The sequence below is a fragment of the Aquibium sp. ELW1220 genome, from assembly GCF_030398385.1.
Taxonomy (GTDB): domain Bacteria; phylum Pseudomonadota; class Alphaproteobacteria; order Rhizobiales; family Rhizobiaceae; genus Aquibium.
This window is the reverse complement of the sequence record NZ_JAOAOQ010000023.1, coordinates 1-57,671: the sequence shown is the minus strand read 5'-3', so window position 1 is coordinate 57,671 and position 57,671 is coordinate 1. Positions and strand designations below refer to the sequence as shown.

Sequence of the window (57,671 nt, the reverse complement as noted above, 5' to 3'; positions counted from 1 at the left end):
GGATGCGCGAGGCGGCGATCGTCGAGCGGCTGAAGGCCGGGGACCGGACGATCCCGGACGTCGTGCGGGCGATCTATGCCAGCACCGATCCGCGGCTGCACGGGGCGGCGGGGCTTTCGGTGCTCGCCCACCTCGAGGATCTCGTGGCGCGCGGCGTCGTGGCGGCCGACGGCGAGGTGTCGATCGACGCGACCTACCGCCCCGCCTGAACCGCGCCTCAGAGCGTGAGAATCAATCGAGGATGCGAGAGAATGCCCACGGAAACCCTTGGGATTCTTGGCTTAAGCTGCACGGAAACGGGCATTCTTTCACATCCTCTCAGCGCTTGCGGACGAATTCGGTGCGCAGGACGAGGCCCTTGATGGTGTCGTGGCGGCAGTCGATCTCGTCGGGATTGCCGGTGAGGCGGATCGAGCGGATCACGGTGCCCTGCTTCAGCGTCTGGTTGGCGCCCTTCACCTTCAAGTCCTTGATCAGGGTCACCGAATCGCCGTCGGCGAGCACGTTGCCGGCCGAATCGCGGACGACGTCGAGCGCCGCCGCGGCTGCGGCGATTTCGGAAGCCGGGCGCCATTCGCCGGTGGCTTCGTCGTAGATGTAGTCGTCGTCGCCAGCCATGCCGGTTTCCTTATCGGGAGGTTGAGATGTCGCGGCCCGCGGGTCCGGCCTAGTCCTCGGTGCCCGGCTCCATCCGCGCGTCGAGATCGGCGAGGAAGCTTCGGATGCGGCCGGCGTTGTCGCCGAGGTCATGCCGGGCGAAATGCGAGGCCGAGCGCAGGTCGACGAAGGTCGATTCGCCCTCGTCGGTCAGGCGTATCACGAGGTCGGCCGGAAAGCGCAGCCATTGCGAGAAGGCGCGCACCTCGATGCTCACCTCCGCGCCCGCCACGCCGGCTTCGGTTCCGTCTTCGGGAGCCGCTTCACCCGGATCCGCGTCGCCCGGGACGATTTCGCCGTCGCCCGGCATCTCCGGGGCCTGCGCTTCCAAGGTGGTGGGCCTCGGTTCGGGAACCGGCGGCAGCGCTTCCTTTGCGTCCTCCTCGACGGCCGGCTCAGGCGGCTCGGCGACGACGCCGTGCGTTGCCGCGATCGTCCAGCCGCGGTCGGCGATCAGCAGCATCACCTGCGCCATCACCTGGTCGGGCGAGACGGGGTAGCGGCGGCCGCCGAGGTCGGGATAGCCCTCGCGGATCAGCCGCGCGGCGGCCGCGTCGATGGTGCCGACCCGGTTGGCGAGCGGCGGGCGCTGGCCGGCCAGCGTGCGGAACAGCGGCGGATCGGCGAGGTCGGTGGCGACGTCGCTGAGCTGGGGATGCGCCGTCACCCGCCAGGCACCGAGCGCATAGGGGGCGAGCAGGATGCAGCAGACGATGGCGGCGGCGAGCGCGCGCCGGCCGCCGCGGTCGCCGCGCTCCCAGAGATCGGCGAAGCCGGCGAAGGCGAAGGCGAGGCCGGTCGCCGCCACGAGGCAGCCGATCAGCAGGACGCCGAGGAACGGCACGGTTTCCAGGAGGCCGTAGCGGTGCGACAGGCCGGCCATCAGAAGCAGGACCGTGTCGAACCAGGCGAAGCGCGCCGCCCAGCGCGCGGCGCGCGAGTCGCGCCGCTCGATGACCGCCTTGACCCTCTTCATGACCGCGCCGCCAGCGGCGAGGCGACGAATGCCGCGCCGCCGGCCATCGACCGGTGAAGGCGGTCGTGGCTCATCTCATCAGGCCGTCGGCAGCCGGTAGCCGCGGAACTGGTCGCGCAGCGTCGTCTTCTGGATCTTGCCGGTGGCGGTGTGCGGGATCTCGGCGACGAAGACGACGTCGTCGGGCATCCACCACTTGGCGATCTTGCCTTCCATGAAGCCGAGGATGGCTTCCCGGGTCGGCTCCTTGCCGGGCTTGCGGACGATCACCAGCAGCGGCCGCTCGTCCCACTTGGGATGCGCCACGCCGATGACGGCGGCCTCGGCGACGTCGGGATGGCCGACGGCGAGGTTTTCCAGGTCGATGGTCGAGATCCACTCGCCGCCCGACTTGATGACGTCCTTGGCGCGGTCGGTGATCTGCATGTAGCCGTTCGGATTGATGTGGGCGACGTCGCCCGTGTCGAACCAGCCTTCGGCGTCGAACTGCTCGGCGCCCGCGCCGCCATAATAGGACGAGGCGACCGCCGGGCCGCGCACCTTGAGCCGGCCGAAGGTCTTGCCGTCCCACGGCCGCTCATTGTTCTCGTCGTCCGTCACCTTCATCTCGACGCCGAAGGGCGCGTAGCCCTGGGTCTGCTTGATGTCGAACAGCGCGTCGCCCTCGAGATCGGCATATTCGGGCTTGATGGTGGCGAGCGTGCCGAGCGGGCTCATCTCGGTCATGCCCCAGGCGTGGATGACCTGGACGCCGTAGTTCTTCTCGAACTTCTCGGTGATGGCGCGCGGGCAGGCCGATCCGCCGATGACGACCTTGTTCAGATGCGGCAGCGACAGGCCGTTCTGCTCCAGATGCTGCAGCAGCATCAGCCAGACGGTGGGCACCGCGGCCGAGAAGGTGACCTTCTCGGTGTCGAGCAGCTCGTAGATCGAGGCGCCGTCCATCTTGCCGCCGGGCATGACCAGCTTGGCGCCGATCATCGGGGCGGACTGGGCAAGCCCCCAGGCATTGGCGTGGAACATCGGCACGACCGGCAGGATGACGTCGCGCGAGGAGATGCCCATGGCGTCGGGCATGCAGGCGATCATGGCGTGCAGCACGTTGGAGCGGTGCGAATAGACGACGCCCTTGGGATCGCCGGTGGTGCCCGACGTGTAGCACATGCCGCAGGCTTCGTTCTCGTCCATCGCGAGCCAGGCGAAGTCGCCGTCGGCCTCGGCGATCCAGTCCTCGTAGGCGACGACGTTCGGCAGCTTGCTTTCGGGCATGTGCGCGGCGTCGGTGAGCACGATCACCTTTTCCAGGCTCTTCACCAGCGGCGCGATCTTCTCGACCAGCGGCATGAAGGTGAGGTCGACGAAGAGCGCGCGATCCTCGGCGTGGTTCATGATCCAGGCGATCTGCTCGGGGAAGAGCCGGGGGTTCAGCGTGTGGTAGACGCCGCCCATGCCCATGATGCCGTACCAGGCCTCGAGGTGGCGCGCGGAATTCCAGGCCAGCGTGCCGATGCGCTCGCCGCGCTTGAAGCCGTCGCGGGCCAGCCGCTGCGCAACCTTCAGCGCGCGCGTCCGCGCCTCGCCATACGTCGTGCGCACGATCGGACCTTCCACCGAGCGGGAGACGATCTCCCGCGCCCCGTGCTGCCTGGCGGCGCTGTCGATGATCTTGTGGTTGAGCAGCGGCCACTGCTGCATGAGACCGAGCATGAATGTGCCTCCCGTCGTTTTTTGATGCCTACCTATAGCCTGTCCGGCTCCCGGCTTGTCCAGTAGCGCGAACCGCTTTGGGCCGCAAATTGCCAAGCGATCCGGACCTGCCATACTAAGGCCATGCTCGCCGTCGAAGTTTGATTCGTCGGGGCGGCGATACACACGACGGAGAACCCCGCAATGGATTCGCGCCCGCACGACGATTTTCTCCTGCCCGAGCTTTCCGTTCTCGACGATGCCTCCCCCGCATCGCGGACGGTGCACGCCGCCGAGGAGGCCTCGTCTCCCGCGCCTGCCGAAGCCGCCGGAACCGACGACCTGCACCACGCCATCGACGATCTGGAACTCGAACTGGCCGACCTGGCGATGGACCTCGACGCGCCTGCGGCCGCTGCGCCGGGCTTCGGCACGGCCGAAACGCAAAATGAGCCGGCCGGCGCGCTTGCCGACGCGGATGCGGACGCTTCCGACCGGGCCGGCGCCGAGCCTGAATTCATTGCGCAGCCGGAAAAGACCGCGGCAGCCGCCGATGCGACCGCGGCCGCGGAGGCCGATGTGCTGCGCGAGGCCGTCGAGCTGGAACTGGCGCTCGACGAGATGGCCGCCGACATGCTGGCCACGGAGGCGCCGGCCGAGGATGACCGCGCGCCCGGCGAAACGGTCGTCGCGGTGCAGGCCGAAACGGTGGTCATTGCACAGGTCGCCGCGATTGCGCAGCCGGCCGGCGACGAGACCGCGGCAGGTGACGCGATGCCCGATCCGGATGCGGATGCGCCGACAGCGGTCGAGCCGTCCGAAGTCGGGGCGTTCGAGATCGGGGCGTCCGCGGTCGAGTTCGCCGGGCTGTCGCCGATCGCGCAGACCGGGGACCAGTTCGTCGCCATGACGGCGGAGCCGGTGGCGGCGGAGGATGCGGCCACGGTCGAGGCGTTCGCCAGCACGCCGGAGGACGCGGCAGCCGAGGCCTCCGCCTCCGCCGGGCCGGAGGCGCAGCCGATCGCGGAGGCTTCCCCGGCCGAGACACCGGTCGCTGCGTCGCCCGCTCAGGCGCCGGCCGACCAGGGGCAGGTTCTCGAGGGCACGGAGACCGGCGGGACGGTGGAAGCCGCCGAGGATGCCCATGCGCAGCGCGACGAAGGCATCGTCGTTGCAGAGGCGATCATGGTTCCGCAGCAGGACACCGGCGGCGACGCGCCGGCCGCGGCCGCGAACTTCGAGGAGGCGCTGGGCGCGCAGGACATCCTGGCCAGGGGATTCGAGGCGGCGGTGCGCAGCGCGGTGGAGCAGTCGGCCGGGCGCTTCCTGTTCCAGATGCCCGTGCATACCGTGCACGACTGCCAGCGGGTGGCGGCGGTGAACCTTGCCGGCGACGAGGCGCCGACGACGGTGCTGGTGCTGCTGCGCGCCGACGGCCGTTCCTTCCGGATGGAGGACGCGCGGGGCAGCGACAATCCCTTCGCCGGCATGGCGGTGTCCTATGGCGGCCTGCTCGCCCATCTGAAGAGCCTGCCCTCGCGCGCAGCCGCCTGACGGGCGCTTCACGTCCGCCTGCCCGGCGGGCGCGCCGCCTGCCTTGTTCCGCCGGCGCCATTCGACTGGGCCAGCGGGCGGGGCGGGTTTCCTCGCGCCGGCGGAACCGCTAGCCTCGCGGCGATCTGTCCTGCGCGCCGCCACGGAGGCGCGCCCGTCCTGCGGAGCTTCGTCCTCATGAACACCCACCCGCCGCTGTCGAACATCCAAGCCCGCGACGTCGAGGCGCTGCTGCATCCCTACACGCCGATCCACAGGCTGCGCGAGAACGGGCCGCTGATGATCGAGCGCGGCAAGGGCGTGTTCGTCTACGACACGCGCGGCAAGGAATACATCGAGGGCATGTCCGGCCTGTGGTGCGCGGGGCTGGGCTTCGGCGAGGAGGAACTGGTGGAGGCCGCGACCGAGCAGATGCGCGCCCTGCCCTACTACCACCTGTTCGGCGCCAAGGGCATGGAGCCGGCGGTGGAACTGGCCGAGAAGCTGAAGGAGATCGCGCCGGTGCCGATTTCCAAGGTGTTCTTCACCTCGTCGGGCTCGGAGGCCAACGACACCCAGGTGAAGCTCGCCTGGTACATGAACAATGCCATGGGCCGGCCGCAGAAGAAGAAGATCATCAGCCGGGTGAAGGCCTATCACGGCGTCACCATCATGTCGGCCTCGCTGACCGGGCTGCCCTACAACCACAAGGGATGGGACCTGCCGGTGGACCGGGTGCTGCACACGGATTGTCCCCACTACTATCGCTTCGGCGCCGAGGGCGAGAGCGAGGCGGAGTTCACCGCCCGCATCGTGAAGTCGCTGCGCGACCTGATCGAGCGCGAGGGGCCGGAGACGATCGCGGCGATGATTGCCGAGCCGGTGATGGGTGCCGGCGGCGTGATCGTGCCGCCGGCCGGCTATTATCCGGCGGTGAAGGCGGTGCTGGACGAGCACGACATCATCATGATCGACGACGAGGTGATCAACGGCTTCTGCCGCACCGGCGAATGGTGGGGCTGCCAGTCGCTGGGCATGACGCCGACCACCATCTCGGCGGCCAAGCAGATGACCGCGGCCTATGCGCCGCTGGGAGCCGTGATGGTGCCGGAGGACATCTACCAGGCCTATGTCGACCATTCGCGCCAGATCGGCACCTTCGGCCACGGCTTCACCTATGGCGGCCATCCGCTCGGCTGCGCGCTGGGGGTGAAGGCGATCGAGATCTACCAGAAGCGCGACATTCTCGGCCACGTGCGGTCGCTTTCGCCGGTCTTTGCCGCGCGGCTCGACGCGCTGAAGGAGCATCCGCTGGTGGGCGAGGTGCGCTATTGCGGGCTGGTGGGCGGCGTCGAGCTGGTGGCCGACAAGACGACGAAGCGGCCCTTCGATGGCACGAAGGGCGTCGGCGCGCAGGTGGCGAAGATCCTCGAGGGGCACGGGCTGATCCTGCGCGCCATCGGCGACACGATCGCGCTCTGCCCGCCGATGATCATCACCGAGGGCGAGCTCACCGAACTGTTCGACCGGCTGGACAAGGGCCTGGCCGACGCCGAGGCGCTGGTGTCGCGAGAGGGCCTGCGGGCACAGTGAGGGCTTGCCATCGCGGCCGGACGGCTTAGGTTCGGGGGCATGACCCTTCCCGACCCGCTCACGCCCGCCCCGAACCCCGCCCCCGGCTTCCGCGACCGGCCCGGCCACACGATCACCATCGCCCCGCATGCGGGCAAGGTGGTGGTGCGGGCCGGCGACCAGGTGATCGCCTCGACCGAGGCGGCGCTGGAACTCGTCGAGGCGCGCTACAAGCCGGTGCTCTACATCCCGTTTTCCGACATCGACTTCACGTCGCTGTCGCGCAGCGCAACCATGACCCACTGCCCTTTCAAGGGCGACGCGACCTACTGGCTGATCGGCCTGCCGGGCGATGCCAGCCCGGACGTGATGTGGGCCTACGAGACGCCCTTCGACGAGATGGAAGCGATCCGCGGTCATGGCGCCTTCTATGCCGACAGGGTGACCATCGAGACCGCGTGAGCCTCGCGCGGGCGCGGGTCTGCGGCCGCTGCCGGAGGAAATCCGGGCGGGATGACGCAGCAGCCCTGCTGATCGGGGTCGATCAGGAGGTGTCGGGCGGCGCAAGCGCGTGCCGGGCAAACCAGTCCAGGTCGCGCAGGATCTGCTGACACGCGTCGGCCGCGGCGCGCGCCCGGGCGCGCAGGCCGGGCGGTCGGCCGAACCGAAGCGGCGAGAGGCGGCGCAAGCGCAGCAGCACCTTCCCCCCGGCCAGCGCCTTCGCCCGTTCCCGCGCCAGGGCGCGCGCGCGGCGCACCTGCCAGCGCACGAACCGCCGCGCCTGCCCCGGCAGGTCGTCGAGAGCGGCGCCCAGCGCCGCCAGACGCCGCAACAGCCGCGTCGCGTCCACCGCATCGCCCGGCGACGGCTTCGGCGGCAGCCGATGCGGGGCTTGGCCGTCGAGGCTCAGGATGCGGGGCGCGGCGTGCGGCGGCACGGTGCGCCGACGCGGCGAAAACGACCGGGGCGGGTCGCTGAGCGGCAGCAAAAGCGTGGCGCAGACGCGGCGCGGGGCGGCTGCGGCCGCAACGACGCCCGGCGGGACCACGGCCGCGATGCCGAGCCGGTGGAGGACCGGGACCGGAGATTTCGGCGCGGGCCGGCGCGGCGGGACCGCCTGTCCTTCCGCCGCCGTCGCGGTTTCGCTCGTGAGGGCGTGGAGGTCCCGTCCAAGGGCGCGGGCGGCGACGATGATCAGCCGGCGGGCGGCCGATTCGGCCGGCCGCAGCAGCCGCAGCGCGGCCCGGTGGAGGCGGCGCGGCAGCGTCGGCGCGGGGAAATGCGGGGACAGTCTACGCATTTCCGCCGGCGCAGGTTGCGGACCGGCGGCGGCCTGCGAGAGGAAATGCGTAAACTGTCCCCGGATTTCAGGCCCGGCCAGGGCGACGATGGCAGCCAGGACGCGCTTCAGCGCCTCCCGGTTCCGCTCGATCGCCAGATGCCAGTCCATGCCCGTCCCTCCGTTCCGGACGGGCCGGTGCCCGTCGCATCGGTGTGAAGTCTACGGACGGTCGGCGGGGGCGTGGACAGAGGGACGGAGAAAAATTTCCGGCTCGCCCGTTTTCCGGTCCGGCGCGGGCGCGGGCGACATGAATGTCTTGAAGACGGCGCCGGTTGCGGCCATCTGTTGGACATCCCCGATTCATCCCACCGCAGCCCGAGTGTTCTCCCATGACGACAGACATCAAGGAAACCGAAACCCGATCCTTCGAGGCGGACGTCGCCCGGCTGCTGCACATGATGGTGCACTCGGTCTATTCCGACCGCGACGTGTTCCTGCGCGAGCTGATCTCCAACGCAGCCGACGCCTGCGAGAAGCTGCGCTACGAGGCGACCCAGACGCCGGGCCTGCTCGGCGACGACGGCAGGCCGGCGATCACCATCACCGCGCATCCGGAGGCGAAGCGGCTCGAGGTCGAGGACAACGGCATCGGCATGAGCCGCGACGAGCTGGTGGAGGCGCTGGGCACCATCGCCCGCTCCGGCACCCGCGCCTTCATGGAGCGCGTCGAGGCCGCGAAATCCGGCGAGAGGGCGGAGCTCATCGGCCAGTTCGGCGTCGGCTTCTACTCGGCCTTCATGGTGGCCGACCGGGTGGACGTGCTGACGCGCCGGGCCGGAAGCGAGGAGGCCTGGCGCTGGTCTTCCGACGGCAAGGGCTCCTACGAGATCGCGCCCGCCGACCTCGCCGATGCGCCGAAGCGCGGCACGCGGGTGATGCTGCACCTGATGGACGATGCGGACGACTATACCACGCCGCATCGGCTGGAGCGGCTGATCAAGGACCAGTCCGGCCACGTGCCGGTGCCGATCGCGCTTCGCGACACGCCCGGCGAGGCGCCCCGGGACGTCGCCGACGGCACGGCGCTGTGGAGCCGGCCGAAGAACGCGATCACGCCGGAGGAGTATGCCGATTTCTACCGCGGCCTCTCGGGCCAGTATGACGAGCCGGCCGCGACCGTGCATTTCCGCGCAGAAGGCCGCCACGAATACAGCGCGCTCGCCTTCGTTCCCGGATCGCGCCCATTCGATCTCTTCGACCAGGACCGCAAGGGCCGGATGAAGCTCTACGTGCGCCGCGTCTTCATCACCGACGAGGCCGACCTGCTGCCGCGCTACCTGCGCTTCGTGCGCGGCCTCGTCGATTCGGCCGACCTGCCGCTCAACCTGTCGCGCGAGATGATCCAGGACAGCCCGCTGATGGCCGCCATCCGCAAGGGCGTGACGAGCCGCATCCTCGGCGACCTGGCGAAGCTCGCGGACAGCGACGCGGAGGCCTATGCGAAAGTCTGGGAGAATTTCGGCGTCGTGCTCAAGGAAGGGCTCTACGAGGATTTCGAGCGGCGGGAGCAGCTGCTGAAGCTCGCCCGCTTCCGCTCGACCGCCTCGGGCGAAGGCTGGCGCAGCCTCGCCGACTGCGTGGCGGCGATGAAGGAAGGCCAGACGGCGATCTACTACATGACCGGCGACGACCGCGCCCGGCTCGAAGCCTCGCCGCAGCTCGAAGGATTCCGCGCCCGCGGGGTGGAGGTGCTGCTGCTTACCGACCCGGTGGACAGCTTCTGGGTGACGATGGTCGACGATTTCGACGGCAGGCCGCTGAAGTCCGTCACCCAGGGCGGAGCGGACCTGTCGGGCATCGCGCTGCCGGCGGACGCCGAGCGGCCGGACGCGGAGACGACGCCCGAGATGGCGGGTTTCATCGCCTTCGTGAAGGAGACGCTCGGCGAGGCGGTCTCCGATGTGCGCGCCTCCGACCGGCTGACGGAAAGCGCGGTGTGCCTGGTGGCGCCGGAAGGCGGGCCGGACCGCCAGATCGAACGGCTGCTCGGCGCAGCCGGCCGGCTCGACGGCGCCGCCCGGCCCGTGCTCGAGATCAACACGGGCAACGCGCGCATCCGCGGGCTCGCGCGGCTGGGCGACGGCGACCCCGAGCTGCGCGCGGACGTCGCGCATCTGCTCTTCGACGAGGCGCGCGTGCTCGACGGCGACAAGCCGCTCGACGCGAAGGCCTTCTCGCAGCGGCTGTCGCGGCTGGTGGAGCGGAGTATCGGGGGCGCGTAGGGGGCGGCGGCGGCGGCGGGGCTTGCCGTTTCGGGCGAAGCGGCAGGCGGAAACGCCGCAAGGCCCCCCCTCCGTCCCGGGCTTCGCCCGGGCCACCTCTCCCCCCTGCGGGGGTAGAGGATAGGCGCGGCGGCGGACACGTCCGTTCTTCAGACCCCTGCGGGGGTGCAACGGGGTGGCGGTCATTCTTGGGCCTCTTGCGGGCGGGCGGCGCAAGGCCCCCCCCTCCGTCCCGGGCTGCGCCCGGGCCACCTCTCCCCCCTGCGGGGTAGAGGATAGGCGCGGCGGCGGGTTCGCTGGTTCTGGGGGCGGAGGTGTAGGGGGAGATGGCGCAAGACCCCCTCACCGTCCCGGGCTGCGCCCGGGCCACCTCTCCCCCCGTTGGGGGTAGAGGATAGGCGCGGCGGCGGCGGGGTCGTTCTCCCTCGTGCCCCGTATGTGGGGCGCGAGGCCGGAACTGCGGTTCCTCTCCCCCGGGCAGGGGGAGAGGTGGATCGGGCGGAGCCCGAGACGGTGAGGGGGTGCTTGGCCGTGCCCTCGAGGTCCGCGACAGCATGGCAGTAGAGGATGGGCGGGTCGGTGGTGGCGCTCGTTTGTCCGCCGCTCAAATGGGGCTGAAGCGCCGCAAGGCCCCCCTCACCGTCCCGGGCTACGCCCGGGCCACCAGGGGCGAGCCACGGGTCTCGCCCGTCCTTCGGACCCCCCCGTTGGGGGGCGAGGAAAGGGGCGCGGCGGCGGCGGGTTGGTTCTGCGGGCGGAGGTGTAGGGGGAGATGGCGCAAGGCCCCCCTCTCCGTCCCGGGCTTCGCCCGGGCCACCTCTCCCCCCGTTGGGGGGAGAGGACGGGGGTCGAGGCGGGGGCCGGTTTCCGACTGCCGACTGCCTACTCCCTATTCCCTATTCCCTATTCCCTATTCCCTACTCCCTACTCCCTATTCGCTATTCGCCATTCCCCATTCGCCCTTCGCCATTCCCTACTCCCCACTCCTCCCCACCGCCGCCTGCGCGGCGGCGAGCCTTGCGATCGGGACACGGAACGGCGAGCAGGAGACGTAGTCGAGGCCGACGTCTTCGCAGAAGCGGATCGAGGCGGGGTCGCCGCCGTGTTCGCCGCAGATGCCGAGCTTGATGCCGGGGCGGGTGGCGCGGCCCTTTTCGGCGGCCATGCGGACGAGTTCGCCGACGCCGTCGACGTCGAGGGTGACGAAGGGGTCGGCGTCGATGATGCCCTTCTGGCGGTAGGTCTCGAGGAAGGGCGCGGCATCGTCGCGGGAGATGCCGAAGGTGGTCTGGGTCAGGTCGTTGGTGCCGAAGGAGAAGAATTCGGCGGCTTGCGCGATCACATGGGCGCGGATGGCCGCGCGGGGGAGCTCGATCATGGTGCCGACGAGATAGGGGATGGTGATGCCGGCCTCGGCCATCACCGCCTTTGCCACGGCGTCGATGCGCGCCTTGACGAATTCGAGCTCCTTCACGATGCCGACCAGCGGCACCATGATCTCGGGCTCGACCGGGCTGCCGGTCCTGCGGCCCGCCTCGACGGCGGCCTCGAAGATGGCGCGGGCCTGCATCTCGGCGATCTCGGGATAGGAGACGGCGAGACGGCAGCCGCGATGGCCGAGCATCGGGTTGAACTCGTGCAGCGCCTCGGTGCGCTGGGCGAGCTTCTCGGGCGTGACGCCGAGGGCTGCCGCCACCTCGGCGATCTCGGCCTCGGTCTTGGGCAGGAACTCGTGCAGCGGCGGGTCGAGCAGGCGGATGGTGACGGGCAGGCCGGCCATGATCTCGAACAGCTCGACGAAATCGGAGCGCTGCATGGGCAGGAGCCGGTCGAGCGCGGCGCGGCGGCCGCTCTCGGTGTCGGCCAGGATCATCTCGCGCATGGCGATGATGCGGCCGCCCTCGAAGAACATGTGCTCGGTGCGGCAGAGCCCGATGCCCTCCGCACCGAAGGAGCGCGCGGTGCGGGCATCCGAAGGCGTCTCGGCATTGGCGCGGACCGTCATGCGGCGGATGCCGTCTGCCCATTGCATGATGGCGGCGAAATCGCCCGACAGCTCGGGCTGCAGCATCGGCACGCGGCCGGACAGCACCTGGCCGGAGCCGCCGTCGATGGTGACGACCTCGCCCTTGCGGAAGGTTCGGCCCATGGCGAGCATGGTCTGGTTGCGGTAGTCGACGCGCAGCGCGCCGGCACCCGAGACGCAGGGCTTGCCCATGCCGCGCGCCACCACGGCAGCGTGGCTGGTCATGCCGCCGCGTGTCGTCAGGATGCCCTCGGCGGCATGCATGCCGTGGATGTCCTCGGGGCTGGTCTCGACGCGCACCAGGATGACCTTGCGGCCGGCGGCGCGCGCCTCCTCGGCATCGTCTGAGGAGAAGACGATCTCGCCCGTGGCCGCCCCAGGCGAGGCGGGCAGGCCGATGGCGATGACGTCGCGCGACGCCTTCGGGTCGATGGTGGGGTGGAGAAGCTGGTCGAGCGAGGACGGGTCGATGCGCGCCACCGCCTGCTCGCGCGTGATCAGGCCCTCGGCCGCCATCTCGACGGCGATGCGCAGCGCGGCCCTCGCGGTGCGCTTGCCCGAGCGGGTCTGCAGCATCCACAGCTTGCCGCGCTCGATGGTGAATTCAAGATCCTGCATGTCGCGGTAGTGGCGCTCCAGCGTGTCGGCGATGGCCACGAAGTCGCGGAAGGCGGCGGGCATCAGCTTTTCCAGCGACGGCTTGTCGGAGCCGGCGGCGATGCGGGCGGCCTCGGTGATGTTCTGCGGCGTGCGGATGCCGGCCACCACGTCTTCCCCCTGCGCGTTGACCAGGAACTCGCCGTAGAGCTTGTTCTCGCCGGTGGAGGGGTTGCGGGTGAAGGCGACGCCGGTGGCCGAGGTGTCGCCCATGTTGCCGAACACCATGGCCTGGACGTTGACGGCCGTGCCCCAGCTTTCGGGAATGTCGTGCAGGCGGCGGTAGGTGATGGCGCGCGGGTTCATCCAGGACTGGAACACGGCGCCGATGGCGCCCCAGAGCTGCTCGCGCGGGTCCTGCGGGAAGGGCCGCTCCAGCTCCTCGAAGACGCGGGCCTTGTAGAGCTCGACGATGCGCACCCAGTCGTCGGCCCTGATCTCGGTGTCGAGGTCGAGGCCGAGGCTGGCCTTCTGGTCTTCCAGGATTTCCTCGAAGACCTCGTGGTCGAGGCCGAGCACGACGTCGCAATACATCTGGATGAAGCGGCGGTAGCTGTCATAGGCGAAGCGGCGGTCGCCGGCGTCGCGCGCCAGCGCCTCGACGGTCTCGTCGTTGAGGCCGAGATTGAGCACGGTGTCCATCATGCCGGGCATGGAAGCGCGGCCGCCGGAGCGGACGGAGACGAGGAGCAGGCTCGCCGGATCGCCGAAGCGCTTGCCGGTGAGCCGGCCGATTTCGTCGAGTGCCGCATCGACCTGGTCGTCGAGGTCGGCCGGATAGCTGCGGCCGTTGCCGTAATACCAGGTGCAGAGCTCGGTGGTGATGGTGAAGCCGGGCGGCACGGGCAGGCCAAGGCCGCTCATCTCGGCCAGATTGGCGCCCTTGCCGCCGAGCAGGTTGCGGTCGCCCGCCCCGCCTTCCGCCTTGCCGCCGCCGAATCCGTAGACCCACTTCGCCATGGCCATTCCTCCGTTGCAGTGCACAAGACGCGTGTTAGAGGCTCGACCGGCGCATTTCCATCGCAAAAACACAGGCGCGGCCGTTTTGCAGCGGCGGGCCGCGCGGGCCGGGGTGAAAGCCGCCGCAGGCCGGTCGGGTTCCGACCGTCACGGGGATATTGCGCCGAGCCGAGCGGAGCAATATAACGCGCCGCATCGCGGCACGGTCTTGGGGCGTAGCCAAGCGGTAAGGCAGCGGTTTTTGGTACCGCCATCCCCTGGTTCGAATCCAGGCGCCCCAGCCAAGCGCTCTTTGCTCAATAAAAACAACAGCTTAGGCGACCTTAGATAATCGCATGTGTTACAGTCATGCGGACGATACACATGGCATTCCATCCGAATCGCCCAGCCTCGGGGGCAAAATGAATCTTCGATGGCCGATCAATCTGCTTGAAGACGGCACTGTGATCACTCAGGACGGCGAGTATCTAGGAACGTGGGGCACCGACGAATCCGACGCGATTTATGAGTTCACCCCCGACGGCGCGGCCCAACCTCTGGTAAGTGCCGTGTTTGTGAAGTTTCTATGCGAGGGCATCAAAGATTGGCATGATCGGCGGCAGAGCGACACGTAGGCGCGCTTTACTCCCCCCCGCCTTCGGTCGGATTTCGTAAGCGGCGATACCCGCCAGATCGAGGCAGATGCGGATCGCTTCCTTGCCGAGCATGCTTTCGCGATCGATCATGGCAACGTGCTCTACCGCCATCTTTGCCAGAAGCTCAGGCGCCGACATTGAGCACCTGGAGCGACAGTCCGAACGGGATCGAGCGGACTAATCAGGCAGGCTAAATGGCCCGGCTGTCGTCGAACCTGTTCAAAAATCGGAAGCGAGAGATCCCAGTTGATCGCGCCCGGCTCGCCGGATTCATGGATGACGAGATCGGCGCAGTCGTGGGACACGGCAAGTCGTCAATGACAGGCCTCTACGGAAATGAACAAGAAGGAACACTAAATAGAAAGGAAGAGATTTCGTCTTCTTTGAAAGAATAATCAGCAGCACGATATCACACTGTAGGTCCTATTGTGTTTAATTTGTGAGAGTGTGAACAATTCCTATTTTCTGTTGCTATAACGAATGCATAGAATTCGCAACAGAAGGTTTAAGACATTGTCCAACGGAAAGCCCTACGCCGAGACGCGCGTCGCGAAGTTCATCGACCGCCGCATCCTCGAGCTCAGCCCCAAGAAATCCCAGCACGAGATCGCCATCGAGGCCGGCTTCAAGACGCCGAACGTGCTCTCGATGCTGAAGACCGGAACCGCCAAGGTCCCGCTCGACCGGGTGCCCGCGCTGGCCAAGGCCCTCGAGTGCGACGCAAGGTTCCTGTTCCGCCTTGCGCTGGAACAGCTCGGTGGCAGCATGACGCCGAGTGCCATCGACGAGATCTTCGGCACCATCGTCACCGAGAACGAGGTCGGCTGGCTGAAGGCGATCCGCGAGTTCTCGGAGGGCGCCGACCCGAGGCTGACCCACCGGGCGCTCGCCGCCCTGCGCGCGATCTTCGGGAAGTGACTATGCCTGATCTGACCATCGCTTCGCGCGCCGATCTGGTCGAGCGCATGAACAGGCCGATCACCGAGAACGAGCGCTACTGGATCGAAGTCATCCGGCTGGCCTCCCACGATGGCGACCCGGCCCCGACCTTGGCCCGGACGCAAGCACTGCGGCAGGTGTTCAGGATGTAGGGCGGAATTCGACAGGGCGGCGCGCCGGCAGGCACGTCCCCTCCCCGCGCCTCCTCATTCTCATTGGAACCCGGCATGACCGACCTCATCCCGCAGCGCCTGGCGCTGCTGATCGACATCGACAACGGCAGCGCGGCTGCCATCGACGGCGTCCTGGCCGAACTTGAGCGCTACGGGCGTTGCGACATTCGCCTTGGCTTCGGCGACTACGAGCACACCAGTGCCGCTTGGCGCGAGGCGTGCATCCGCTGTGCAATTGAGTTGCGCCACTACCCGGTGCTGGCCATGGGATCCAAGAACGCTGCCGACATCGCCCTCGTCATCGCCGCCATGGATCTGCTCCACGGCGGCGGCGTCGACGGCTTCGCCATCGTCTCTAGCGATACCGACTTCGTCCGGCTCAGCACACGCATCAGAGAGGCAGGCCTGCCGGTCTATGGCTTCGGCCCCTGGGGAACGTCCGAGCGGTTCCGGAAGGCCTGCGCGCGCTTCCTTTTCACCGAGAACCTGATGCCGGACACGCCCGCTCATCCTGCCATCATCGGTCGCAGGCCGCTGCAAGAGCCGCGCGATGCCCGCAACGAAATCCGGGACGCGATTGCGCGGCTGCATCCCGGTGCAGGTGGCTGGGTCGGTGTCGAGGATCTCGATCGTGAGCTGGTCAGGCACGCGCCCGATTTCGATCCCCGCACCTATGGCAAGCGCACGCTGCTCGAACTTCTGAAGGCCCAGAGGCGGCTCACCGTGAGCCAGTATCCGGTCGGGCATTGGAGGGTGCGATTGATGTCTGGCGCCTCCAAGGTAGGCGGGATCTGATCTCTACTCACATTGCGGCACCGTCCCGCCTTCAAATTGGCCAGTTCAATCACTCGCGGCATCGGCCGCCATGATGCAACACCTACCACAGCGTCGATAGTCTCGAGATCGGAGAGACAGGCGGTGCCTTGTATATCCCCGCCCGAGCGCAGTTGGGTGCGAACGAAATCGTCTGATCACGGCCTGCTTCGGCGTTTTTCCTGGTGGGCGGCGACAATGGCCCGGCGGCCGATGACGCAAAGGCCGCGCAATGCCCGGCGGTTCCGCCGAAAAAACAAGTGCTTATAAGAATTCAGCTTTATTCAGGCGATATTCGCTTGGCATTGTGAGACGTGACGATCGTTCAAGCCGTGACGGAACCTTCACCCGGGCGAAAGTAACATTTTATGAGCAACGATCAGAATACCCACATCGCTGATGAACTCGTCCTTGAAGACCTGCCGCTCGGCAAATTGCCTCACGAGCCCGTCGTCAATTCCAAGTCCACGTCCGCCAACCTGCCGGCCGTTGTCTCCGTCGTGACCGCAGAGGCCGTCGACGACTGCCTTGATGATGAGGCACTGGCAAGCCTCCAGGCTGATCTCGAAGCTGACGACAAGAAGGTGCCTGGAACGTCGTCGACCGTCCCTTCGATCGGGAAGTTCGATTACACTGTCCTATCGCAGGCAGCAGCGAAAGCAGCCCAGACGGCCGCCGCGCGTATCCACGACCGGCGCACGAACAACATGTTGGAAACCGGCGCCGATCTCCTGAAAGTTAAGCCGCTGCTTGGTCACGGGAACTTCACCTCATGGATTGAAGCGGAGTTCGGGTGGTCGGAACGCTCGGCACAGAACTTCATGAAGGCTGCCGAATTCACGTCGAAAAACGAAACGGTTGCGGTTTTGCCGCCGTCTTCCATCTACAGGCTTGCCGCGAAGAACGTCCCGGAGTCGGCTGTGAAAGGCGTGACGGCTCTCATCAAAGCAGGTAGGCAGCCGTCGATCGATGAGGTGATCGACATGATCAGCGAGGCGAAGGTCGCCGAGCGTGACGCCAAGGCTGCCGAGCGCATCGCGAAGGGCTTGAAGCCTGCACCTTCGAGGGCGGAAACCTTCGACAAGTTTTTGAAGCAGAAGCGCGCCGACAAGCGCGTGCAAGAAAAGCAGGCGGCTAAGGTGGAAGAGCGGAAGCAGGCCGGTAGCGAGGCGCTCGACATGCTCAAGAAGAGCCTTGGCTTGTCGCTGTTTGAGTTCCGGTTGCTCTACATCAAGTCGGCTGAGCAGTTCGATGTTCTGATCCGCATGCCGTGACTGGCGGGACTATGTTGGCAACGGCTCAACGTCTGTCAATCCCAAGCTGACATCCACGGAACTGAGGCACGGAAGAGCCACGGATCGGTCTGACGATGAGAGCCCGCCGATCTTTTTCGGCGGGCGCCTACGCGCAGCGCTCGACAATTCTGTCGCAGCCGCAAAACAGCAAAGAATCGATGGTGAGCTAACGACGATGATAGATGAAGAGAGTTCGATAGACTATTGGCGCACTGACCCGCGCGCCTTCGCTGATGCGTGGCTGCATGACGATTCACCTTATTGGAACAATCCCGACTGGCCCAGCGATTGGAGCGACATGTGCTGCCAGTTGAACGGCGACACCTACGAATACCAAGTTTGCAGAGCAGTGATGACGGAAGAAGAGCAGAACCTATACAACGCGCTTCCGGAGATCGTCACTGCTTGGCGCGGCATCAATTTCCCTACCGGTGAAGACCCTGCCGTGGCATTCGACTACGGCATGTCGTGGACCCTAGACCGCGAAAGGGCGGTTCGGTTCGCGAACCGATTTCTCGGCGTCTACAAGCACGATGGCCGACGCTATGACCGTGCTTTCGTCGCTGAAACGAAAGTGCACAAGAGTGCGATCTATGCGCTTTTCTCTTGCCGAGGCGAGAGCGAAGTCGTGCTTGACCCCGAGGTCCTTGCGATTTGCAACATCCAAGAAGTAGCGATGGTGTAGCCCCGCGCGAAACGTGCCAGTGACTACCGAGGCCCAAGCGATAAATCGTCCCGCTTTCGTGAAAAACACCATCGTCTTTTTGTGGCCAGCGCACTTTGGCGCGGCAAGCATCAAGAGGTGGCTGAGAGGGGGCGTCATTGATTAGATCCGCAACACAAGGACGAAGTCAGCGGTGGTCCGGCCGCGCAAATGTCGGACGGGCTGCTCACAAGTCGCGAAGAGCTTCAAGTTCAGGGAACTTCTGCCAGCGCAGCGTCGGGTTTCGACAAGCCGCACTGTTGGGCAGGTTCCCAACAAGCTGCCCATTGCGCACAATCACTTCTATCGCCTGCCTCCCGGTATATCCGCCCATCGCATTTTTTGCATTTGCCCTGACGCAAACCCAATGGAGACCCGACCGGCCATTTAGTTGCATGTAGGAAATCTCGGCATCTCGTATCGAGTAGGGATCAGCCAAAAAGTCCCTCGCATCATTCACGATGGCCGCTTTGACGGATGCCGGCGCTGGTTCGGCTGTTTGCATGGACGTTTGAAGTTCTGCGGACGACTGGCAGGCGGCCAGCGGCAGGCCTACCAGCGCGAGTTTTACAATTTTGAACATCTGTCCCTCATGCATGAATGCCATCGGACGTCTACGTGGGGCGGGCAGGAAGTCAAGGACTGGTTGTCTCGCCCGGTAGGCACAACCCCGCCACTCGCGCGCCGACAGGATCCGAACCTGTGACCTCTGCCTGAGAGGACAGCACAATCTCCATGACGCTTGTGGTTGAAGCGCCGCGCCGCTTCGGCTATGAAGCCAATGCTCGTGCCGCTTTCTTGCGGCCCGGGCCGATGCGGAGACCTTGTCCCCGCGGCGCGCACCCGTAGCTCAGCTTGATAGAGTGCTGCCCTCCTAAGCGTCCGCCAGAAGGACTAGGGGTCGCGAGCCTTGAAGGCTCCTCAAGTCCCTGCCATGCAGAACGCGTTGTCGAGGGACAGACTAGCCATTCTCACCATTTCGTGGCGTCGCGTTGCAACTGCAGGACGCTCAAACTATCGTGTCTCGCAGTTCGCCGGGGGCAGAAGCGGTGGCCATCGAGATTGTTGAAGTTATAGGCCGCTCCGAACAGGGGGTGACCCAACCGTTTATTTGCCGCGGCGCTGACGACGCGCTCTATTACGTCAAGGGACGGTCCGCCGGCCAGCTTTCCCTAGTCAAGGAGTGGGTCTGCGGTTGCTTGGCGAGGGAGCTCGGTCTGCCAATCGCTCCGTTTGAAATTGTCCACGTTGCGTCTGAGCTGATTGACCCATCATCCACCATGGAACTGAACGATTTGGGAGCAGGCGTGGCTTTCGGATCCCGACGCAGGGAGTTCGCTGGCGACATCCTGTTCTCGCAAGTGGAACGCGTTCCTTCAGCGCAACGTAGGGACATCATGGTGTTCGATCGCTGGGTCCGGAACTATGATCGTAGTCTCTCAGCGAAGGGAGGCAATCCCAATCTGCTGTGGGCAAACGATACCGAGTCGGTGGTTTTGATCGATCACAACAATGCGTTCGATGATGCACTTCCAGGTCAGGCATTCGCAGCGCAACATATTTTCGGATCGGAGTTTATGCCTTTGTGCCACGATAAGGCCGGAATAGCGTCATATGTTGAGCGCTTGGACCACGCCGTTCAGCGGTGGCCCGAAACTGTGTCTTCGCTGCCACCAGAGTGGCTGCATTTGGACACGATGGAGTCGGTCCCCGTAAATTTTAACTTCGCTGAGGCTGGAGCGGTGCTATGTGAGCACCGCAGTGAAGGGTTTTGGTCATGGTGAACGCGAAGCATCGGTGCAGATACTCGATCATCAGGTTTATGCCTCATGTTGAAACCGGGGAATTCGCCAACATTGGCGTCGTGTTGGTCGCACCGAAGGCTGGGTTCTTCAATTTTCGCGTTGAAGTGCGCCGCTATGCGCGCATTACCAATTTCTTCGACACCTTGGAGCCCGAGTTCTTCCGCAATGCCGCTGGCGCGCTGATTTGTGAGCTGGAGCGCGTTCGGGAGATGCTCCCCTCTGGAGAGGGTGCTCGCCTTCGGCTCGACCTCGGGTTCGATCAAACGTTTACTCACTTCTTTGACGAACTCACTCGAGCTCGGGGAGGGGTCATCACCTTCAGCGAGAGCCGGGTCGTGCTCTCTGATGACCCTGCAACAACGCTACACAAATTGTTCGGGCACTACGTCGAACGAAATTTCGTGACGCAGCAATACCGGGAGACGGTCTTGGAACAGCACATGAAGAGCTGGTTCCAAGAGCTCGACCTGAGCAGCCGCTTCGTGAAGAGGCAATTTGACGATGGTGTCTACCGTGCGAGCTTTCCCTTTGTTGAAGTGGACCAGGAAGGCGACGCTCGAAAGATCATCAAGCCCTTTTTCCTCGGCCAGAAGGAACCCACGTCCATGATTGACCACGGGGTAAAATGGGCGACGTCGGTTCGCCGTCTCAGAAAGGCACGTGTCATTCCAGAGCGCGTTCTCTTCGCGGTGGAAGGTCCCACTGCTGGCGGAGCACATGTAGCTGCCTACAAAGAGATCCGAGACCTTCTTGAAGACAGCGACATTGACGTAATACCGTTCGACCGGCAGCAAGCAATCCTGGATTATGCCGTCAGTTGATGACACTGTCGCCTTTCGAAGGCAGCACTCCTGGGGCTGGCGTAGCCGCCGGAAGTCCTTGATCCAGCAGGTGCTCACTGCTGGCCGTAGAAGGGCATCAGGGCGCCGCCAACGCTCTCGGCGCAATCTTGAGATCACACTGGACTGGGAAAGCTCCTTGGCGGCTCTCTGGGGTCGTCCTACGCATCATGAGGCACAATCAAAGTAGGTGCTTCATGGCGACGATCCGCAAGCTGCGCGGCAAATGGCAAGCGCACGTCAGACGTAAAGGAATCCCCCCCCTCGTGCCAGGTCCTTCGAGGCGAAGATCGACGCCGAGAAGTGGGCGCGAAACCTCGAAGCCGAACTCGATCGTTGCGGAAACCTGCCGGACACGCGGCTCGCCGAGCGTATGACCATCCGGGAGTTGCTGGAGCGCTACCTGCGCGAGATTACGCCGCACAAGCGAAGCGCCTCGTCGGAGACGTATCGCATCAAGGCGCTGATCCGAGCACCAGTTCCGCAACGGTTGCGGATTTCGACCGCTAAGCGTCGCCCTCCCATCCGACAGTCTCGCTCCGAACATTGACGCGGTCGAACAGCTGAAGAGCACCAAGCCCCAGCGCGCCATCGGGGGTCAGGAACCACGGAACCGGGCGCCTACCCCGACGCCGGGTCCCCTAACGGTGGACGGGGCAGGTGACCCCCTGCGGGCTTCACCACCCTGCCCCACCCACCATGCGAAAGCTGGGCCTCCTGGAGACGACACCTCACTCCACGGCAGCAGGGGTGCGAAGTCCTAGAGAACCCGCCTCCCCTTCAAAGGGATGCCTCTCGGGTCCGACAGGATCCGGCATCGGACCACCTCTGGTGGCGGGATAACCGAAGCCACTCTGAGTCCCGCACGAAAGCCAACCAGCAGGATTCAGGATTCAGCGCCTTAGTCAAAATGGTTGAGTTATTCCCCGCAGCGGACCAGCAGATTTGTTGTTCGGAACGTGAAAATCCTGTTGGATGCAGCCCCTGTTTTTAATAACATGCATTTTTATGATAACAACTCTTAATAGGGGAAGATACGTGGCAGTTCGCGCTTCGAAACACACCGCGCTGGCAAGTCTTGCTTTCCTGCTGTCACTTTCGTCACCGGCAATTTCGGATGAGCCCGGCTGTGGCGCGCCACATTTGAGCGAGGATGAAGTCTTTCTAGCCTCAAATTATTTTATCAACGATCAGACCGCCGTTCTCGAGCGGCAAATTCTTTATGTAGACAGCTATCGAACTGTGATCGGCGCCTACGTAGCGTCCTCGACTGACAACAAACCTCGCGACGCCCTGGCATTTTTCCTCGAAGGGCGCCCGAGCCCAAGTTCAGAGGTCAAAGGGATGGTCATCGAATTTCGAGACGACGCGAGCCAGTTGCGCCGCCCCATCTACGATGCCGCGAAGAAGACGATAACAATCTTCCTTCTCGCGCTTCGCTACCAGCCACTGAAGGATGCGCTGGATATTTGCGCCCCGGTCTATGCGCAGTATCGCGAGTTCGCCTCGGGGCATGTTTGGGCGGATGTTCACGTTGGGCCTTCGAATACAGGAACGGGACGTCGTTGAGGAAAATTCTGCCTGCCGACAAGGACACTCTCGTATTGGAAATGCGATTTGGCCTTACGCTAACCTTGCGCCAACCTTGCGGTAGGAAGGGCTTCAGACCGAAAAACCGCAAATGAAGAAGCCGAGGCCTTGTCGAGAATCCGTCCGGCAGCCGAGATGTTCAGATAAGAGATCTGAGTCGATCGACATCACTCGAGGGAGGCTCTCTCAACGACCTCGTTTGCCACAGTGAAGGCAGACCTTGCAGATCCGGACGCGGCAACGGGTGGGCCTTGCACTCCAAGAGGGGAACGCAAAGCCGGCGGAGCAGCAACCCGTATGGGTCAAGTGCAGAACGCGCATGAGCCGATCTGACGCGGTTTCGGAGAAGCGCGACCACGAAGCTGGAATAGCCCCCGTCGGAGGCCTGATTCTGCAGTGGCCCGTCCGCCACCCTTTCCCAACCACCTACCGCGGGACGACCAGTGCATTAAGGCACACGGGAGGTGGAGGCACGGCAAAGGACCAAGCGACCGCCCCGATCCGGGCAACTGAGAGGAGGCGTGACGTGGCTGGCTATCCTTGCCGACGTGATCTCGGCACCACATCAGTCGGTCCTTTCGCCCGTGGACGAGTGAATGCCGGTCGCTCGGAGGCTCTGCTTCGAGTGCAAAGCGCAGAGGCCACCTGCAAGAAAACTCCACCGTTTCTGAAGTGGCCGACGCTGCCAATGCGCGTCGTAGAGCTATGGCCAGCATGGATGACTGGATCCAGCGCACGATCGGCTCTAATAACTTGAACTACGTCCTTGCGCTCTTCTCCCCCAGAGATCCCTGCTGACGCTCCTGTAGGTGACGAAGAGCTTGAGCGACCTTACTCGTCAGGTCCTCGTAGATCACCAGTCTGGAGCCCAAGCGCCGCTTTGGCCTCAGCGGCTTGTCGCTCTTGCGAGATGCCCGGACGATCGCTGGTCGATGGTAACTCCTGGCGTCGTCCATTGCTTCCAGGCCGACAACGCCTGTCTTGAGGAACTTCTGCAGCCGGAAGGTGTCGGGTATTCCAGAATCGGCCTTCCTGAACGTAGGGAGGCGAAACTGAAAATGCGAGCCTTGCAGCGTCTGGAACCTGAACTCCGCCAGATCCTCGAGGGTCCGTAGTCCGGCCTTTTCCAGTTCGCTTCCGAGCAAGGTGACCTCGAGCCGAACACGAACCTCATCGTCCGGGATCTTGATGAAAGTCCCGGCGGCCTTGTTTTGCCGGTCAACCCGCTTGATCATCAACTTCCACGACGAATCCGATCTCTTGGCGCCGGTGTAGTAGGTCGAGTCGTGCGTGGGCGGAACATCGTGATCGTATTGGAGAAGCAGCACCTTGTCCTTGTGCGGATCGTGCTTGTCCATGTTGATCACGTGGGTGGTGGTGTCGTCGACGAAGAACCTGGGACGATCTGAAGGCGCGGTGATGACATCCCGGCTGGGAAAATGCGTCCGGGCGATCACACCAAAGAGCTTCACGAGAGCCTCCTCGGAATATGCTTTCGGCGTCAGGTCGACACTGATCTCCAACCCGACCAACTCGGGAGCGCTCTCGAGCGTCCATCGTTGGGCGACCTGGTCGATCGCTTGCATCACGCGTCCGAGGAGCGGCTCCTGGAAGCGGATCCTGAAAATTCGGCCGGTCGCGCCCTGCTCGTCTTCCACGTCCTCGACGTAGGCGCGCTGGCCGATCGCTGGCTCGATGTGGTGCTGGATCCACTTCCACTGGGTCGTGGCGCCCACGACCACTCGCACGTCCAGCCAGTCAATGACAGCGCGACAGGTGTAGCGCCCGAGATCGATCTCCGGCTCGAGCACGATCCGTCCATCGAACCGCGCCTGCGTCTTCTGGAGAGCGGCCCACCGGAACGCTAATTCGTGGGTGCTTGCTCCGCTCGCCGAGGCCGACAAAGCTATGCTGACGGTGGTGCCGATGATCGGGGATACCATGTTCGATTCGGAGAGGATCTGAGGCCCCCCTATAGCCGCATTGCCGCTCCATGTCCGGAACGTCGATCGGGCATTTTCGCGTCGGCCTCGCTTGCGGCGAAACCAGTTCGTGCACGCCGTGGCCCGAGCACCGGATGATACGAGCGTCTTGCCAGGCAGCATGATGCCCTGGCGGCCTCAGGGAGAGTCAGTGGCTGGAGGTAGCGCCCATTCTGCTACCCAACAGCGCGCAGAGGTCGGCGCGTGCCAGCGGGCTCCCCAGGCGGCCAGGCGCCGAAGTGGCCCAGATCGCGAGAGAACGGACGATCGGCAAGCAGCGATGATATCCGCCGTTGCGACCGGTCCCCGTGCAATTGCGACGGCGCGCCCTATATCTTGCCATGCAGGACGCCCCCGAGAGATCGCCCGGATGCGCCATGACCTGAGGATCTACGACAAAGATGCCGGTCGCTGGTGCTCGCCGATTGTAGCTGGTTGCGCATGCTGACGAACCTCGTGCCCGGGCTCGGATCTGGAATGGTGACGGTGATGATGAGCAACTTGCACGCCGGCCATGTGGCTGCACGCTATACCGGTGGGCTTGCCGCATGACCAACCTCTCGCCAGAGAACGTCCAGTCCTTCCCTTGCCCGTCGGCGCTGCATGCGGTGCCGCCGCGCATCGCGATATGCACCGGTGGCCTCCTCGCGGCCGAAACGGTCAACACCCTGCGCGTGCTCGAGACGCATCACGCGCCCAGCGATTACCTGCCGCTTGGCGATGAGGTCGCAACCCTGCGAGCGAGACTGAGCAGTTCGTTTTGCGACTGGAAGGGTGTCGCGCGCTATTTCGACATGATCTCGGGCGAACAGCTTCTGGCGCGTCGCCTGGACGTGTGGACGCCCCACCGAGCGTTTCGCCGCCCTGGCGGGATACGTGGCCTTCTATGCCGGGCTGATGGATGACGCCTGGGTCGGCGACATGCGGGTCGTCCCCCAGCCGGGCGATTTCTACGGCGGATGGATCACGTCCAGTCTGGACGGTCAGATCAAGGCCGCGGCGGGAACGCTGCATTGGTGACGTGGCAGTCTTCGCACTCTTCGGAGGCGAGACCAGCGGTGGAATTCGTGCCAAGGAGATTTAGATGCGTGGCCTGATCCAGACCGTCATTGCAGCCCTTCTGGTTGCCGGGCCAGTTCCCGCAGCGTCGGCCGACGAGGCAGTCATCGAGGATTTCAGGATGCAGCCCGAAACGCGATGGAGATTCTTCACCGACGAGGTGATGGGTGGCGTCTCGTCCGGAGAGGTCGTCTTCGCGCACGAGGAAGGACATTCATTTGCGCGAATGACCGGGCGTGTCAGCACCACCAACAGGGGCGGTTTCATCCAGATTCGAGTGGATCTGACCAGCCCGCCGCCGGAGGGCACGAGCGGCGTTCGCCTGATGGTTCGAGGCAACAGACAACGCTACTTCGTCCATCTGCGCACGGCCAGCACGATCCTGCCCTGGCAGTATTACCAGGCAGCCTTCGACGTCACCGAAGGCTGGAGCGAAGTGCGCTTGCCATTCGATGCCTTCACCGCCTCGGGGGCCTTGTTGCGCGACGTGCCTCGCCCGGAGAGCCTGAAATCGGTTGCCATCGTGGCCTATGGCAGGGATCACGACGCCGCGATCGACGTGCGCGAAGTGGCATTTTTCTGATCGAGGAGTCGCCTGATCTAGCCATGAACGGAGACCACTGCCTCGATATCGATTGTGATGCTTCCCGGCAGTGAACCGACACCGACGGCGGATCGCGCGTTATTGTCTCGCTCGACGAGCACCTTCAGGAGGAAATCTCAGTAGCCGTTGATGACGGCCGGGTGGTCGCCGAAGTCCGGAACGGCGTTGACCATGCCGAGCAACTTCGCGATGCGCTTGATCCGGCCGAGATCACCGAGCACGACCTGGAGGACAGACAGAAGAGTGATCCCCGTCATCGGGCACGGCAGGTGCTGATGGATTTGTGAATGTCGAGCCAGGCGCTCCTACCTGATCGCCTTAGCGTGACCTGGCACACGTTGCGTCCACGGGTCAGCGTTCTGAATGTCACGATCTGTGCGAACCCGTTTGCCGGTGAGACCGTGCTTGCCACTACGGTCCGATATCGTGCGCAGTTTCCTTTAAGTAATTCAGAACTATCTAAAGAATCAGACCTAATACCAACGGTCATATCCCCTGACCGACATGCGCCCAGTCCCGCATTCCGATCGACGTGATCGTGTGTGGCTGGGCGAAAAGCTTGCGCCAGGCGTCGCAGGCGGCCTCGATGATCGCCTCGTAGTCGGCGAAGACGCGGTTCGACAGCCAGTTGGCGCGCCTTCACTAGCCTGTTGCAAACGGCTATGAGTTCCCGCAAGAATTGAAAAGGGCACAAGTCGTTCTGGCTGGCCAGCTACGAGAATTGGAAGTGTTTTGAACAGCTATACGCCCGTCCAAGGCCACTATCACAGCCACCGAATCACTCTCGATGGATTTGAACAGGACGCGTTCACCCGATCTCTGACCGCAGCTCGTGTCGAGATGAACCCGCACCAGGTCGAAGCGTCGCTGTTCGCGCTGAAGTCGCCCCTTTCAAAGGGTGTCCTGCTCGCTGATGAAGTAGGTCTCGGAAAGACGATAGAAGCTGGCCTGGTGATGGGCCAGAAGTGGGCCGAGCAGAAGCGGCGCATTCTATTGATCGTGCCGGCGTCGCTCCGGAAGCAGTGGGAGCAGGAACTCCGCGAAAAGTTCTCCTTACCTGCCACCATCATGGAAGCAGCCACCTACAAGGGGCTCAAGAAGGACGGTCACTCCCGCCCTTTCCGAGACGCTCCAGGCATCATCATCTCAAGCTATGAATTCGCCGCGCGTAGCTCCGATGAGCTTGCGATGACGAAGTGGGACCTCGTTGTGTTCGACGAGGCGCATCGCCTGCGCAACGTCTACAAGCCCGGTGCGCTGCGGTCCAAGCGCCTGAAGGACGCGCTCCAAGATCCGTTCAAGGTGCTCCTGACAGCCACTCCGCTACAGAACTCGCTGATGGAGCTATTCGGTATCGTCTCGATGATCGATGACAACCATTTCGGCGGCGAGGACGCGTTCAAGACACTCTATACCGGCGCGCGTGCCACGCCTGCCTCGCTCGAGGCGTTGCGAGAGCGCCTCGTGCCCGTGTGCTACCGCACCCTGCGCCGTCAGGTCCAGGAGGCCGGCCACATCAACTTCACCAAGCGCAATGCGATGGTGTTCGATTTCGAGCCGCCAAGCCTTGAGGTGGAACTCTACGAAAAGGTGTCAAGGTTCCTCCAGCGCAAGGACACGGTGTCATATGGCGACCGAGCCAACGCTCTCGTCGTCCTCCAGGTGCGCAAAATACTAGGCTCCTCGACTTTCGCCGTTACCGGGTATCTGCGATCCCTCATCGAGCGGCTGGAAAAGCGCGGGATCGTCGATGAAACCGTCACCGACGATATCGAAACGATCGGCGAGATCGGCGAGGAACTGGAAAGTTACGCGGAGAACGTGGGAGAGATCGACGCCGCGTTGTTGGCCGTCGAGCTGGAGGAACTGCGGTCGTTTCTCCACTTGGCCGAATCGATCGGCCAGAACGCCAAGGGCGAAAAACTGCTGACGCAATTGCCGGGCATTCTCGATGCGATTTCGAGCAAGGGTGGCCAGCGCAAGGCGGTGATCTTCACCGAGAGCGTCCGCACCCAGAAATATCTGAACGAGCTTCTTTCGAGCAATGGCTATGAAGGTCAGATCGCACTGCTCAACGGCTCGAACAGCGATCCCGTCAGCAAATCACTCTACACGGCCTGGCGCGACGAACATGCCGGCACGGACCGTGTCTCCGGTTCGCGCACGGCAGATATGAAGGCAGCGATCGTCGATGCCTTCCGCGGCTCTGACAAGACCATCCTTATCGCCACCGAGAGCGGCGCAGAGGGCATCAATCTTCAGTTCTGTTCACTCGTGGTGAATTTCGATCTTCCCTGGAACCCGCAGCGCGTTGAGCAGCGGATCGGCCGATGTCACCGCTACGGTCAGAAGATCGACGTCACGGTGGTGAACATGCTGAATCGCAAGAACCAGGCGGAGCAGCGCATCTACGAACTCCTCGATCAGAAGTTCAAACTGTTCAACGGGGTTTTCGGATCCAGCGACGAAGTGCTCGGCACGATCGAGCGCGGCGTCGACTTCGAGCAGCGCGTCCTGGGCATCGTCCAGTCGAGCCGGACCGAAGAAGAAGTGATCCGCGAGTTCGACGCACTGACCGCAACGCTGCAAGACAGGATCGACTCCGACATGCAGTCCGCGCGCGCCAAGGTCCTGGAGCATCTCGATCAGGATGTCGTGGCACGCTTGAAGGGGCGTAAGGGCGAGCTCGACAATGCCGTCAACGATTTCACCCGGCGGCTAATCATGATCGCTCATGCCGAGCTCCCTGGCGCCCGCTTTCATCCCGATGCCTTGTTCCGCTTCGACTACGACGGACGGACATTCACGACGCAATGGCCGGACGCCGACGATCACGACTGGCAGTTCTTCCGCCTGGCCGATGGAAATCTCGCGACCGAGATCGTCCATAAGGCCAAAGCGCGGGACCAGCACTCAACAACCGCATCGCTTAGGTTCCGCGTTGATGAATATGCGTTCCCCGGGCAGCTGGCGGATGTGAAGAACCTAGCCGGTAAGTCAGGTTGGCTCCGCGTGTCGAAGGCGCAGATTGAGACACATGGGTCTGCGCGCGAGGAATTGCTGCTGTCCTGCTTGGACGACGACGGTGTGGAAATCCATCCGGAGACAGCGGACCGCATGCTGATGGTGCCGGCGACATCTACAAGCTCCGGGGTGCCATTCGACCAGAGCGCGCTGCACGGGATCGAGAGCCGTCTTTTCGGGAAATTTTCGGAGCGCGTAAAGAAACAGAACTTCCTCTGGCTCGAGGAAGAGGAGATCCGCCTCGACAACTACGCCAAGGATATCGAGATCGAGCTCGATGCACAGATCACCACCCTCGACAACGAGATCAAGCAGTTACGCAAGGAACGCCGGTCGCCGGATGCATCCATGGAGGAGAAGCTCGATCTCGGCCGCAAGATCAAGAAGCTTGAAGGGACCATGGACGATCTCAAGCTATCGAAGCACGAACGCCGGCGCGAAATTCGCAAGCAGGTGTCCGATATGCTGGACGAGGTGGCAGAAAGCCTCAACCGGCTACCAACGAAGAAATTGCTTTTTACGTTTCGCTGGTCGGTGGAGTAACTCTTGTGAACAACCGGACCGCTGCCGCCTTCGAGGATTTTGGCGCGGTCCCGGTCGAGATCGACTTCTATCTAGATAGCTATCCAGGTCCCGCGTGGGAGGTCAGGCCACTTCGGTATCGTGCCGGATGGTTGATGGTATCGCGCGCCACGATGGAGACGTCGTTCAGCATGTGGACGGCGCCCTTGGTCGCCTGTGTCGACGATAGCGGCGAGGCGTTGTCATCCTGGCTATCGTCGAAGCTCTTCGACATGCGGTGCTCAGTGCCCCGCGAATTGCGGGAGCTCCCGCCGGAGGAATTGGAGAACGCATCAGACGCGCTCTACTGGGATTTTTTGGGGACATGCGATCTGAAGCATCTGGCCATGCTTGCCCAGGCCGAAGAGAGCGCAGCGACCGAGATTGCCTTGCTTGAGAGCCGAGCTGACTCGATCCTGGCCGAGGCTGATTACCACGTTGCTAGCCTGCGCTCCTGGCTCCGCCGCGCCGATCCCCTGGACCGTCGGCGTCAAGCAGCAGTCGATCGGATCGCACTGATCGAGCGCAAACAGGCGGAGTCGGCGTTGTGGCTACGCGACCGGATTGCGACCCTCCGAGAGCGAGCGGCGAGCGAAGAAGCGGAAATCCTCGCATCGATCCGTCAAACTGGCGAGGTCGAACATCTCTACACCGTGCACTGGGTGGCCAGGCACACGCGCGATCGTCGAGAGAGCGTGTCCCACCTGCCCGCCTGGCACTACGAGCAGAACATCCAGATCGCTCCCGGACACTTTAACCGCACAGCCAACCCCTATGCGAGGTTGCGCTGGCGCGGGGCCGGCAGCGACGATAGCTTCGGCGACCGGCTATCTGGGCGTGTCGCTGTCGAGGCCCGCGAAAAGGGGATACTCGACAAGATAGCGAGTGCCGGGGTGCAACGAGTGACGTCGAGACAAGAACCGGTTGAGTGGGACAATAAAATCGATGCCAAGCGCGCTTATCCACCTGCAGGCAGAAGGACCTTGTCAGCAGCGGAGCGTGCGAGGCGACAGCAAGTGTGGAATAAACGGAAGAATGCGCTGAATGTCAAAGAAACCTAAACTTGAGCTGACCTGGATCGGCAAGGACGAGCGGCCGAAGCTGGAGCCGCGGATCCTGATCGAGGATCCCGCGCTGTCGCACCATGCGGCGACGCGGCGCGATGGCGACATCTTCGACAACATTCTGATCCACGGCGACAACCTGCTCGCGCTGAAAGCGCTCGAAGCGGACTACGCCGGCAAGGTCAAATGTGTCTTCATCGACCCGCCCTACAACACCGGCAGCGCCTTTACGCACTATGACGATGGGCTGGAGCACTCCCTTTGGCTCAGCCTGATGCGCGACCGCTTGGAGATGATCCGAACGCTGCTTTCGGAGGATGGATCTCTATGGATTACTATTGATGACAATGAGGCGCACTACCTGAAGGTTCTCTGTGATGAAATATTTGGACGTGATAATTTCATCGCAAGTATTGTTTGGCAAAAGAGATACAGTCGTGAAAATCGTGAGGCCGTCGGTGACGCCCACGATTACATACTAATATATGCAACAAACTCGTTGCGATTTAAATCCATTCGCAACAGAGTGCCAATGACTGAAGATCAGGAGAAGATTTACAAGAATCCCAACAATCACCCTCGAGGAAGATGGCGCGGCATCCCGATGACTGCCCAAGGCTATCGTCCAAATCAAATGTATGAGATTGTCGCCCCTGGCGGCGCCATTCACCGACCTCCTGAAGGTCGGTGCTGGTCCACAGTCGAGACTGAATTTAAGAAATTACTTTCGACCGGAAGAATATATTTCGGCAAAGACGGAAACAGTCAGCCCAACATAATAAGATTTTTGGACGAAGTAGAGGGTCTTGTCCCGTGGACTTGGTGGCCCCACGAAGAAGTCGGACATAATGATGAAGCGAAAAAGGAGATCCATCAGCTTTTCGGCAAGGCTGACGCATTTCTTACACCCAAGCCAGAACGTCTCATCCGGCGGATCCTTCAGATTGCGACGAACCCCGGCGACCTGATTCTTGACTCTTTCGCCGGCTCTGGCACCACCGGCGCGGTCGCGCACAAGATGGGTCGCCGCTGGATCATGGTCGAACTCGGCAACCATGCCGAGACGCACATCGCGCCTCGGTTGAAGAAGGTTATCGACGTCGAGGATTTGGGTGGCGTCACCGAAGCCGTCGGCTGGAAGGGCGGCGGTGGCTTCCGCTTTTACCGGCTCGCGCCATCTCTGCTGAGCGAAGACAAATACGGCAACTGGGTCATCGCGAAGGACTACAATCCGGCCATGCTTGCAGAAGCGCTCTGCAAGCACATGGGCTTTGTCTATGCGCCGTCGCAAAACCCTGAGGAATACTGGAACCACGGCCATTCCACCGAAACCGACTTTATCTATGTCACCACGCAGAACCTGACACACGAGTCCTGCCGACGGATCTCCGAGGATGTCGGCCCGGATCGCTCGCTCTTGATCTGCTGCAAGGCGTTCAACGCCAACCCCGACAGCTTCGACAATCTGACACTGGTGAAGATCCCGACCGCGATCCTGTCAAAATGCGAATGGGGCCGCGACGACTACTCGCTCAACATCAAGGACCTGCCGCCTGCGCCGGACTACCCCGAGGAACCGGCAGCGGCCGCCGGCTCCCGCAAGAAGGTGGCCGGGCTTCCGCTGTTCGACAGCGAAGACGGCGAGGCTTGAGATGAGCGAAGATCGCATTCGCCGCCAGATCGCCCAGCGCCTGTCCCTGCGCGCACCGCAAGAACGCTCGCTTGAGATCCTTGCCGATGTCGTCGGGCGTATCGGCATGACCAAGGGCGGCGACCCGATTGCCGCACTGGAGACGATCCGCACGGCCTATCCGTCGGTTCAGGAATTCGAGCGCGACTTTCCCTCGCTCTGCTTCGCGCTTGCCACCGGCGTCGGGAAGACACGACTGATGGGCGCCTTCATCGCCTGGCTTCACCTCAACGGCCGGTCGAAGAACTTCTTCGTGCTGGCGCCCAACACCACGATCTACGAGAAGCTGATCGCCGATTTCTCGAAGCAGTCGTCGCCGAAATATGTCTTCCGCGGCATTTCGCAATTTGCCCAGACGCCGCCGATCATCGTCACGGGCGACACCTGGGAGGAAGGGCGCGGTGTGCGCGGCGCCGATCTCTTCGGCGGCGAGGCGATCATCAACATCTTCAACGTCGACAAGATCAACAAGGACAAGGGCCGCATCCGCACGATGCGCGAGACCATCGGCGAATCCTATTTCGACTACCTGGCCGCTTTGCCGGATCTCGTCCTCATCATGGACGAGGCGCATCGCTACCGCGCCAGCGCCGGGATGCGGGCAGTCGCCGAACTCAAGCCGGTGCTTGGGCTCGAACTGACCGCGACCCCGAAGACGGTCGGCGCGAAGTCCGTCGCATTCCGGAACGTCATCTTCACCTACGGCCTCGGCGACGCCATGGCCGACGGCTTCGTCAAGGAGCCGGCCGTAGCAACGCGCGCGAATTTCGTGCGCGCCGACTACGATGCTGACCGGCTCGAGGAGGTGATGCTGGAGGACGGCATTCACTATCACGAGCACGTCAAGGTCGAGCTCGACCTCTATGCGCGCCAGACCGGCCGAAACCGCGTGCATCCATTCGTGCTGGTGGTCGCGCAGGACACCGCGCATGCAAGTGCCATTCGATCCCGTATCGAAGACGATGGTTTTTTCAACGGCGCCTATAAGGGCCGCGTCGCGGAGGTGCACTCCAACCTCAAGGGTGAGGAAAGCGATGAGGCGATCCAGCGCCTGGTCGGGCTCGAGACGGACAATCTGACCGAGATCGTCATCCACGTGAACAAGCTGAAAGAAGGCTGGGACGTCACGAACCTCTACACGATCGTGCCGCTGCGCGCGTCGGCATCCGACATTCTCACCGAGCAGACGCTCGGCCGCGGGCTCCGGCTGCCCTATGGCGAGCGCACCGGCGTCGAGTCCGTCGACACATTGACCGTCATCGCGCACGACCGTTTCGACGAGGTTATCAAGAAGGCAAGGGAAGCGGACTCGCTGGTCCAGATAAAGGCGCTCACGATCGGCCCCGGAGGCGACGTCTCGGCCGAGGCCGGCACGGTCCTCCAAATTCCGACCTCCTATGAGACCACTCTCATGGGCACAACGACACCGTTCGTGACCGCCAACGAGGCGGGCGCGATCTTCACCCATGACCACGAGCGGAAGGTCGTGGAATCGACGCTCGATTTCATTTCGAAGAAGTATGAGCGGCAGCTCAAGGGCGGCGTGCAGGAGCTTCTCCGGCCGGAAGTTCAACAGGAGATCGCAAACGACGTTCGACGCGCCCTGCAGCCCGCCCAGGGCTCGCTAGAGGGCATTGTCGCGCAGCCGAGGGTTCAGGAGATCGTCGGCATCGTCACTGCCAGCGTCGTGGAAAACACGATCGACATTCCGGAGATCGTCGTCATCCCGAGCCGCGAGGTCAACTTCTGGTTCGACCCTTTCCATCTGACTGGCTTGCAGGCAATTCACTACCAGCCGCTCTCCGATCGTATCCTCATCCGAAATCTGCGCGACCAGACCCAGCGCGAGCTCGCCCGCTCGGTCACGGGTCCGAAAGAGAGCCTAGTCGAAAACTACATCGTCAAGCACCTGATCGACTTCGACCAGATCGACTACGACTCCCAGGCGGACCTGCTATACCGACTGGCGGGCCAGGCAGTGACACATCTGCGCTCCTATCTCGCCAGCGAGGAGGATGTCGAAAACGTCGCCCTGGCGCATGGAAAGGCGATCGCAGCGTTCATCTTCGCGCAGATGCAGGGCCATTATCACGAGACGCCGGCCGACTATCAGGTGAAGCTCGTCCGCTCGTTCCGCGCGTTGAAGCCACTCGCCATCAGCATCACCAGCATCGCCCGAATGCTCGACATCGGCACCGCCGCAAAACCGCTGTCGGATACCCGAAGCTACGTCTTCAAGGGCACCCGCAAGAGCCCCTACAATTTTCACAAGTTCCAGTCCGACACGGAGCGCCGCTTCGCTGCCCTGATCGACAGCTCATACGAGAAGGATGTGCTGCGATGGGTGAAGCCCGGCCCGGGTCAATTCCAGATCGAGTATCGGTCAGGCAAGGCCTACGAGCCCGACTTCGTAGTCGAGACGACAGCCAGGAAACTGATCGCCGAGATCAAGTCGGACAGTGAGATGAGCGACCAGACCGTGCAGGAAAAATCACGTGCTGCACGCGAATGGGTCAGGCACGCCAACGCGATCTCCGCGGTGACGAAGTCGAAGCCCTGGTCCTACGCTGTCTTGCCTGACAGTGCGATCACGGAGAGCGCGACACTCGCCGGGCTGATGTCCATGCACGGGCAGGGCTGACTTATTCGACAACACTGGGAGGCTAGAGAATCTGTTGAACACATTTCGCTTCATCCACGCCGCCGATTTGCATCTGGGCAGCCCGTTCCAAGGCCTGGCGCTGAAGGATGAGGAGATCGCCGCGCGGTTCGCGCGCGCCACGCGGGACGCGTTCTCCGCTCTTGTCCGTCGTGCGATCGACGAGAAGGTTAACTTCGTCATTGTGGCAGGCGATGTCTATGACGGTGAATGGCGCGACAACTCCATCGGGCTGTTCTTCAATCGCGAATTGGCCAGGCTCGTCAAGGCGGGCATCGCGGTCTTCCTGCTCAAAGGTAATCATGACGCCGACAGCGTCGTCACCAGGAGCATCACCCTGCCGGCCGAGGTGCACAATTTCGATACCCGAAAACCGCAAAGCATACAAATCGACGGCGTAAAAGTGGTTCTGCACGGGCAGGGATTTGCCGATCGCTGGATCGCCACGAACATGGCCACCATCTATCCGCAGCGCATCAACGGGCTATTCAACATCGGCGTCCTCCACACCTCGTTGAACGGCCGTCCTCCGCACGCCAACTACGCGCCCTGCTCGCTCCAGGATCTGCACGCCCACGGCTATGACTACTGGGCGCTCGGCCATGTGCATGAGTATGAGGTCGTCAGCGATGATCCGTATGTCATTTTTCCAGGCAATCTCCAGGGCCGCAATATTCGCGAAACAGGAGCGAAAGGCGCTGTTCTGGTCACCGTCGAAGATGGCCGCGTCGCGTCCATCGAGCGCGTCATTGTGGACGAGGCGCGTTGGAGTTCGCTTACTATCGACGTGACGGGCCTCGACGACCTAATCGGCGTGCTGCACGCGATCGAGAAGCAGGTCCGGGACGTCGTGACGGCCGCCGATGAACGGCTCGTGGCACTGCGCCTCCACCTGGTAGGCACCACGCGCTTTCGTGCCTGGCTGGTCGCCAACCGATCCCTGGTAGTCGATGAGGTGCAGGGGGCCTGCCAGCGGGTGCATCCTGACGTTTGGCTGGAGAAGCTGGTCATCGACGTCGTTCCACCTGCAAGAATCGAGGTGCATGCCACGACCGGCGCAGGGCTCGATCTTGAGACCCTACTCGAAACCGTAGAGAGAGACCCGCAGACGCTCGAGCAGGCAACGCTGCTGGTCGCCGATATCGTGGCAAAACTCCCGGGCGGCCTTGGTGCAGCCGAGCTTCCCTTGGGCGAGGATCTCGTAACGTTGCTGGCGGAGGCACGCGAATTGGTATTGCATCGCGCCGCCGAGGTCGACTGATATGCGGTTCAATGCGCTACACTTCATGCGTTACGGTTCGCTGACCGACCGGACCCTCCAACTTCGGCCCGATGCCAAATTGCACATCGTCTTCGGCCCAAATGAGGCCGGGAAGAGCTCGGCGCTTGCGGCTATCACTGACCTACTCTTCGGCTTTGCCGCCAAAAAGGAATTTTCCTTCCTTCACGACGCGGCCACGCTGCGGGTCGGAGCCGAAGTCATCAGCCGTGACGGTGCATCGCTTAGCTTTCGCCGCCGCCGCGGAAACAAGAACACGCTTCTCTCTGCGACTGCGGAGGAAACCCCATTGCACGACGACGCGCTATCGCCCTTTCTCGGCTCTCTCCGCCGGGAGACATTCAAGCGGGCCTTCGGTCTGGATTCCGCACGCCTGCGCCAAGGCGCAGCCGAGATGTTGCGCAGCGATGGCGAGCTCGGCAGCATGCTGTTTGCGGCCGCTTCAGGCCTGCTCGGGCTGACCTCAATGCGCGCGAAGCTCGAAGAGGAGGCCGATGCGATCTTTACCAAACGGGCCTCGGCGAGCCGTCGCTTCTACCAGATCCAAGCGCGGCACGAGGAAGCTCGCAGACGCGAGCGCGACAGCGAACTGCGATCTGCCGACTGGAAGACGCACGTTGCGGCACTCGAAGAGGTCACGCAGAGCACAGTCGCCACCAAAGCCATGCGCGTGGAGACGTCGGGCCAGATCAAGCATCTGAGCAGGCTGCGCCAGTTGCAGCCGGCGCTCGATGAAATGGACGAGGCAACCCGCGATCTTGACGCCTTTGCAGACATCGCCGCCCTGCCAACCGACCTTGCCGATCGCCTATCGGAGAGGCTCGCTGAATGCGCCGCATCGGATAGTGCGGCGACAACGGCCGCGAAGAACGAAAACGACCTTGGTGAAGCGCTTGCGGGGATCGTAGTCGATTCAGCGCTCTTGGCCGACGCTGCCGCCATCACCGCTCTCTTCGCCCAGACAACCGACTTCACCAGCAAGCAGCGCGACTTGCCCCGCATCTTGGCGGAAGAGAACGACTACCGCGACCGGATCGGCCAGTTGATTCGCAGGATCGGTCTCAGAGAGGACTCCAATGCGGATGCGCTGCAGCCGTCAGACCCGGCGCTGGCGCTGGTGAACGAACTGGTCGACGAAGGGCGCGAGCTTGCAGACCAAATCCGGGCGCTCAACAACGCCATCAACGCCGAGCGCCGCACCCGCGAGGAGTTGCAGCGCTCGCAGCAAAGTGCCGCACTCATCGACCCGAAACCGTGGCGCGATCGGGTGGCGGCGCTCAGCGTTGATCTGAAGTCTGTTGAGGCCATCGGCGACCTGGTAAAAAGACGCACAGCGCTGCTGCGCAGTGTGGAGGAGCATGCTGTTCGTTTGACGCCGCCGGTGCATGATCTCACGCGCCTAGCTGCCTGCCCGCTCCCCTCCGTCGCCATGCTGGCGCGTCACCGGATTGCCCTTGCCGACATTGCGGACCGGACGCGCGATACCAGTGCCACACTGAAGACCCTGACCGAGGAAAGCCGGCGTCTTGAGGCCCAGATCGCCGAGCTCGAGATTAGCGGTCCGATCTCCTCCGTCGAATCGATCGCCGAGGCCCGAGCCGCCCGCGATTCGGGCTTCGATCAGCTTCGCCGGGCCCTGCTCGGCGAGACGCACGCCCAGAACGCTCCGTCCGACCTCTCAGCCTATCAGTCGTTAGTCGCCGAGGTCGATCGACTTGTGGATCTGTGGATCGCAGATTCGCAGCGCGGCACGCAGCACGCTACCGCAATGATTCGTCGCAGCGCGCTCGACGTGGAGATCGCGGCCAGAGGTGCGGAGCTCAGTCTGCAGGCGGCCGAAATGGCCGACGCGCGCTCGCACTATGAGGCGGAGTTCTCCGCGGCGGGGATTGCCCCAGGCACGCCAGCCGACATGGAGGCCTGGGTCCAGCGTGTCGCCGGATTGTTGGACGAGCGCCGCGCCGCCGAGGCGCTCGCCGACGATGTTGCGGTCCTGACTGATCGCGAGGCGGCGCTGACACCCGCGCTCATCGAGATCTCAAGGGGTATCGCGCTCGAGGCGGGCAGCCTGCCGACCCAGGCGCTCGCCCGTGCCATCGACGCCAAGCTTACTAGTCTGGCCGACGCCTGGACCGAAGGCCGCACCATTGAGGGCAAACGCCAGGAAGCTGTCCGCCGGCTGGAGCAACTCGAAGCGGATCTGGCAGACGCCATTGTCCGGCAGAACGATTGGGCCGTGAACTACCATGCAGCCTTGTTGCCGATCGGCCTCGACGTCGAGACGACGATGGACCAGGCGATCGTGGCGCTCAAGGCCTGGCGCGAATATCCCGATTTGGTGCATGAGCGCGATAATCGGGGCCGGCGCGTGAAGGGCATGCAGCGTGACACGACTGCCTTCCTGCAGGCGGCGCAGGATTTGGCTGCCCGGCACGCTCCGGACCTACAGGCCTTGCCGGCCGACAGGCTCGCTGACTCGCTGCGCGAGCGACTCCAGGCGGCACAACAGGCCAAGGTAAAGCACGAGGCAACCGGCGCTGCGCTCGCGAAGGCGACCAGTGAGCTGGCCGCAGCGCGGCAGCGCAATGAAAACGCATCATCGGCGCTCTCTGAACTCACTGCCGTCCTGCCGAAGGAGACTGATCCGGCCGCGCTGGTCACACGCCTGCGAGCGCGAGATAGTCTGCGCGCCAATCTGATCGAGGCGCGAAGGCGGTTCCACACTCTCGCCGACGGTCAGGACGAGATCATCGCCCGTCTCGATCTCGCCGGCTTCGACCGAACCGCCGCGCAGGTCGACATCACCCGCTTGGAGCTTGAGCACGATCGTCTGGTGAAGCAGCTCGGCGAAGACGCTGCGCGGGAGGCGGAACTGCTCATGACTCAGCGCCGACACGAGGCGAGTGAGGGATCCGAGCTGGCGGCACTCCAGCGACACTCGGCTGAAGTTGAAATCGTCGATGTCGCGCGACACTGGGCGGTGCTGAAACTCGCATCGACCATGCTTGGTGCCGCGATGGAAAAGCACCGACAGACCCAGGCGGACCCGCTGCTTCAGCGCGCTGGTGCCTTGTTCGCGATTCTTTCCGGTGGCTCGTTCGCGCGCCTCACGCAGGAATTTGGCGACGACGACCAGCCGGAACTGCGAGGCGAGCGCCCTGGCGGCGAGCGGGTGTCCATCGTCGGCATGAGCGACGGCACAGTTGACCAGCTCTATCTGGCCCTAAGGATGGCCTACCTTGAGGAGTATGCATCGCGCAACGAGCCCGCTCCCTTCATCGGCGACGATATTTTCCAGACTTTTGACGACGAGCGCGCGACTGCAGGTCTCGTCGCGCTGGCACAGATGAGCGCCACCATCCAGCCCATCCTATTCACCCATGAACGCAGTGTGGTGGAGTTGGGGGGCGCCGCTCTAGGAGCGGATCTTGATGTAATTGATTTATAAGCCAGTTCCCGAAGCGGCGTCACGCTCGCCTACTCTTTCCTGCTCCCCCCCACACGCGGGGATCATTCGGCCCGCGCTCGCGCCATCTACATGAGATGATCAAGTGCAAGCTTCGGATAGGCGATGGTGTTAATCAGTTCGACCCGCTGCATCAGCATGCCTTGCGGCATGATCCCGTAACGGCCGGTCATGGTGCCTTTGGTGTGACCGAGGATGAAGCCGAATTGCTCGTCGAGATGGCCGGCCCGACGCAGCGCATCCGTCGCACCATGCCTGAAGCTATAGAGCGATAGACCACGCCCATCCTTCAGGCCAAGGCGCGTGAGGTAGCGGCCGAACTCGCGCGAGAATTCGGCTATCATTTGACCACGGCTGTTTCGCTTGGCTTCGGGAAAGAGGCGCTGTTGTCCAGCCTTCTCCATACCGTCGCGATACGTGATGAATCCGAGCTTTATGAGTTCAGGGTGCACCGGCAGGACGCGCATGCTGCCGGCCGTCTTCACGCTCTTTTCACCGTCCCCCTCGGTCGTAACGTGCATGATCCAGTGGCCATGTTCCTGCCGCACGTCGGAAACGGCGAGTTGCGCAATCTCTGCCGGACGCGCGCCGGAGAAGAGCATGACCAGCGGAACCCAATAGCGATGATCCCGAATGCGCACATTCCCCGGCTTCGCAACGTTCCGCCACTCATCGCCGCTCTGGCATCCAACGAACATCGGCGACTTGAACAACGTGTTCATTTGGTCGACCGTGAACGGACGCGTGCTGACCTTCCTTTCTTTGGCGAGTGCCATTCCGGCAGTAGGGTTCTGGTCCAGGTAGCCGTGATTGACCAGCCAATTGCAGAACGCGCCGAGACTGGCGAGGTAGCGATTGACGGTGCGCGGCGTGAGAACAGGCTTCCCGACCTTCTCGTTGTGGCGCACGATCTGAGTGATCTTCATGCCGACGAAGTCCTTCGTCTCGGTAGCCTTCACCGGGTAGCGCGCCAAAAGCGCCTTCCACTCTCGCACGGCCTTCTTGTCGATCCGGCGCGCCGGACAGGTGCTGCCGACATGGTCAACGAAAGTGCCCACGTCCCGACGAGCCTGAGCGATGGTATCGGTGGCGATGCCCCTCGGGTTCTCAGCGGCGTAAGTCTCAAACAACTCCATTATCGTCTCACCGGGCTTGGCGCGCTCGCGCGACGTGCCGGTCGCCGGCTTCACGATCGGGTCTCTGGGTGTGCCGCCATAATCGCCTCGGTCGCGCTCAAGGGTGCGTTCCAAGGCCTCGATTTCGGCGCGCATCATGCGATGGGTGAGATCGCCGCGATCCGGAGACAAGGGGTCGATCATGAGTTTGTGCTGGTCGAGGTAGGCGTCAACTTCATGAGCGATCAGCGCCGTCTCCCCTTCCACAATGTGCTTGCGCAACGCATCCAGTTTCGCCCGCCGCTGATGGGCCAGAAACTCGCGCTGGCGACTTAAGACCGCTACCTCAATGCTCGCGTCCAAAAATGCCAGTGGGTTGCGATCATCGATGTTCTCCCGCTGCATACGCTTGATAGCTTCTTCGGTCGCGGCGTCGATATCGTCCGTAGATGGCATCTGCCTCCGGGACTGGTCGTCGCGATCCAACGTCCTCGTGTAGTGCTGCCACGTCGCTTCTGCTTTGTCGTCGGGCGTCAGGAGACGACGCGATCGGAGATCGTCGAATCTACGCGTCCAAGCTTCCACCACCGGCCACATGAGCCGCTTGGCTTCGTGCTCATCCTTAGTTCCAAGAGCCTTCACCAACTCCCTCCGGCCAACGACGTCGATGAGATCAAGGGGCACGCGCATGCGCGCGTAGTAGCTCGCGCCGCGACGCAGAAGGTAGCTAAGACGTGCCATGACTGCCCCACTTGGAAGGTCCGTGTGTTACAGTCGTGTGTTACACATTCATGGCAGAAAGGTCAATTTCTAGAGACATTTATGCCATTCCAGTGCGTTAGGAAGAGTTGGATTTTGTTCCAGGCGCCCCAGCCAAGCGCTGTTTGATTATGAAGTTCACGCCGGACGGCCCGATAGAGGGTCAGGCCTGCCTGTCCATGGCTTCGGACCCCGGGAATCGTCCGAGCGGTTCCGCAAGGCCCGGAGGCGGCTGGCCCTGAGCCGGCATCCGGTCGGGCACCGGCGGGTGCGGATCACTACAAAAACGCCTAACGGCAGGAATGCATCGGCAAACCCTGGCGGGTGCCGATGTTCGCCCTGGCGCGGCCGTCTCCGTCAGCGCTGGCGGTCCCCGACGATGCGGCCATCCTCGAGTGTGAGGATGCGGTCGGCCAGGTCGAGGATGCGATTGTCGTGTGTGACCATGACTGTGGTCGTGCCTCGGACCTGTCCCAGACGCTTGAGCAGATCGACCACGTTGGCGCCGCTTTCGCGGTCGAGCGCGGCCGTCGGCTCGTCGGCCAGCACGACGTCCGGATTGCCGACCAGGGCGCGGGCGACCGCCACGCGCTGCTTCTGCCCTCCCGACAGGTTCGCCGGCAGGTAGTCCATTCGGTCCGACAGGCCCAGAAGACCGAGCGCATGAGTGGCCGCGCGCCCAGCCACCGCCTTGTCGACGCGCCCCTTGACCTGCAGGCCCATCAGGACGTTCTGCATGGCGGTCAGGCTCTCGTGCAGGTTGTGCGCCTGGAAGATGAAGCCGAGCCGGCGGCGCAGCGCCGTGCTCAGCGCGGGAGGCGCCCCGTGAAGTTCGTGTCCGAGAAGGACGACCGATCCGGCCTGCACCTCGCGCAGGCAGCCGAGCAGCGTCAGCAGCGTCGTCTTGCCAGACCCGGACGGCCCGACGAGCACGGTCAGGCTGCCGCGTGCGATGGACAGGGAGACGTCGAACAGCGCCTGCTTGCGCGCCTCGCCGACGCCGAACCAGTGGTTCAGCTCACTGGTCCACAGGGGAGCATCATCCGGCGCCATGGTCAGAACAGGTCCGCCGGATCGGCGCCGGCCAGCCGGCGCGTGGCAATGGCGCCGGAGACCATGGAGAAGACCAGCGTCCCGGCGAACACGGCAATGATCATGGCTGGCGTCATGGCCAGCGGCAGGGTGGTCAGCTTGCCCATCAGGGTCAGCATCCCGGTCGCCACGATGGCACCGGGAATGAAACCGAACAGTCCCAGGATCAGTGCTTCCTCGAGCACGATGCCGAGGAAGAAGCCCTGGCCGTAGCCCATGGCCTTGAACGTGGCGTATTCGCGCATGTGGTCGGCCACGTCGGTCGACAGCACCTGATAGACGATGACGATCCCCACCAGCACGCCGATGATGACGCCGAAGCCGAAGATGACGCCCGTCGGCCGCCGGGTCTGCTGATAGGAGAGATCATCCTGCGCGGCCTGGGCGAAGCTGCGGATGCGCAGCGTCTTGTCCGAGATCAGGTCCCGCAGTTCGAGGCTGACCTTCTCGGGGTCCGCCCCGGGGCGCAATTGCAGGAGGATGTGGTCGGGCGCGGCCGACTGCCGGGCCGGAAACAGCGCCAGGAACGTCTGGTCGGACACCATCATGTAGCCGTCGCCGCCAAAGCCGCCACCGCCCGCGAAGGTGTCGTAGAGCGTGAGCGTCTTGCCGGAGGTCTCGAACGACAGGGGCGACTGCGGCCGAATGCCCGCCGCCTCCTCCCGCGGCAGGCCGCGCGACAGCCGGTCGAGCAGGCCCGCCATCTGCACCTGCAGGGGGCCGATCCTGGCGGCGATGTCCGGCGACAGGAAACCGGGCTGAGCCGGGTCGATGCCGAAAGTGGTCAGGCCAACCGTGGTGGCCGCGCGCTGCCAGTTCACGTTGGCCAGGAAGAGCCCCATGCCCGCCGTCACGTCGGGGCGGGCCATGGCCTGCAGCATCCACTGGCGCGCCACGTTGCCGCCATCGGACAAGGCGTTGGAGTCGCTGGCGGAGATCATGATGTCGGCCTGCAGGAAGCTGTAGGGCCTCAGCGTCGCCGTCGCCATCGAGTTCATGATGCCCAACTGGACGAAGACGAGAACGTTGGCGAACGCCACGCCCGCAAGCGCGGCAGCGAAGCGGGTACGACTGTGGGTCAGTTGCAGCCAGCCGATCGGCAGCCGCCCGAACAGGATCTCCAGCAGGCGGCTCATCGTGCCGTCCGGGTGTCGATGCGGGCGATGACCTCGAGGTTCGTGAACGCCGCCGCGGCGCGAGACGATTCCGCGTCCAGCGCCACCATCACCCTCACAACGCGGGCATCGGTGTTCGCCGCGGTGTCGTCGGCCAAAAGCCCCTGCCGGCCGACCGTCAGCCCGACGGACTGGACCTTGCCCTGGAACGTTCGCCCGAGCGCGATGGCGGCCAGTTCCACCGGCTGGCCCGGAGCCACATGCGAAATCCGGTCCTGCCAGATCTCTGCCTCGGCCATCATGGCCGACGTGTCGCCGATCTGCATGATGCCGTCGGCCGGAGGGCGGGTGCCGGGGGTCACGGCGATATCCAGCACCGTTCCGGCGATCGGCGCCCGAACCACGGCGCGGCTCCGATCGCTCCGCACGCGGTCGAGGTCGGCGCGGGCGGCGTCCAGGTTGCGCTGGGCGACCACGACGTCGGGCTGTTCCTCGAGCGCGACCGTGGTGAAGCGCGCCAGCGTCGCCTCGGCTTTCGCGACGGCCGCCTGCGCCTGCCGCTCCGCAGCGACCGCCGCGTCCAGCGTCGATTGGGTCGCGATGGCGCGCTGGAACAGTTCCTCTGTCCGCTGTCGCTGCGCCGCCGCTTCGCCCCCGGCCGAGCGCACCTGATCGAGCGTCGCCAGGGCCTCGTCGCGGCTGCTCTGCACGGTGGCGCGGGTCTGCAACAGCGCCGCCTCCCGCACCGCCAGATTGGCCTCGGCCAGGAGGACGGCGCTTTCCAGGAAGTCCCGGTTGTCGAGCCAGGCCAGTTCGGCCCCTTTTTCGACCCGGTCTCCCTCGGCCACGAGGATTTCGGCCACCCGGGCATCCCCCGCACCGTAGGGCGCCGCCACGGGAGAAATGTCGCCGCGCGGCATCAGGCGGGCCAGACCGAGCACGTCGGTCGAGCGCATGGTCTCGGCCATGTCCTTCGGCAGTTCGATCTCCGGCGGCAGGGCGATGGGGCTTTCGCTGCCGGCTCCCGGGGTCAGACCGGTGAACGTGTAGAAGACACGCAGCGCCGGCGGCTGGAAATACATGCCGATCACCGCGCCTGTGAACATGAAGACCGGGATCAGGAAGACGAGAAGATAGCGCTTGCGAAACCATCTCCGGGTCAGGGCGGCACCTTTTTCCGGCACCTCGACAATGAGCGGAAGTCCGGGGTCGGGCGGGCGGGTCATGCCAGGGCTCTTTCGCGGCGTTCGCGCGCCAGCCGACCGGATGTGGTCCAAGCGGAGCGACTTTGAAAATGAGTAGCACCCAGCGGCTGGCGCCGACATGATCCTGATCATGAACCGGCGGGCGACTGTCACGATCTCGCCAACGCAGAGCAGGCCTCCGGAAGACGCCAGTCCGGACCCGCGGCAGAGTCCGTTCCCGCTGCCTCTTCGGTCGCGCTTTCCGGCGAGCCGCTTGCGCAAGAACGTCGCAAGGCCAACGGCCCAGCAAGCATGCCAAGGCCATCAGTCAAGACCTATGGGCCGTTCGCGGTAAGCCAGCAAGCGCAACGCGTTCGCCACCACGAGCAGCGTCGAGCCTTCGTGGAATACCACCGCCGCCCCGAGTTGCAGACCGAGCAGCGTCGCCGGAACCAGCACAGCGACCATGCCGAGGCTGATCCACAGGTTCTGCCTGATGATCCGGCTGGTGCTGCGGCTGAGGCCGATGACGAAAGGGAGCCGGGCCAGATCATCGCCCATCAGCGCCACGTCGGCTGTCTCCAGTGCGACGTCCGAGCCGGCCGCCCCCATGGCGATGCCGACCGTCGCGTTGGCCATGGCGGGCGCATCGTTCACGCCGTCTCCGACCATCGCGACTTCCTGCTCTGACCGCAGTCGAATGATGGCGGCGACCTTGTCTTCGGGCATCAGATCGCCGAAGGCCTCATCCAGCCCGACTTCCTTGGCGACGGTCCCGGCAACGCGCCGATTGTCTCCCGACATCATGACCATGCGGCTTATGCCAAGCGTGCGCAGGTGTGCGATGACCCCAGCGGCGGCGGCGCGCGGGGTATCCATCAGGCCGAGCACGCCGAGATAATCGTCGCCGCGGCGCACAGCCATCGTGGTCCGGCCCCGCTGTTCGAGGTCCTCGACAACCGCCTGGATTGTAGAGGGCAAAGCGGGTCCGTCGACTTCGGCAAACAGCGCCGCCTTGCCGACGAGGACTGGCTGCCCGCCGATCTCGGCCGACAGGCCCCTGCCGATGATGTTCATGAGGTTCTCGGCAGGGGGGACCGGGAGGCCGTCACCGAGCCGGGCCCGGCCGTCGCGGACCACGGCCGCAGCCAGAGGATGGTCGCTGAGCTGTTCGACCGCGACGACGACCGCGAGCAGGTCGCGCGCCGCGACGCCGGATGCGGGCATGACGTCCGTGAGCCGCGGCTTGCCTTCGGTCAGGGTGCCCGTCTTGTCGAAGGCGATCGTGCGGATCGCGCCGAGGTTTTCGAGCGGCCCTCCACCCTTCACCAGGACGCCGCCGCGCGCGGCCCGCGCCACGCCGGACAGCACGGCGCTCGGGGTCGATATCGCCAGCGCGCAGGGACTGGCGGCGACCAGCACTGCCATCGCGCGGTAGAAACTGTCGCCGAACGGCTCGTCGATCACCAGGAAGGCGAAGAGCAACAGGGCGACACTCGCCAGAACCACGGGCACGAAGATGCGCTCGAAGCGGTCGGTGAAGCGCTGCGTCGGCGATTTCTGCGCTTCCGCTTCACCGACCATGCGCACCAGTCGCGCCAGCGTGCTGTCGGCAGCGATCCGGGTGACCCGCGCCTGCAGCGCGCCGCTTCCGTTGATCGTGCCGGCGTAGACGCGGTTCTCGGCTGCAAGCCTTTCTGGCCTCGAAGCCGCTGCGTCGACATCGTCAACAGCCTGCTTGTCGACCGGGACGCTTTCCCCGGTGATCGCGGCCTGATCGACGCTGCTCGCGCCGAGGCTGATGAACCCGTCCGCGGGAATGCGCGTGTTCGGCCTGACGACGATGGTGTCGCCGACGGCAAGGTCCACGACCGCGATCTCGATCACCTCGCCGTCGCGGAGCACCTCCGCCGTCGGTGGGGCAAGTTCCCCGAGGGCCGCGATGGCGCGCCTGGCGCGACCCATTGCGTAGTGTTCGAGCGCATGTCCGATGCTGAACAGGAACAGCAGGAGGGCGCCTTCCGCCCATTTGTCGAGCGCCGCAGCTCCGGCGGCGGCGACCAGCATCAACACATCGATTTCGAGCCGGCCGAGACGAAGCGTGTCGATCGCTTCGCGCAGCAGGTAGTAGCCCCCGAACCCATAGGCAGCGACATAGAGCGCGAGTTCGACCCATGCGGGGACGGCGGGCGCGAAGGAGAGCATGAAGCCGATGGCGAGCAGCACGCCGGCAATGGCCGCGAAGATCAGCTCGATGTTTTCGCCGAGCATGCCGCCATGTTCGTGTTGGTGTTCTTCTGCAACGTGGCCCTGCAGAGCGGCCGCCCTGGCCGATGGCTCGCGCACGTCGACGCTCATGTCGTCCAGAACCTGGCGCAGCGCCCCTTCCGAGGTCAGCGTGCGATCGAACTCGATGCGCACGGGGCCGGCCACGGTGGCGACCGCTTCCAGGACCCCGCTCGTCCGCTGCAGCAATTCGCTGACTGTCCGGGCGCGCCGCTCGTTGCTCAGACCGCCCGTCTGCCAGAGGATATGGCCGAAGCGTTCCGTTATCCGGGCGCCGGCGCCTTCCGCGATCTCCCGGATGCGCCCGAGGCTGAGCACTTCAGGCCGATAGTGAATGCAGAGCCTGGCCTGGTCGTCGCCGACAACGGGAAGCACATGGACCTGATCGATCCCGTCCCGGCCCGCCAGTTCACCCACGAGGCGCCCGACGCAGGCGTCGGCCTCGTGGGGCACGTCAGGCAGAAGGACCTTGAGATCCAGACGAAGACGACTTGCTTCAGTGGTCGGCATGAGCGTCGAGGCTTTCATGTGAACGATATGGCGACGACGTCGCGCGCCATGGACGAGCCAGGCGCCCGTTCCGGCGATCGCCGCTGACCGCGATCGTCACGTCGAGAAATCGGGAGGATGGATTATCCGGGGACAAAACACGCGGGGATGCCTGAGGGCGAGGTCATGCCTTCCTGCCTATCGTCCCTTCCAGTTCCAGCGCCGCAGCGACCGTGTTCGATATCGTGCCATATCTGCGGACATTCTTGTGCAGGAGGTCGAGGCGCTGGTCGGTCTCGTCGGTATCGAACACGAGTTCGTAGGTGATCGAGAGCATTTTCGGCGGGCTGTCCTGGCGTTCCCCATGGAGGCGCACCTCGACCCCGCGCAAATCGAACTTCAGCGTCGGCGTCACGCGCTCGATACCCTTGATCATGCAGGCGGCAACCGCCGCCAGCAGCAGTTCGGCGGGATTGAAGGCGTCCAGCCTTCCGGCCACGTCGGTATCGAGAACGATGCGGGCTTCTTTCGTGGTCGCTTCGGATCCGTGGCTGTCGATCCTTCTGGCGCTGACCTGATACTGCGCCATCACTCCCACTCCATCTGCTGGTAGGCGGTCTGGGCGTTGCGCCCGGCAAGAGCCTCGAACTGCTCGAGATGGGCAAAGTCAGACTGATCGACCCTGGGCGCCGCCAGGATATCGCCGCCCGCTTCGATCAGGGCGCCGATCCGTTCACGCAGATTCAGGAGGTAGGCGTAGGTATCCGCGCGGGCGCGCTCCATCGTCGTGGCGCGGCCGTGCCCCGGCACGACATGGACCGCTCCGGTCGCCTCGATGGCCTCGAAAGCCGCGGGCCATTCGGCGATCGAGCTCTGATCGCCCACGCCGAGGATGCGTTCGACATAGACGATGTCACCGGCAAAGACCGTTGCCTTTTCCGGGACCCAGACAAAACTGTCGCCGGGCGTATGCGCGGCGCCGGGATGGACGATCTCCAGCGTCAGGTCGCCGAGGTCGAGCGTATGCCTGTCTGCAAAGGTGACGTCGGCGTAACCGGGTTCGGTGCCGTCGAGCGCGTCGCCGATCAGTTGCGAGAGCGCCGTCATTTGCATCGAGCCACGGGCCTGCTGATCCTCCACGGCCGCCTCGGAAGCGATGACGATCGCGCCGTGCGCCTGCCAGTAGCCGTTGCCGAGCCAGCGGTGGTCCTGTCCACCGGTGTTGACGACGTAGAGGACCGGCTGGTCGGTGACGGTACGAATGGCCTCGTGCAGCGCTTCGGCGCCCTTCCACGACCCGCCCGGATCGATCAGCACCGCGCCCTGCTCGGTCTCCAGGAGGCCGAAGGTCGCGTTGTTGGCAAGGTTGGTGGCGCTGCGCTGCTCCTTCTCGCCCACGATGGCCCAGACGCCGTCGGTTACCGGCTGGATGTCGAGGGTCCCTGCCGCAGCAAGGACGGGAAGAAGCGCGAGGACAGCAGCAAGAAGGGCACGGTTCATGCCGATAGCCAGCCTTCCAGCCTGGTGGCGTCTGGAAGGCCCCCAGCATGCACGAGCCTGCCGTCGACCGAGATGCCGGGCGTCGACATGACACCCGCCATCGCGATGGACCTCGCGTCGGTGATCTTCTCGACGCCGACCTCGATACCAAGCTTCGCCGCAGCATTCTTCACCATGGCTTCGGTGGTCTCGCAGCGCTTGCAGCCGGGGCCGTAGACCTTGACGATCTTCATCTCGGTATCTCCTTCAGAGAATCGCGTTGAACAGGAAGCCGGTGGCGAGGATCCCGGCCGAGACGACCGCGACGAAGATCGCGATCAGGCGAAGCTTCAGCACCTGCTTGAGGATGATCATTTCCGGCAGGCTGAGCGCGATCACCGACATCATGAAGGCGAGCGTCGTTCCGAGCGCGGCCCCCTTGCCAAGCAGCGCCTCGACGATCGGGATCACGCCGGCAGCGTTGGTGTACATCGGAATCCCGACGACCACCGCGGCCGGAACCGACCACCAGGCGTCGCCGCCCATGATCCGAAGCATGACCGTCTCGGGCACGTAGCCGTGGATCGCGGCGCCGATGCCGATGCCGACGAGAACCCAGATCCAGACCTTGCCGACGATCTCGCGCACCTGCTCCAGCCCGACCCTCACCCGGTCCGCGAGGGTGAGGCGCTCTTCCGGAAGCTCGGCCGTCGGGCCGGCGTTCAGCTCGCGCACCCAGTCCTGCAGGAAACGCTCGAGATTCATACGTCCGAGAATCCAGCCGGCGATGGTGGCGATCGTGAAGCCGAAGACCAGATAGAGGGTCGCGACCTCCCAGCCCACGAGGCCATAGAGCAGCCCGAGGCCGACCGGCCCGACCATGGGTCCCGCGATCAGGAAGGAGAAGGTGACGCCGAGCGGGATGCCGGCCGACACGAAACCGATGAACAGGGGCACCGACGAGCAGGAGCAGAATGGCGTGAGCACGCCAAGCAGCGCCGCCAGGGGATAGCCCCAGATCTCTCGCCTGCCCGCCAGGATGGCGCGCGTCTTTTCGGGGCTGAACCAGCTGCGCAGCACGCCGGTGACGAACACGATCCCGGTCAGCAGCAACAGCACCTTCGGCACGTCGTAGACAAAGAAGGCGATGGCCTCCCCCGTGTGGCTGTCCCGCGCCACCGGCACGAGCGACGTCACCCACTCGGATAACGGGATCAGCTGGCCGTAAACGATCCACCAGACCACCGCCGCCACGGGAACGCCCGCCAGCCAGACCCAGTCCAGCGTCCCGCGCCCATGAGGCGCGACATCAATCCCGATGGTCATGCGGCTATCCTTTCCTGCCCTCGTTCGGCGGCGAGGACCGCGGCGACCACGGCAGCGAGTTCAGGCGCGAGGTTCGGATCCCGACGGTATCGCACCCATTGCGCATCGCGCCGGTCGAGCACGATACCAGCCTCGCGCAGCACCTTCATGTGCCGAGACATCCGGCTCTGGCTCGCGCCGAGACGAGCCATCAGTTCGCACACGCAATGCTCGCCTCCGTCCCACAGAAGGGCCAGCGCGGAACGGCGCGTCGGATCGGAGAGGGCGTCCAGGACCGCTTGCATGGAGACATATCTATGCGCCTCGGAGCATATGCGGCTTGATCCATGTCAACGAGAGTGGCCTTGGGCGGAGAACGAGCAACGACATGGGCGCAGCGTTCGAGCAGGCGAACAGCCTGCACACCGCCAGTGCGGCGGCCGGAGTGCCCTGGCCTCGCTGACGGTCCGGACTTTGGACGAACGACGCTGCGACATAGCGGTGCGCTGCCGCTAGCGGCGCCCCGGCAAGCGACGCGGTTGCAGCCGGTGCCGCCGCCAGGCGCGCTGCACGGCGCGGGAATCCGGAAACGGCGGCGGTTTCGCTAGAGGAGAAGCTTGCGGCCGCAGCGGCGGTGGGTGTCTTCGAGCAGGCCGGTCAGCCAGCACTCCAGATCGTCGCCGGGCGGCCTCCCGTCGAGGGAACCGAGGGCGTTTTCCAGCGTGAGTTCGACCAGGCGGTCGGCCGGGCCGGGCGTTTCCATGAGCAGAAGGGCAGTGAGGCGCAGCCGGGGGAGGACCGCGAGGACATTCGTGGGCGAATCATCTCCGCGCGCGCCGTCGTCGGCAGGAAAGAGGGCGTCGAACACCGCGTCGACGTCGACCGGCTTGGAGAGACGCCCGGCGTGCCGGAAACGTTCGGGGATGGCGATGTCGCCCCGGCCGCTGAAGAAGACGAAGGGAATCTTCCGCCGCGCCAGTTCATCGGCGACCGGAAAGACCTTCTGGCCGTTGAGATCGATGTCGAGCACGGCGGCCTCCGCGAAATCGACCTGGCGGCCCGCAGCCTCGACGTTCGAGACGGGGCCGAGCACATGCGCGCCCATCTTCGCAAAGTAGCGGCTCAGGTCCTGCGCGATGAGATATTCATCCTCGACGATGAGCACGCGGCGCCCGCGGACACCCGTCACCGCTTCCTCCCGGTCCCGCCGAGACCATCGAGGACGACGGACCGCAGGGCACGGGCATCGAGGGCCGCCTGCAGCCGGCGGGCGGCCGCCACGAGCCTGTCGGGGGTGGCCTCACCCGTCGCGAGCGACGCACGGAGGGCCGACACCGACGGGTCGTCGAGATCGAATATCCCGGGACGTGTGTGGAACCTGGTTGGCTTGCGCATCGGGTCAAACGCTCCGGTTGCGAAATCGTTCCCCTCTCCCGGCTGGATGTTCTGGTCTTGCGATTCCGATTTTCGAATTCGGGCCGGATCGTAAGACGCACTCGCGGGTTGTGGTGCAAGCGAGCGAGGACACGTGGCCAGCAAAATCCAGAAATTTCCGATCGTCGGGATCGGCGCATCGGCCGGCGACATTCCGGCGATGGAAGCCTTCTTCAAGGGCGTGCCGGGCGGCTGCGGACTGGCGTTCGTGGTGGTCACGCATCTCAGCCCCGAGCGCGAGAGCCTGCTGCACGAGGTGGTTGCCCGCTTCACCGACCTGAAGGTGGTGATTGCCGCGGACGAAATGGCGGTGGAGCCGGGCACCGTCTACGTGATGCCTCACAACGCCATTCTCGGCATCGAGCACGGGCGGCTGACGCTGCGGCGGCCGGACGCGGCGGCGCGCGAGCGCAAACCGATCGACATCTTCTTTGCTTCTCTCGCCAAGGATCAGGGCGAGTATGCGGCGGGCGTCGTGCTGTCGGGCGGCGACAGCGACGGGACGCTCGGCGTCAAGGCGATCAAGGAGCATGGCGGGCTGACGCTGGCCCAGGTCCAGGATGGCGCGGGACCGCGCAACCCGGACATGCCGAAGAGCGCGATCGCCAGCGGCCTGATCGATCTTGCCCTGCCGGCCGAGGAGATGGGCCCCAAGCTGATCGAGTTCGCTCGCGGCTTCGAAAAGCTCGGATCGCTGGAGGAGCGCCTGGACAAGGATGCCGCAGAGGCCCGCGCGGCGCAGGCGGAGATCTATCGCCTGCTGCGCAGCCAGACGGGACATGATTTCTCGGGCTACAAGACCAAGACCTTCCACCGGCGGGTCCGCCGCCGGATGCAGCTTCTGCAGATCGACACGATCGGAACCTATGTCGAGCGGCTGCGCGCCGACCCCGACGAGACGATGGCGCTGTTTCGCGACCTGCTGATCAACGTCACCAACTTCTTTCGCGACGCGGAGGCGTTCCGGTCGCTGGAGGAGACGGTGATTCCCTCGATCCTGGAGGGCCGCGGCGCCTCGGATTCGGTGCGCGTGTGGGTGCCGGGATGCGCGACCGGGGAGGAGGTCTTTTCCATCGCCATCCTGATCCGCGAGCGCATGAGCCGGATGACGGTCGCGCCGCGCGTCCAGATCTTCGCAACCGACATCGACGACGCGGCGCTGGCCGTCGCGCGAACCGCACGCTACCCCGGGCCGCTCCTGGAAAGCGTATCGCAGGCGCGCAAGGACCGCTTCTTCACGAGCGACGGCGCGAGCTACGTGGTTTCGAAGGAGGTGCGCGAACTGTGCATCTTCTCGCCGCACAGCGTCATCCGCGACCCGCCCTTCTCGCACATGGACCTCATCTCGTGCCGGAACCTCCTGATCTATCTCGGCCAGGAGATCCAGAGCCGGATCATCCCCACCTTCCATTACGCGATGAAGCCCGGCGGCTTTCTCTTTCTCGGGACGTCGGAAAGCATCAGCCAGCATGGCGACCTGTTCGCCACGGTCGAGAAGAAGCACCGGATCTTTCAGGCGCGGCATCATTCGGCCGGGCGCGCCCCGCGCCTGCCCCCCCTGATCGCGAGCGGGCTTCAGGGCGGCAACGAGGCGCTGCAGCAGGCCGGTGTCCGCCGCCCCCCCGGCTACCCGCTGCGCCACGCCGTGGAGGCGCAGGTGCTGGAGCATTTCGCGCCGGCGCATGTCGTGGTCAATGGCTACGGGGAGGTGGAGTACTACTCGGCCCGCACAGGGCGATATCTGGAGGCGGCGCAAGGCGCGCCGACCCGGCATCTGCTGACGATGGCCCGCCGCGGGCTTCGGCTGGACCTGCGATCGGCGCTGCGCGAGGCGATGGAAACGCAGCTGTCTGTGACGCGCGGCGACATCTTCGTGGAGGACGAGGGCGACCGGCTGCAGGAGCTGAGGCTGACGGTGGAACCGCTTGCGGACCGGGACCAGCCCGAGCCGCTCTACATCGTCCTGTTCGAGCCCCAGGGTTCGGCGCAGACGCGCGCGGAGCGGAGCCGGGAAAGCGCGATCGCGGCGACCACGGACCTCGAACGCGAACTGCGCGACACGCGCGAGCGCCTGCAGTCGACGGTGGAGGAATACGAGACGGCCCTCGAGGAGCTGAAGGCGTCGAACGAGGAACTCGTCTCGGTCAATGAGGAATCGCAATCCACCAACGAGGAGCTGGAGGCTTCCAAGGAAGAGCTGCAATCGCTCAACGAGGAGCTGAGCACGATCAATGCCGAACTGAGCGGCAAGATCGAGGAGCTGGACCGCGCCAACAACGACCTGAAGAACCTGTTCGAGAGCACCGAGATCGCGACCGTGTTCCTGGATCGACACCTGGTGATCCGCAACTTCACGCCGGCAGCATCGACGTTCTTCAACCTGAGGGCGATCGACGTCGGGCGCCCCCTCACCGACCTGGCGACGCGGCTCGACTACCCCGCGCTGAAGGCCCACATCGTGGGCGTCTTCAAGTCGGGGGAGCGGCTCGAGCACCAGATCGCCCGGGACGCCGACGGCAGGCACTATCTCGTGCGGCTCATTCCCTATCGCAACGGCGACCAGGGCATCGAGGGCGTGGTGGTGACCTTCGTCGACGTCACCAGCCTGGCGGAAGCCGAGGAACACCAGCGCACGCTGATCTCGGAGCTGAACCACCGGGTCAAGAACATGCTGACGGTGGTGATGAGCATCGCCAACCAGACGCTGACGCGTGCGCCGACGCTGGAGAGCTTCCGCAGCGCCTATATCGGGCGGCTGCAGGCCATGGGCCGCGCCTACAGCCTGCTGTCGCGCGAGAACTGGACGGAGGTCTCGATCCTGGAACTGACGCGCGAGGAGACAGCGCCTTTCGGTGCCGAGCGCATCAAACTTTCCGGCCCGGACATCCGGCTGGCGCCGCACCAGGGCCTCTCGGTGGGCATGGTGGTGCACGAACTGGCCACCAACGCCGTGAAATACGGCGCGCTCTCGAAACCGGGCGGGCGCGTCACCTTCGCGTGGTGCTGCAGCGACGACCGGGTCTGCGCCACTTGGAGGGAGCACGACGGTCCGCCGGTGACGCCGCCGGAAGGAAGCGGTTTCGGACTGTCGCTGCTGAAGGGCGAGATCGGCTACCGGCTGGGCGGCGAGGTCGAAACGCTGTTCCACCAGACGGGGCTGGAGGTGCGCTTTTCGTTTCCGCTGAAGATGGCGGCCGTTGCCGAAGGGGACGATGCCGATGGTGGTTAAGAAGCGCGTCCTCATCGTGGAAGACGAGTGGTTCATCGCCGACGACCTGGCGCGGCTGCTCGCCGACGCCGGCTACGAGGTTCTCGGTCCCGCACCGAGGGTCGACGTGGCGATCGCGCTCATCGACGCGGGCGACGTCGACGCCGGGCTGCTCGACGTCTCGCTGCGGGACGACACGAGCCTTCCGGTCGCCGAGCGGCTGCGCGCCGACGGCGTGCCCTTCGCGTTCCTGACGGCCTACGCGGAGATCAGCCTGCCGGGCGGCTTCGAGGACGTGGCGCTGATCGGCAAACCGGCCGCGCCGGCCGAACTGCTGGAGGTCCTGTCGCGGCTCGTCGCGAAGGACTGATATCGTCGCCCCGGCCGGCTGCCCCTGGCAGAGCGCACCCCGTGCGCCGGCCCCGCGTCGCGCGCGCGACGCATCGCGGCCGGAGGCGTGCATGTCTGCAGGAACATTTCGAGGCAAGGCCAGTTCGCAGGTCGCAAACCTGACCTGAAGGGACCAGTCAATGTTTCATCACTCCTCGAAGCTTCAATATGAAGTGCGCTGCGACACGCCGAACCCGCTCTTCGCCAAGATGCTGCAGCAGGCCATCGGCGGCGTGGAAGGCGAGATCCGCGTCGCCATGCAGTATTTCTTCCAGGCCATGGGCGCCCGCGGCGACGCCAAGTACCGCGACCTGCTGATGATGACGGCAACCGAAGAGCTCTCGCACATCGAGTTCCTCGGCCATGCCGTGGCGCTGAACCTGGAGAAGGCCCCGGTCTCGATGCAGGAGGAGGCGGCGAAGGATCCGATCGTCAACGCCATTCTGGGCGGGATGAATCCGCGCCACATCCTGTCGTCCGGCCTGTCGGCCATGCCGGTGAACGCCAACGGCGTGCCCTTCGACATGAGCCACATCTACGCGACCGGCAACCTGGCCGCCGACATGATGGCGAACGCCATGGCGGAAGGCTCGGGCCGCGTGCTCGCGTCGCGGCTCTACACCATGACCGACGATGCCGGCATGAAGGACATGCTGTCCTTCCTGATCGCGCGCGACACCATGCACCAGCAGCAGTGGCTGGCCGTCATCGAGGAGCTCGGCGGGCTCGCGGCCTCGCTGCCGATCCCGAACTCGACGCCGGAGAGCCACGAGGCGCTGGAGCACTCGTACTACTTCCTGAACACCTCGCTCGACAAGCCGGCGCCGCAGGGCCGCTGGAGCTCCGGGCCGTCGCTCGACGGGCGCGCGGAATTCTCGGTCAAGGAGAAGCCGGAACCGCTGGGCCAGGTGCCTTCGCTGGGCAAGGCGCGTCCGGATTCGGCGGCGCAGAAGGAGCAGATGTAGGGCACAGTGCGTAGGGAGTAGGGAGTAGTGAGTGGGGATAGGATCCCTGCGATCCGGTGCAGGAAGGCGCATCGCCTTCCGCATCGTCCCGCATTTCGCCACCGCCGCGGCCTGCGATCCGGTGCAGGAGCGGCCGCAGGCCGCTGCCCGCTCTCTCGACCGGCCTCCCCCTCTCCGTCCCGGGCTGCGCCCGGGCCACCTCTCCCCCATGGTCATGGGGGCGAGGACGGGCGCTGCGGCGGGGCGCTCCCCCAACCTTCGTCATCCCGGGCGGAGCCGGAGCGAAGCGGAGGCGCAGACCCGGGATCCATGCCTCGCCGTCGAGGCCTGCGATCCGGTGCAGGAGGGGCCGCAGGCCGCTGCCCGCTCTTTCGACCGGCCTCCCCCTCTCCGTCCCGGGCTGCGCCCGGGCCACCTCTCCCCATGGTCATGGGGGCGAGGACGGGCGCTGCGGCGGGGCTTCCGCGACGGGTCGTCGTCGCGGGCGGAGCCGGAGCGAAGCGGAGGCGCAGACCCGGGATCCATGCCTCGCCGTCGAAGCCTGCGATCCGGTGCAGGAGGGTCCGCAGGCCGCTGCCCGCTCTCTCGACCGGCCTCCCCCTCTCCGTCCCGGGCTTCGCCCGAGCCACCTCTCCCCCATGGTCATGGGGGCGAGGACGGGCGCTGCGGCGGGGCGCCCCCGCACCCTTCGTCATCCCGGAACGACGTCCGAGCGCAGCGAAGGACGACGTATCCGGGATCCATTCCTCGGCGGATGCGGTCGGGCGGGACCATGGAGAAGGAGCCCGGGGGTGAAGCTTGCCGCCGAGCTCCCCCTCACCGTCCCGGGCTGCGCCCGGGCCACCTCTCCCCCATGGTCATGGGGCGAGGACGGGCGCTGCGGTGGGGCGGGCGTCCTTCGAGGCTCGGCTTCGCCGAGCACCTCAGGATTGTCTGTCGTCGATGTGCTTAACTGTCGGGGAAGCTGGTTCGCCAGCGCCCGTCTGGCCAGACGGGCGCTGGCGCCGGCGGGCTCCCGTCTCAGGTTCGGATTTTCGTC

The 57,671-nt window shown here is 64.7% G+C and carries 46 protein-coding genes, 1 tRNA gene and 2 pseudogenes (1 of these 49 running past the window's edge); 27 read left to right on the top strand and 22 right to left on the bottom strand.

Annotated features, from left to right (window positions below; all coding sequences use genetic code 11):
• Positions 1-209 carry the 3' end of an MBL fold metallo-hydrolase gene (locus N1F91_RS19520; RefSeq protein WP_289994763.1) on the top strand. The gene continues 697 nt to the left of window position 1, outside the view, so only the last 209 of its 906 coding nucleotides appear in the window; the start codon falls outside the window, past its left edge; it ends in the stop codon at positions 207-209.
• 109 nt (positions 210-318) lie between these two features.
• Here N1F91_RS19520 and N1F91_RS19515 read toward each other — a convergent pair whose 3' ends face one another.
• The 3 genes from N1F91_RS19515 to N1F91_RS19505 all read right to left on the bottom strand — a co-directional run bounded on the left by N1F91_RS19515 (position 319) and on the right by N1F91_RS19505 (position 3,340).
• A complete protein-coding gene (locus N1F91_RS19515; RefSeq protein WP_289994761.1) occupies positions 319-618 on the bottom strand; it encodes an alkylphosphonate utilization protein in 300 nt (99 codons plus the stop codon).
• A 49-nt stretch (positions 619-667) separates the two neighbouring features.
• Complete coding sequence (locus N1F91_RS19510; RefSeq protein ID WP_289994760.1) at positions 668-1,633, bottom strand: DUF1499 domain-containing protein; 966 nt, start codon at positions 1,631-1,633, stop codon at positions 668-670.
• A 78-nt stretch (positions 1,634-1,711) separates the two neighbouring features.
• A complete protein-coding gene (locus N1F91_RS19505) occupies positions 1,712-3,340 on the bottom strand; it encodes a 3-(methylthio)propionyl-CoA ligase (protein WP_289994759.1) in 1,629 nt (542 codons plus the stop codon).
• A 183-nt stretch (positions 3,341-3,523) separates the two neighbouring features.
• Between N1F91_RS19505 and N1F91_RS19500 the strand changes: the two genes are divergently transcribed.
• From N1F91_RS19500 to N1F91_RS19490, 3 genes are all read left to right on the top strand, one after another.
• Positions 3,524-4,873 (top strand): hypothetical protein, encoded by a 1,350-nt coding sequence (locus N1F91_RS19500; protein WP_289994756.1) that lies wholly within the window; start codon positions 3,524-3,526, stop codon positions 4,871-4,873.
• Positions 4,874-5,050: 177 nt separating this feature from the next.
• Positions 5,051-6,445 (top strand): aminotransferase, encoded by a 1,395-nt coding sequence (locus tag N1F91_RS19495; RefSeq protein WP_289994754.1) that lies wholly within the window; start codon positions 5,051-5,053, stop codon positions 6,443-6,445.
• 39 nt (positions 6,446-6,484) lie between these two features.
• The gene (locus N1F91_RS19490; RefSeq protein WP_289994753.1) at positions 6,485-6,886 is read left to right on the top strand and encodes a DUF427 domain-containing protein; all 402 of its coding nucleotides are present in this window, start codon (positions 6,485-6,487) and stop codon (positions 6,884-6,886) included.
• Between the two features lie 82 nt (positions 6,887-6,968).
• Here the strand turns inward: N1F91_RS19490 and N1F91_RS19485 are convergent, their stop codons facing one another.
• A complete protein-coding gene (locus tag N1F91_RS19485) occupies positions 6,969-7,874 on the bottom strand; it encodes a hypothetical protein (protein WP_289994750.1) in 906 nt (301 codons plus the stop codon).
• A 221-nt stretch (positions 7,875-8,095) separates the two neighbouring features.
• Here N1F91_RS19485 and htpG point away from each other — a divergent pair, with 221 nt between their 5' ends.
• Complete coding sequence (gene htpG / locus N1F91_RS19480; protein ID WP_289994749.1) at positions 8,096-9,988, top strand: molecular chaperone HtpG; 1,893 nt, start codon at positions 8,096-8,098, stop codon at positions 9,986-9,988.
• Positions 9,989-10,961: 973 nt separating this feature from the next.
• Here the strand turns inward: htpG and ppdK are convergent.
• A complete protein-coding gene (ppdK, locus tag N1F91_RS19475; protein WP_289994748.1) occupies positions 10,962-13,631 on the bottom strand; it encodes a pyruvate, phosphate dikinase in 2,670 nt (889 codons plus the stop codon).
• Positions 13,632-13,840: 209 nt separating this feature from the next.
• Between ppdK and N1F91_RS19470 the strand changes: the two genes are divergently transcribed.
• Positions 13,841-13,915: transfer RNA gene (locus N1F91_RS19470), tRNA-Gln, on the top strand.
• Positions 13,916-14,194: 279 nt separating this feature from the next.
• Here the strand turns inward: N1F91_RS19470 and N1F91_RS19465 are convergent.
• Positions 14,195-14,356 carry a hypothetical protein gene (locus N1F91_RS19465; protein ID WP_289994747.1) on the bottom strand — a complete coding sequence of 54 codons (162 nt, stop codon included), beginning with the start codon at positions 14,354-14,356 and terminating at the stop codon, positions 14,195-14,197.
• Between the two features lie 423 nt (positions 14,357-14,779).
• Between N1F91_RS19465 and N1F91_RS19460 the strand changes: the two genes are divergently transcribed.
• The 5 genes from N1F91_RS19460 (at position 14,780) to N1F91_RS19440 (ending at position 18,171) form a co-directional block, all read left to right on the top strand.
• Positions 14,780-15,184, top strand: coding sequence for an XRE family transcriptional regulator (locus N1F91_RS19460; protein WP_289994745.1), 405 nt, complete (start codon positions 14,780-14,782; stop codon positions 15,182-15,184).
• A 2-nt stretch (positions 15,185-15,186) separates the two neighbouring features.
• Positions 15,187-15,357: a hypothetical protein gene (locus N1F91_RS19455; RefSeq protein ID WP_289994744.1), complete on the top strand. Its 171-nt coding sequence runs from the start codon at positions 15,187-15,189 to the stop codon at positions 15,355-15,357.
• Positions 15,358-15,432: 75 nt separating this feature from the next.
• Positions 15,433-16,173 carry an NYN domain-containing protein gene (locus N1F91_RS19450; RefSeq protein ID WP_289994743.1) on the top strand — a complete coding sequence of 247 codons (741 nt, stop codon included), beginning with the start codon at positions 15,433-15,435 and terminating at the stop codon, positions 16,171-16,173.
• A 386-nt stretch (positions 16,174-16,559) separates the two neighbouring features.
• Positions 16,560-17,465, top strand: a complete 906-nt coding sequence (locus N1F91_RS19445) for a DUF3102 domain-containing protein (protein WP_289994742.1) — start codon at positions 16,560-16,562, stop codon at positions 17,463-17,465.
• 196 nt (positions 17,466-17,661) lie between these two features.
• A complete protein-coding gene (locus N1F91_RS19440) occupies positions 17,662-18,171 on the top strand; it encodes a hypothetical protein (RefSeq protein ID WP_289994741.1) in 510 nt (169 codons plus the stop codon).
• 205 nt (positions 18,172-18,376) lie between these two features.
• Here the strand turns inward: N1F91_RS19440 and N1F91_RS19435 are convergent, their stop codons facing one another.
• On the bottom strand, positions 18,377-18,772 hold the full coding sequence (locus N1F91_RS19435; RefSeq protein ID WP_289994740.1) for a hypothetical protein: 396 nt from the start codon (positions 18,770-18,772) through the stop codon (positions 18,377-18,379).
• Positions 18,773-19,238: 466 nt separating this feature from the next.
• Between N1F91_RS19435 and N1F91_RS19430 the strand changes: the two genes are divergently transcribed.
• The 3 genes from N1F91_RS19430 (at position 19,239) to N1F91_RS19415 (ending at position 22,402) form a co-directional block, all read left to right on the top strand.
• Positions 19,239-19,973 (top strand): HipA family kinase, encoded by a 735-nt coding sequence (locus N1F91_RS19430; RefSeq protein WP_289994739.1) that lies wholly within the window; start codon positions 19,239-19,241, stop codon positions 19,971-19,973.
• The gene (locus tag N1F91_RS19425; RefSeq protein ID WP_289994738.1) at positions 19,967-20,815 is read left to right on the top strand and encodes a DUF3037 domain-containing protein; all 849 of its coding nucleotides are present in this window, start codon (positions 19,967-19,969) and stop codon (positions 20,813-20,815) included. The genes N1F91_RS19430 and N1F91_RS19425 overlap by 7 nt, the downstream gene beginning before the upstream one ends.
• Before the next feature lie 1,056 nt (positions 20,816-21,871).
• Positions 21,872-22,402: a hypothetical protein gene (locus N1F91_RS19415; RefSeq protein WP_289994736.1), complete on the top strand. Its 531-nt coding sequence runs from the start codon at positions 21,872-21,874 to the stop codon at positions 22,400-22,402.
• A 779-nt stretch (positions 22,403-23,181) separates the two neighbouring features.
• Here N1F91_RS19415 and N1F91_RS19410 read toward each other — a convergent pair.
• Positions 23,182-24,366: a hypothetical protein gene (locus N1F91_RS19410; protein ID WP_289994735.1), complete on the bottom strand. Its 1,185-nt coding sequence runs from the start codon at positions 24,364-24,366 to the stop codon at positions 23,182-23,184.
• 587 nt (positions 24,367-24,953) lie between these two features.
• Between N1F91_RS19410 and N1F91_RS19405 the strand changes: the two genes are divergently transcribed.
• From N1F91_RS19405 to N1F91_RS19395, 3 genes are all read left to right on the top strand, one after another.
• Positions 24,954-25,310: a DUF427 domain-containing protein gene (locus N1F91_RS19405; RefSeq protein WP_289994734.1), complete on the top strand. Its 357-nt coding sequence runs from the start codon at positions 24,954-24,956 to the stop codon at positions 25,308-25,310.
• Positions 25,282-25,425, top strand: a complete 144-nt coding sequence (locus tag N1F91_RS19400; RefSeq protein ID WP_289994733.1) for a hypothetical protein — start codon at positions 25,282-25,284, stop codon at positions 25,423-25,425. The genes N1F91_RS19405 and N1F91_RS19400 overlap by 29 nt, the downstream gene beginning before the upstream one ends.
• A gap of 64 nt (positions 25,426-25,489) precedes the next feature.
• The gene (locus tag N1F91_RS19395; RefSeq protein WP_289994732.1) at positions 25,490-26,047 is read left to right on the top strand and encodes a CIA30 family protein; all 558 of its coding nucleotides are present in this window, start codon (positions 25,490-25,492) and stop codon (positions 26,045-26,047) included.
• Between the two features lie 17 nt (positions 26,048-26,064).
• Here the strand turns inward: N1F91_RS19395 and N1F91_RS19390 are convergent.
• Positions 26,065-26,325 (bottom strand): annotated as a pseudogene (locus N1F91_RS19390) (RidA family protein); the annotation flags it as partial.
• Between the two features lie 229 nt (positions 26,326-26,554).
• Positions 26,555-26,704, bottom strand: a pseudogene (locus tag N1F91_RS19385) (IS630 family transposase); the annotation flags it as partial.
• Positions 26,705-26,800: 96 nt separating this feature from the next.
• Here N1F91_RS19385 and N1F91_RS19380 point away from each other — a divergent pair.
• The 6 genes from N1F91_RS19380 to N1F91_RS19355 are packed head-to-tail and all read left to right on the top strand — an operon-like array spanning position 26,801 to position 39,793.
• Positions 26,801-29,635 (top strand): SNF2-related protein, encoded by a 2,835-nt coding sequence (locus N1F91_RS19380; RefSeq protein ID WP_289994731.1) that lies wholly within the window; start codon positions 26,801-26,803, stop codon positions 29,633-29,635.
• Positions 29,636-29,640: 5 nt separating this feature from the next.
• Complete coding sequence (locus tag N1F91_RS19375; protein WP_289994729.1) at positions 29,641-30,714, top strand: hypothetical protein; 1,074 nt, start codon at positions 29,641-29,643, stop codon at positions 30,712-30,714.
• Positions 30,698-32,368 carry a site-specific DNA-methyltransferase gene (locus N1F91_RS19370; protein WP_289994726.1) on the top strand — a complete coding sequence of 557 codons (1,671 nt, stop codon included), beginning with the start codon at positions 30,698-30,700 and terminating at the stop codon, positions 32,366-32,368. Before N1F91_RS19375 ends, N1F91_RS19370 begins: the two co-directional genes overlap by 17 nt.
• A gap of 1 nt (position 32,369) precedes the next feature.
• The gene (locus N1F91_RS19365) at positions 32,370-35,048 is read left to right on the top strand and encodes a DEAD/DEAH box helicase family protein (RefSeq protein ID WP_289994724.1); all 2,679 of its coding nucleotides are present in this window, start codon (positions 32,370-32,372) and stop codon (positions 35,046-35,048) included.
• 34 nt (positions 35,049-35,082) lie between these two features.
• Positions 35,083-36,327: a DNA repair exonuclease gene (locus N1F91_RS19360; RefSeq protein WP_289994722.1), complete on the top strand. Its 1,245-nt coding sequence runs from the start codon at positions 35,083-35,085 to the stop codon at positions 36,325-36,327.
• Between the two features lies 1 nt (position 36,328).
• A complete protein-coding gene (locus tag N1F91_RS19355; protein WP_289994721.1) occupies positions 36,329-39,793 on the top strand; it encodes a YhaN family protein in 3,465 nt (1,154 codons plus the stop codon).
• A gap of 86 nt (positions 39,794-39,879) precedes the next feature.
• Here the strand turns inward: N1F91_RS19355 and N1F91_RS19350 are convergent, their stop codons facing one another.
• The 5 genes from N1F91_RS19350 to N1F91_RS19330 all read right to left on the bottom strand — a co-directional run bounded on the left by N1F91_RS19350 (position 39,880) and on the right by N1F91_RS19330 (position 47,737).
• On the bottom strand, positions 39,880-41,667 hold the full coding sequence (locus tag N1F91_RS19350) for a DUF6538 domain-containing protein (RefSeq protein WP_289994720.1): 1,788 nt from the start codon (positions 41,665-41,667) through the stop codon (positions 39,880-39,882).
• Positions 41,668-42,042: 375 nt separating this feature from the next.
• Positions 42,043-42,738, bottom strand: a complete 696-nt coding sequence (locus N1F91_RS19345) for an ATP-binding cassette domain-containing protein (RefSeq protein WP_289994718.1) — start codon at positions 42,736-42,738, stop codon at positions 42,043-42,045.
• 2 nt (positions 42,739-42,740) lie between these two features.
• Positions 42,741-43,913 (bottom strand): FtsX-like permease family protein, encoded by a 1,173-nt coding sequence (locus tag N1F91_RS19340; protein ID WP_289994717.1) that lies wholly within the window; start codon positions 43,911-43,913, stop codon positions 42,741-42,743.
• Complete coding sequence (locus N1F91_RS19335; RefSeq protein WP_289994716.1) at positions 43,910-45,118, bottom strand: HlyD family efflux transporter periplasmic adaptor subunit; 1,209 nt, start codon at positions 45,116-45,118, stop codon at positions 43,910-43,912. Before N1F91_RS19335 ends, N1F91_RS19340 begins: the two co-directional genes overlap by 4 nt.
• A gap of 282 nt (positions 45,119-45,400) precedes the next feature.
• Positions 45,401-47,737 carry a heavy metal translocating P-type ATPase gene (locus N1F91_RS19330; protein WP_289994714.1) on the bottom strand — a complete coding sequence of 779 codons (2,337 nt, stop codon included), beginning with the start codon at positions 47,735-47,737 and terminating at the stop codon, positions 45,401-45,403.
• Here N1F91_RS19330 and N1F91_RS19325 point away from each other — a divergent pair, their 5' ends adjacent.
• Positions 47,738-47,959, top strand: a complete 222-nt coding sequence (locus tag N1F91_RS19325) for a hypothetical protein (RefSeq protein ID WP_289994712.1) — start codon at positions 47,738-47,740, stop codon at positions 47,957-47,959. It begins immediately after the preceding gene.
• Between the two features lie 76 nt (positions 47,960-48,035).
• Here N1F91_RS19325 and N1F91_RS19320 read toward each other — a convergent pair whose 3' ends face one another.
• From N1F91_RS19320 to N1F91_RS19290, 7 genes are all read right to left on the bottom strand, one after another.
• The gene (locus N1F91_RS19320; protein WP_289994711.1) at positions 48,036-48,440 is read right to left on the bottom strand and encodes an OsmC family protein; all 405 of its coding nucleotides are present in this window, start codon (positions 48,438-48,440) and stop codon (positions 48,036-48,038) included.
• Entirely contained in the window at positions 48,440-49,351 is a 912-nt protein-coding gene (locus tag N1F91_RS19315; RefSeq protein WP_289994710.1) for an MBL fold metallo-hydrolase, read from the bottom strand. Before N1F91_RS19315 ends, N1F91_RS19320 begins: the two co-directional genes overlap by 1 nt.
• Entirely contained in the window at positions 49,348-49,584 is a 237-nt protein-coding gene (locus tag N1F91_RS19310) for a thioredoxin family protein (RefSeq protein ID WP_289994707.1), read from the bottom strand. Before N1F91_RS19310 ends, N1F91_RS19315 begins: the two co-directional genes overlap by 4 nt.
• Positions 49,585-49,597: 13 nt before the next feature.
• A complete protein-coding gene (locus tag N1F91_RS19305) occupies positions 49,598-50,656 on the bottom strand; it encodes a permease (protein WP_289994705.1) in 1,059 nt (352 codons plus the stop codon).
• Entirely contained in the window at positions 50,653-50,940 is a 288-nt protein-coding gene (locus tag N1F91_RS19300; protein WP_289994702.1) for a metalloregulator ArsR/SmtB family transcription factor, read from the bottom strand. The genes N1F91_RS19305 and N1F91_RS19300 overlap by 4 nt, the downstream gene beginning before the upstream one ends.
• 299 nt (positions 50,941-51,239) lie before the next feature.
• Positions 51,240-51,824 (bottom strand): response regulator, encoded by a 585-nt coding sequence (locus N1F91_RS19295; RefSeq protein WP_289994700.1) that lies wholly within the window; start codon positions 51,822-51,824, stop codon positions 51,240-51,242.
• A complete protein-coding gene (locus N1F91_RS19290; protein ID WP_289994698.1) occupies positions 51,821-52,030 on the bottom strand; it encodes a hypothetical protein in 210 nt (69 codons plus the stop codon). The genes N1F91_RS19295 and N1F91_RS19290 overlap by 4 nt, the downstream gene beginning before the upstream one ends.
• A gap of 133 nt (positions 52,031-52,163) precedes the next feature.
• Here N1F91_RS19290 and N1F91_RS19285 point away from each other — a divergent pair, with 133 nt between their 5' ends.
• From N1F91_RS19285 to N1F91_RS19275, 3 genes are all read left to right on the top strand, one after another.
• Entirely contained in the window at positions 52,164-55,298 is a 3,135-nt protein-coding gene (locus N1F91_RS19285) for a CheR family methyltransferase (protein WP_289994697.1), read from the top strand.
• Positions 55,282-55,647 carry a response regulator gene (locus N1F91_RS19280; protein ID WP_289994696.1) on the top strand — a complete coding sequence of 122 codons (366 nt, stop codon included), beginning with the start codon at positions 55,282-55,284 and terminating at the stop codon, positions 55,645-55,647. The genes N1F91_RS19285 and N1F91_RS19280 overlap by 17 nt, the downstream gene beginning before the upstream one ends.
• 160 nt (positions 55,648-55,807) lie before the next feature.
• Complete coding sequence (locus N1F91_RS19275) at positions 55,808-56,632, top strand: manganese catalase family protein (protein WP_289994694.1); 825 nt, start codon at positions 55,808-55,810, stop codon at positions 56,630-56,632.
• The last annotated feature ends 1,039 nt before the right edge of the window (positions 56,633-57,671 follow it).

Coding starts and splice junctions, on each gene's coding strand:
- ppdK (WP_289994748.1), bottom strand. CDS start 13,631: ATGGCGAAGTGGGTCTACGGATTCGGCGGCGGCAAGGCGGAAGGCGGG.
- N1F91_RS19370 (WP_289994726.1), top strand. CDS start 30,698: ATGTCAAAGAAACCTAAACTTGAGCTGACCTGGATCGGCAAGGACGAG.
- N1F91_RS19395 (WP_289994732.1), top strand. CDS start 25,490: ATGCGTGGCCTGATCCAGACCGTCATTGCAGCCCTTCTGGTTGCCGGG.
- N1F91_RS19510 (WP_289994760.1), bottom strand. CDS start 1,633: ATGAAGAGGGTCAAGGCGGTCATCGAGCGGCGCGACTCGCGCGCCGCG.
- N1F91_RS19505 (WP_289994759.1), bottom strand. CDS start 3,340: ATGCTCGGTCTCATGCAGCAGTGGCCGCTGCTCAACCACAAGATCATC.
- N1F91_RS19485 (WP_289994750.1), bottom strand. CDS start 7,874: ATGGACTGGCATCTGGCGATCGAGCGGAACCGGGAGGCGCTGAAGCGC.
- N1F91_RS19280 (WP_289994696.1), top strand. CDS start 55,282: ATGCCGATGGTGGTTAAGAAGCGCGTCCTCATCGTGGAAGACGAGTGG.
- N1F91_RS19320 (WP_289994711.1), bottom strand. CDS start 48,440: ATGGCGCAGTATCAGGTCAGCGCCAGAAGGATCGACAGCCACGGATCC.
- N1F91_RS19500 (WP_289994756.1), top strand. CDS start 3,524: ATGGATTCGCGCCCGCACGACGATTTTCTCCTGCCCGAGCTTTCCGTT.
- N1F91_RS19300 (WP_289994702.1), bottom strand. CDS start 50,940: ATGCAAGCGGTCCTGGACGCCCTCTCCGATCCGACGCGCCGTTCCGCG.
- N1F91_RS19495 (WP_289994754.1), top strand. CDS start 5,051: ATGAACACCCACCCGCCGCTGTCGAACATCCAAGCCCGCGACGTCGAG.
- N1F91_RS19350 (WP_289994720.1), bottom strand. CDS start 41,667: ATGGCACGTCTTAGCTACCTTCTGCGTCGCGGCGCGAGCTACTACGCG.
- N1F91_RS19340 (WP_289994717.1), bottom strand. CDS start 43,913: ATGAGCCGCCTGCTGGAGATCCTGTTCGGGCGGCTGCCGATCGGCTGG.
- N1F91_RS19490 (WP_289994753.1), top strand. CDS start 6,485: ATGACCCTTCCCGACCCGCTCACGCCCGCCCCGAACCCCGCCCCCGGC.
- N1F91_RS19465 (WP_289994747.1), bottom strand. CDS start 14,356: ATGATCGATCGCGAAAGCATGCTCGGCAAGGAAGCGATCCGCATCTGC.
- N1F91_RS19275 (WP_289994694.1), top strand. CDS start 55,808: ATGTTTCATCACTCCTCGAAGCTTCAATATGAAGTGCGCTGCGACACG.
- N1F91_RS19335 (WP_289994716.1), bottom strand. CDS start 45,118: ATGACCCGCCCGCCCGACCCCGGACTTCCGCTCATTGTCGAGGTGCCG.
- N1F91_RS19435 (WP_289994740.1), bottom strand. CDS start 18,772: ATGTTCAAAATTGTAAAACTCGCGCTGGTAGGCCTGCCGCTGGCCGCC.
- N1F91_RS19365 (WP_289994724.1), top strand. CDS start 32,370: ATGAGCGAAGATCGCATTCGCCGCCAGATCGCCCAGCGCCTGTCCCTG.
- N1F91_RS19325 (WP_289994712.1), top strand. CDS start 47,738: ATGGACCTGATCGATCCCGTCCCGGCCCGCCAGTTCACCCACGAGGCG.
- N1F91_RS19355 (WP_289994721.1), top strand. CDS start 36,329: ATGCGGTTCAATGCGCTACACTTCATGCGTTACGGTTCGCTGACCGAC.
- N1F91_RS19290 (WP_289994698.1), bottom strand. CDS start 52,030: ATGCGCAAGCCAACCAGGTTCCACACACGTCCCGGGATATTCGATCTC.
- N1F91_RS19315 (WP_289994710.1), bottom strand. CDS start 49,351: ATGAACCGTGCCCTTCTTGCTGCTGTCCTCGCGCTTCTTCCCGTCCTT.
- N1F91_RS19345 (WP_289994718.1), bottom strand. CDS start 42,738: ATGGCGCCGGATGATGCTCCCCTGTGGACCAGTGAGCTGAACCACTGG.
- N1F91_RS19445 (WP_289994742.1), top strand. CDS start 16,560: ATGAGCAACGATCAGAATACCCACATCGCTGATGAACTCGTCCTTGAA.
- N1F91_RS19425 (WP_289994738.1), top strand. CDS start 19,967: ATGGTGAACGCGAAGCATCGGTGCAGATACTCGATCATCAGGTTTATG.
- N1F91_RS19455 (WP_289994744.1), top strand. CDS start 15,187: ATGCCTGATCTGACCATCGCTTCGCGCGCCGATCTGGTCGAGCGCATG.
- htpG (WP_289994749.1), top strand. CDS start 8,096: ATGACGACAGACATCAAGGAAACCGAAACCCGATCCTTCGAGGCGGAC.
- N1F91_RS19450 (WP_289994743.1), top strand. CDS start 15,433: ATGACCGACCTCATCCCGCAGCGCCTGGCGCTGCTGATCGACATCGAC.
- N1F91_RS19405 (WP_289994734.1), top strand. CDS start 24,954: ATGACCAACCTCTCGCCAGAGAACGTCCAGTCCTTCCCTTGCCCGTCG.
- N1F91_RS19440 (WP_289994741.1), top strand. CDS start 17,662: ATGATAGATGAAGAGAGTTCGATAGACTATTGGCGCACTGACCCGCGC.
- N1F91_RS19310 (WP_289994707.1), bottom strand. CDS start 49,584: ATGAAGATCGTCAAGGTCTACGGCCCCGGCTGCAAGCGCTGCGAGACC.
- N1F91_RS19515 (WP_289994761.1), bottom strand. CDS start 618: ATGGCTGGCGACGACGACTACATCTACGACGAAGCCACCGGCGAATGG.
- N1F91_RS19410 (WP_289994735.1), bottom strand. CDS start 24,366: ATGGTATCCCCGATCATCGGCACCACCGTCAGCATAGCTTTGTCGGCC.
- N1F91_RS19305 (WP_289994705.1), bottom strand. CDS start 50,656: ATGACCATCGGGATTGATGTCGCGCCTCATGGGCGCGGGACGCTGGAC.